Raw genomic sequence first — 57,077 nt, 5'->3', positions numbered from 1 at the left:
CCCTGAAATAGCGGGATAAAAAATAAAACCAGGTCATATTTCGACCTGGTTTACTCTGATTGCTTTGATTTTTGTGGTTGCCCTTTTTTACGATTTCTTTGCTTCGCTTGTACCACTGGATCTAATTCATTTGAAAACTCGGCATTATGTCCGTTTTGCGTTTTTTGTTCTGGGTTATTTTGATCAGAACGTTTTGCCATTTATCTTTCACTCCTTATTAGTGCGGTGTAACGATCATTTGATGCTGCAGCTGTTGCACCGCAAGACGTGCACGATATAACTGATCGCGCTGCTCAGCAGTTGCAAAGTGCTCCATTGTTTCGATTTCTGTATAAGCTTTTTCCAATTGTAGCTGTGCATCTGAATAATCCATCTTATTGTAATGTTCTTGTCTCATGCCCATTTCTAACTGTTGTTTTGCGTATTCCATCGCTTGTTCTGCTTCATTGATGCATCGTTCAATTGCGTGACGCTCTGCCATCATGTTTCCTCCTTGCCTTTCATTTCTCCATTAGTCTATCCCTTCCATCTGAACCTTATGAGTATGTTATAATGATTTTTGCTCATATCATTGAGGAGGAATAGCATGAAAGTTCAAAATCCTTTCCCATATTCAAATGACAATAAACGTTATCATACATGGAACTATCACCTGCGCGGACATTTTGGCGAGAAAATCTTTAAAGTTTCTCTAGATGCAGGTTTTGATTGTCCAAACCGCGACGGCACAGTCGCATACGGTGGCTGTACATTTTGCAGTGCGGCTGGTTCTGGTGATTTTGCCGGTAATCGCCGTGATGATGTTGTTACGCAATATCATGAAATGAAAGAGAAAATGCATACAAAATGGAAAGATGGCAAATGTATTGCGTATTTCCAAGCTTATACGAATACACATGCTCCCATTGAAGTATTAAAAGAAAAATTTGAACCTCTCTTAAAAGAAGAAGGTGTTGTCGGTTTATCAATCGCAACTCGGTCAGACTGCTTACCAGACGATGTTGTCGAATATTTAGCTGACTTAAATAAACGTACGTACCTTTGGGTAGAGCTTGGCTTACAAACAGTGCACGAACGTACAGCACTTCTTATTAACCGTGCTCATGATTATCCATCTTATGTTGAAGGTGTAAATAAACTTCGTAAGCATAACATTAACGTATGTTCACATATCATTAACGGCCTCCCGCTTGAGGACTATGACATGATGATGGAAACAGCGCGTGAAGTTGCAAAGCTTGACATTCAAGGAATTAAAATTCATTTGCTGCACTTATTAAAAGGCACACCGATGGTAAAGCAATATGAAAAAGGACAATTAGAATTCCTTTCTCTTGAGGATTACGTAAACCTTGTTGTTGATCAGCTTGAAATCATTCCATCAGATGTCATTGTACACCGCATCACAGGTGACGGTCCGCCAAATTTAATGATCGGTCCGATGTGGAGCTTAAATAAATGGGAAGTATTAAATGCAATTGATGCTGAATTTGTACGCCGCGGCAGTTGGCAGGGCAAATATGCAAATGAGGTGAAGGAAGTATGAAGTTAGAACGCATTTTACCTTTTGCTCGCACACTGCTAGAGCGAGCTGTGAAAGAAGGGGATTATGCCGTTGATGCGACGCTTGGCAACGGTCATGACGCTTGTTTTTTAGCAGAACTTGTTGGAGAGAACGGAAAAGTATTTGGCTTCGATATTCAAGAAGAAGCAATCACAAATTCAGTCGCGCGTCTACAAGAAAGCGGATTAACTAAGCGCGCCGTTCTTATTCATGATAGCCACGATACATTAACAGCTGTATTACCGGAAAATGCAAAAGGAAAAGTAACAGGAGCTATCTTTAACTTAGGCTACCTTCCTGGCGGTGACAAAAGCATCGTCACAAAACCGAACTCAACGCTTTCTGCTATACAGCAACTATTAGAAGTAATGGCACCGGAAGGCATCATCGTTCTCGTTATTTATCATGGACATCCAGAAGGACAAGTCGAACGCGATGCTGTTGTGAAATTTGCAGGAGAGCTCGATCAAAAAGAGGCTCACGTATTGAAGTACGAATTTATGAACCAACAAAATAACCCGCCGTTTATTATTGCGATTGAAAAGCGATAAGGCACCTCGTCAATATATCGGTGCTTCGACACAAATACACCTACAAAAATACGTGCAGCGTGCGCGTATTTTTTATTGCATGCCAAAAGAAGGATTATCCGACTCAAAACAAGAATTTCTACACCCGGAGTAAGATTTAAAGTCTACAAAGGGGATGAACAACTATGATTGGAATACTAGCAGGTATGGGGCCAAAATCTACAGGACCATTCGTTGATAACGTAGTAGAACAATGCCAAAAAATTTACGGTGCGAAAGATGACATGGACTTTCCTCATATGATGATTTATTCATGTCCAACACCTTTCTATATCGATAGAACTATTGATCATACTGATATGGAAAGAGCTATTATAAATGGCGCACAAAAGCTTGAAAGTACTGGTGTTGATTTTATTGCGATGCCATGTAATACAGCACATCTTTATTTTAATCAGCTACAGAATTCACTTTCCATTCCACTATTAAATATGGTGGATGAAACGCTAAAAGAAATACCTCATCACACTAACAAAGTTGCTCTTTTAGCAACTGATGCTACTGTTCAATCTGGTATATATCAAGCAGGATTTTTAAAACGTGATATAGATTATATTCAAAAAGATAGCTGGCAAGCTAATATAAATCAAATCATATCTAAAATAAAAATAGGACAAATAGACGAGGCAAGCAAATTGTGGAGTAAACTATGCTCAGAATTAGCTGAAATGGTTGACGCTGTTGTCATAGCATGTACAGATTTGAATGTCGTATTAGAGGAAAAACACAATAATTTTCACTTTATAGATTCCTCTACATGTCTTGCCAAGGCTATTGTAAACAAATATTTATCTGATCAAAATGCAGGATAGAAGTAAAAAAGCCACTCTTTATACAACAGTATAAAGAGTGGCTTTTTGCATCACTGCGCTATTTTCTTTCGATACATCTTCCCATTCCAATAGAAAAAGCGCGAAGTAAGACCTCCATATTTTACAATGCGCCGCGCCATCTGCTGCATTTCTTTTTGCTGCGACACTTTTTGGTCTGATAAATATATACCTAGTAGTCCGCGACTGATGAGGCGGTGAAACTTCATATGCGGGATTTGTTCCAAACTTTTTTCCGCTTCTATCACAAAATGTTTCAATCTCTCAAGAGTTGCTTCTTTATTTTCATAATAACTACAAAAATTTAAATCTCCGCCAATACGGTCTTCTTCTTGGTCAATGAAATAATCAAGTAAAATATGTAATCCTTGTACATACGGAAAATATCCTTGCTTAATTTTCATAATATCTTCATCTGCTAATTCATCGTGGAACGCATACGCTACAAGACAGAAAATACCGAGCGTTGAACCTGCGCATGCGGAAAATTCAAACCAGCTCATTGGCGGGACTTTTTCACGATGCGCTGCAAACCACGTTTTTAAACGCTCTTCTCTCTCTTCTAGTTTTACATGTTTATGAATTTGCAAATCACAATAATAACAAGCAAGCTCATGAAGAATTGGTGCAATCTTGTTATAATGCTTCGTTTTTGCAAGCACGTCCTGGCACGTTTCTACCAGTTCATCTAAATAACCGCCATCATCTTGATCATCACGGTAACGATAATAATTGCTTCCTTCACTTCCTGGCGTTAACGCCGCAAGCATCGATTCATGAAGCGCCGCAAAATCATTCGGATCAAGCGATGTACTGCGGTCACATAAATTATCCAAGTAATCACTAATCGTTTGATACGCTACAATAAATCGAATACATTCTTCACGATGTTCATGGGCAAGCAGTGCTAAAATTCCGCCACCCTCACAGTGAAACGTTTTATGCTCAATACTCGCTAATGCTTGATTATGAAGTTCATCATTCGGAATATGATAGGCGCGTTCTTTCCACTTTGCGAGCTCATGGTGTACGACCGGAAACACATCTCGGTATACTTTCGCCATGAGCGTTATGGGGTTACTTGGTACTGTCACTTCTTTCTTCATCTCCTCTAATGAATATGGTTAAGCATGTTCAAAATGTATTACAAATTTCATCTGTTCATTTTTCTTTCTGAATTAAATGTGTTTCTACAAATGATTTTGCATATGCGAAAACGTCATCTTTTTCATACTCATTAAATAGCTCATGATAACAATTCGGCCATTCCTTGTATGCTTTATCACTAATTTTCAGATTATCGAACCATTTGCGGACACGTGTTTTATCTACAAGTTTATCCTCACACGCCTGCATTAGCAAGAGTGGTACATCTGGAAATTCATCGCGTTTTTCATGAGCGACTTCTACAGCTTTAATTAACTCACTATACCAACGAACTGATACTTTACGCAAGAACAATGAATCATTTTCCATCGCATCACGAACTTCATGATTGCGCGTTGCCATTTCAACTGTAATATTCGACTGAAACTGCATTTTCGGCGCAACAACATTCAGTACTTTTACAACGGCCTGAAGCGGTACTTTAGGCTTTAATACAACCCCTAAACACGGTGAAGTTAAAATGACTCCTTGCACATCCATTTTCGTTTCTTGCAGCACACGAATGACCGTTAAGCCTCCCATACTATGACCATATAGGAAAATAGGCAAGTAATATTTTCTCGCTTCTTTAATCCATGCCTTTACTTCTTCTATGTATTCATCAAATGAAGTAATATGTCCTCTATTTCTTGAAGTTGTTCCGTGCGCTGGCAAATCACCCATTACCACATGAAAACCAATATACCGCCACATTTCTGCAAGTGCCTCGTAACGACCATGATGCTCCATCGCACCGTGTACTATAACTATAACAGCTTTCGCCTCTTCTGCTTCATAATTCCACATAAAACTCCTCCGTTTCACTCTCTTTCATAATTTGCTACACTAATAGTAGTTTCTAGGAGAGGAAGATTACTTATATGATTTATCCTTATAAAGACAAAAACCCAAAAATCGCTAATAGCGCATTTATCGCTGACTATGTCACAATTACAGGCGATGTCATAATTGGTGAAGAATCAAGCATTTGGTTTAACACTGTCATTCGCGGAGATGTTTCTCCAACCATTATCGGTGACCGGGTCAATGTACAAGATCAATGTACACTTCATCAAAGCCCAGCATACCCGCTTATTTTAGAAGATGATGTATCAATTGGACATCAAGTTATTTTACATAGCTGTACAGTGAAAAAAGATGCGTTAATCGGCATGGGGTCCATTATTTTAGATGGAGCTGAAATTGGTGAAGGTGCATTTATTGGTGCCGGCAGTTTAGTACCACAAGGAAAGAAAATCCCGCCAAATACACTTGCATTCGGTCGCCCTGCCAAAGTTATTCGTGAGTTAACAGATGAAGACCTTAAAGATATGGCTCGCATTCGTCGTCAATATGTCGAAAAAGGACAATATTATAAAAGTTTACAAACAAAGTGATTTTTTAGCTGCCACTATACAGGCAGCTTTTTCTTTGCAAATCTCTACCTTTTCTTTACAAAATCTTAGTATTCCCTCAATAAAATCTTATTAAAATAAAAGTAAATCTTCAAATATATATGTAGTGAGGAGGAGAATTTTGATGAAAACTAGATCCATCAGCCCCTTATATAAAATAGAGTGCTACATCTTCAAAGGAATTAATCGCTATTTTGAGCGCAAAACATTAAACATCTTTTTTCGCACCATTACACATATAGGCGGTGCTACCTTTACAATTTCTCTCGCTCTATTCTTATTTTTTTTCACAACCGGTTCTTTACACAATGCATCAATTGCAAGTGCTATTTCCCTTGCGATTAGCCATATACCCGTGCAAATTCTAAAAAAGTTTTATCCAAGAAAACGTCCTTATTTAACAATTCTTAATGCAAAGCATCCAACAAATCCATTAGTAGATCATTCTTTTCCATCAGGACACACGACTGCTATCTTTTCTGTTATTACTCCTTTTTTATTATATGAACCAAGTATGACATTCTTGCTGCTTCCCCTAGCAATTAGCGTAGGAATTTCGCGTATTTATCTCGGCTTGCACTATCCATCTGATGTACTTGTTGGCATGTGCCTCGGAACAATATCTGGCATTACTTCTTATTATCAATTCATTCCACTTTTCATATAAGGTGAAACTTCCATCGGTGGAGAGGGTTCATCCTCACTGTTGGAAAGCTCTCACCAATCAAGCTCTTAGGGGCAGTTATCCCCCACTTACTTACTTTCTTTATTTTCTTTGCACTTTGAGGTGGAGGTATCACTACCCATTAATGGCGGGATAGAAGAAGGAGGGAATTTGATGAAAATTGCCATCTTTACAGATACGTTTACACCGCAAGTGAACGGCGTTGCGAAAACACTCGATCGCTTGACACAGTATTTGCATAAGCAAAATATCTCTTACTCTGTGTTTGCACCGCAGCATACAGCCGAAGATAACTTTGTTACCAACGTCAATAAAATAAAAAGTATTCCACTTAAACTACTGTACCCAGAGTGCCGATTCGCATTTCCAAATCCACGTTTCATCAAAAAAGAGCTATTTCAATTTCAACCAGATCTTATCCATGTCGCAACACCGTTTAACATGGGGCTTTGTGGCACGTATTACGCAAAAAAACTAAACATACCTCTTGTCGGTTCCTATCACACAGATTTCGATGCGTATTTGCAATATTATAAAATTGAATTCTTCTCCAATATGCTGTGGAACTATTTAAAATGGTTTCATGGTGCCCTGCAAAAAACATTCGTACCTTCTCTCGAAACGATGCAACAACTGCAAAAAAAAGGCTTCCAAGACTTATACTTATGGAGCCGCGGAGTAGATTGCAATCTATTCCATCCTCATTATAATCAGGACGTATTTCGAAAAAAATATAACATTACATCGCCATATATCCTCTCTTACGTTGGACGTTTAGCTCCTGAAAAAGATATTGAAACATTGCTGGCATTAATCCACAAAACAACGAAAGAACGAAAAAATGATGTTCATTGGCTAATTGTCGGAGATGGCCCTCTCGCTGGCAAAGTAAAAGAAACAATTACAGAAAATATAACATTTACTGGATATTTAAAAGGAGAAGGGTTAGCTGAAGCATATGCTTGTTCAGATGTTATGGTATTTCCTTCTTCAACAGAAACATTCGGAAATGTCGTCTTAGAATCACTGGCATGCGGCACACCCGTTATCGGCGCAAATGCAGGCGGTGTGAAAAACATTATTACACATGAAACAACAGGTTTTCTTTGTAAGCCGAAACAAACGGACTCTTTTTTATCTTCTATTTACACATTACTTGATCAAAAAGAGAAACGTGAATACATGGGGCAACAAGGTAGAAACTATGCTTTAACACAAAGCTGGGATGAAATTTTCAGTGACCTCGTGATGCATTATGAAGATGTCATTCAAAATCGAAAAGCGGAAATGCTGGCATAAAGTGAAACTTCTATATTGTACAAAATATAGAAAGAGAGGTCCTACTTCGTAGTATGACCTCTCTTTATCTTGTGTTTTTATATAACTTTATCTCAAAAAATCTATTATTATCATTATTTAACAAAAACCAGCACTGGCAAAATGAGAAGGTTCCCATTAGCCAATTACCGGCCGTGCACTGTCCCTTAGACGGGGCGGCACAATAAATATTAGTATAAAATGAGATTCCCCATTTTGCTATCCATTAAACACTATAATTGTAATTAACCTCCATAATAAGCTATATAGAACCAAAGATGTATATAATTCAACTTCATAATTGTTTCTTTACCAGTAAAAGATAATGCCTTCGATCCAATTTGTTCATATAATTCGTACTGCTGAAAGTAATTTGGGCCATAAATAAGCTTCATATAAGAATCACGCAACATACTCATATTTTAAGTGCGCATAAAAAAAAATGAGGTGATTTTTTCATGAATAATCAGCCAATGTACTTTCCGCATGTAAATTATAATCAACAGCCAGGTTATCAACAGCCAAGTTATCAACAGCCAAATTATCAACAGCCAAATTATCAACCATTCGAGGACACAAGGGAGATCGACGATGACGTCTATCGTCCCGACGATGCTGAAGATGCTCCAACATCACCACCACCGGCACAACAACCAGCAGCACCAGCAGCATTTTCTTCTCCTATACAAACGATTCAAATACGATCAGCGATGTGTAATTGTTTAGGCAGGTGGGGATTTATTGGTTTAAGAGGGCAAGGACCTTTTGGGAGGGATTTTTGGTTTTATCCAACTGAAGTTAGAAAAAATGGAGTATCTGGATATACTTGGCAAGCGGGACGCCGCCGAAAAGTAAGCTATCGATATGCACAAATTAGAAACTTTATGTGTGTCTCATAAATAACAGACTAACTATTTGAAAAGAAGAGAACCATTTTAAACTGTCAATATTTAAAATATGCAATATTGCATATTTTATAAATGGTTTACAGTGTTATAATGTGATATGAGTGAACTCTCTCATATATGCAAGATACAATATACCCTAGTATGTCATAAAAAAAGCGAAGAATTATAAACATTCTTCGCTTTTTTTTGTCATTTTTTAATTCAAAATTTAAGCTATTCAATTTCAAACATTAATATTAAGATGAACATAACGAATCCGAAAGAAGTTGATAAATATGAAAATAATATGTTTGAGAAACGGAAAAGAAGTCATTATAAGAGAGGCTTTACAAAAGGACGCTCAATCTATGATCGATTTTTATAATGTAGTCGGCGGAGAAACTGATTTTCTTTCATTCGGGAAAAATGAGTTCAGTATGTCTTTACACGATTATGAAAACTTCATAGAAACTACTGGAACAGATAATAGTTCCATCATCTTACTAGCAACAATGGATGATGAAATTATAAGTATTGCCTCCATTACCTCTAGTCCAAAAGCTAGAACGAGACACGTAGGAACACTAGGAATCGTGATCGCAGAGGAGCACTGCGGATTTGGTCTAGGTAGGATATTGATGGAAGAGCTTATCGAGTGGGCAAGATTAAATGGGACTACTAAGAAAATACATCTTGTAACTCGAGAAGACAATGATAAAGCAATAGAACTTTATAAGAAGGTCGGCTTTAAAGAAGAAGGACTATTACAACAAGATACGTATATAAATGGTGAGTATTATAATACCCTTATTATGGGTTTGATGCTTTAAATACGGATAAGTGAAACTTCCATCAGTGGGAGGTGCCCGCGCAATAGCGGGATAAACACGGATAGGAGGTTAACCCAAAACCTCCTATCCATACAAAAATTATTTGGTCATTCGCTTTATGCTTTCGTACTCTCTAACGACTTCATGTTCTCCCTCATCGACGTGATAATACTTTCGTAATACGAATGTTCATGAGGCACAAAGTTACGTTTGTCTACGGTTTTATGGATTAAAACTTTTTCTCCAGCTTCATTCATTTCGAAGCCTTCCACTATAATTCCCTCTACTTCCCCAAACCAAAGTTTAGAAAAACTATTCAATTCAGCCTTAACAACGCCTGATACTTCTTCTATTTGCAGCTTATATTCGTCCATTGTTTTTTTATTTTCATATAAGAAAACGTGAGCTAATTCTTTATCAATAAAATCTTCTATTGTAACGCAATAATTGATAATGCCTAATGATATGAGTTCATCAAACGAGACATCAATCCCCACTTCTTCTTTCACTTCGCGTATTCCATCATACACGGTTTCATGAGCTAATATATGGCCCGCAGCTGTAATGTCTAATAAATTCGGATAATCCTTTTTTGTATGACTGCGAATTTGAAAATGAATATAATCTACTCCATCTTCTCTACTTATGAACCAGCAATGAAACGTCTCATGCCAATACCCCATTTTATGTACTTCTTCACGAGTTGCAACGCCTACTGGATTTCTATGTTCATCAAATATTTTCAGTAATTCACTTTCCATTATGTATACTCCTTATTTTCAGTATCCTTCTATACTAAGTATGGTAAATAGTAGAGAAACGAACCTACAATGCTAATGATTCCAAATAAAAATGTTCCAACCGCAAACGGATGAACTGACAATTCCGTTGCTCGAAATTCTGTATGCTCATCTGTTCCTCCCACAAAACGACTTACCGCTCTTGCTTGATTATGAAATGAATTTCGAAAATAGAGTGTATTCCACGTCACGATTATCAATAAAAAGCCTCCTGTAAATAACGTCGTAAGAAGTTCAAAGTGGAAGAAAATCGATAAAAGCCACAAACTCGCTCCTTCAAAGCACATTGTCATCATCACAAATATGAAGTATAGTGCCTTTTTAGAGAGACGATTTCCAAATATTTTTCGAACATACCTTTCTATTGCTTCGAAAATTTTCCCAATAGAAAACAAAACAAGAATGAGGCCAGCACAGTACACTAGCTTTAATAACTTTACTAATAGAAAACCCACTTCCCCCCTCCGCTTCCCTTAAAATCTGTCTATGTTACAAAGCCTTATATGCATGCGAATAAGAACTTTGCCTCCTTATTTTACCGGAAGAATGATAATTTTCGGTAATTTCTTACAAAAAGGATCTGTTAATTAATAGTGTTGCTTCTTCATCATTTAAACCACCTGTTAGTACAACAAGAAAGTCGAGATATTAAGTATTCAGCCTATATTGACGAAACAAAGAATTGGAGTCACTGTCTTTGTTTATCTAAATTTTTACATATCAATTAAATGGTGGCAAATTCTCGAACGGTTGTTATAAAAGATTCCTTCTCTTCAACAAAAGGAAAATGATTACTATTCTCAAAAATTACTAATTTAGAATTTGGAATTAATGTATGCATTTCTTTCGAGTACAAAACAGGGCATTGAACATCATATTGACCACAAAGAATAAGAGTAGGGAAATTAATATGTTTTAATTTATCTCGAACATCATATGTTTTAAGGTCTTTGTTATAAGCCCTCATTCTTTTTCTAATAATTTTACTAAAGGGTCGTTCACTAAAATACTCATTATACCTTTCTGGTTTATAGAGAGACAGTTCAATCAACTTCTTATTAGCTATTCCTTTTTTTGTTTTCGAAACAAAGGGTAACATCAATGCTAAAAATATCTTGGATACCTCCTTGCGATGTTGACCAGTTTTAAAATTATATATACAACTTTCTGAATTTAAAAACTCCTTAGATGCGGAAGTATCACATAATATAAGTGAATCCAAAACCTGTGGTTTACTGGTAGCATATGTTAACCCTAAAAATCCACCCGTAGAATGTCCAGCAAAAGACCATTTTGAGTATCCTAACTCAGTTCGTATGCTTTCAAGATCTTTAACTGTCTCATTCATTGTCAGTTCATTTGAGTTTCGAGCCTTTGATGAATTTCCGGCCTGTTTTAAATTGACTAAAATAACCTTGTAAAAGGATGATAGACAATCTGCAAGAGCCGAACCTCTAATGGAGAATTCTTGATAGAGGTGTGTTATACACAAAGGTTTACCATTACCACTAATAAAGATTTCAAAGGAACCTCTTTCTGTATTTATTATTTTTTGTTCATAATTTACCAATTCATTCACCTACTTTCTACTCTTTCTAATAAACCCAATCCCCTGTCCTATCTGGGTTTTATATTACCATATATAACCATATTATTTGCTAAATTATTACTGAATCTTATTAAACTAACCCTTTGTTGAATAATGAAAGTCTACTATTGATACGTTCTTAATAAGTAACTTTCTACTATCATTTTACTTATAGAAACATCATCATTCCTATGATTCGAAATATCGAGGTATTTCGTAGCCACACCATTACTTGAGTTGCATCCAACCTTTTAATCGACTGTGATAATTATTGATGTTTTGAATATGATATAGTCCTCTTACTCGTTCTGTTCCATCTGACTTGAAACGATGCTGTTCCAGTCCCTTGCCTACAAAAAAGAAAAGGAGTTCTCACTCCTTTCCCATTCGTTTCTGTAATTGGTTATATTCTTCCTTTGTATTTACATTTAGAAATACACCTAATGCTTCTTCTATTGTCACATACTGAACATTACACTGTGATAATAGCCCCTGCATGCTTCTCTGCTCTTCTTTTAATAACTGTTCTATTTTTTCTTTTACCTTATTATGATATAGCGCTAAAAGTGGTTGTTTCTGCCCTTCATCTAGCGGAACAATTGCTTCATATGTTTCATCCGCTCGTTCTATTAATTCCATTGCCCACTCTTTCGAAACATTTGGTGTGTCGCACGGTGCAACGATGTACCAATCTGCATCTACAAATTCCATGCCTGTTAATATACCGGCAAGCGGGCCGTTTCCTTTGTATAATTCAATATCTTCTACAACGGGTGCATCCAATATGTGCGAAAGTTCATTTGTAATGCGTGGATGACTGATTACAACAATGTCTGTTACAACTTCTTTCAATGCTTCTATACTATGTTCAATAAATGTTTTTCCCTGCCAAATTGCTAATGCTTTTGGCTCGCCAAAACGACTGGACTTTCCGCCGGCTAATACAATTCCTGCAATTTTCATTGGCGGTGCAACTCAAATGTAATGTGTCCAAGCTCTGGTAAAATCAATTTATTCATCGCAAGGCGAACCGCACCAGTCGATCCTGGCATAGAAAAGACAACTTTCCTTCCAATTGTTCCGCCAATTGCTCTGCTTAGCATCGCCGCGCTTCCGATATCTTCTAAATAACTGATCATCCGAAATAGTTCTCCAAAGCCTACAATTTCCTTATCAAGCAATGCTTCTACCGCTTCAATTGTAATATCACGTTTTGTAATTCCAGTGCCGCCATTTGTTAACACAACATCTACATCTTCTTGTTGACAGCCCGCCAACACAGCTTGCTGAATGCTTTCTTTATCGTCTTTTACAATTTCATAAGCTGTTACTTGATGATTTGCTTCTATTAATAACTCTTTTAATAAATGTCCGCTTTTATCTGTTTCTTCTGTACGTGTATCCGAAATCGTTATGATTTTACAGCGAACAGATAGTGGTGCTTGTTTTTTATGTTCTGTAACGCTCATTTTTTTCTCCTCCTCATCGATAAGCTTGTCTAAATTTTATCATATATAATATGGCAGCAAAAAAATGTGAGACCTGTCACACTTCTTTATCGAAAAAACATTTCTTTTCTAAAATTTACCTTATAATAAAAATATAGGTTTTTAAGGAGGGGAATTTCATATGGATACAATGAGAAAGTTAACGACGTTATTTATTTTGCTATTCGTCGCTTCTATTAGCGCTGGCATGGCACTAAAAGACGCTGTACCATATGCAGCAATTGGCGGCTGGGGATTTGGCACGCTCTTTTTATTATGTTCAGCCTTTTGTGCCGGAAAAATTCGTTATCGTAAAGGGGAATAACTATGTTCGGTAAAAAATCAACTACGTGTACATCATGCGGGAAGGAAATTGCAGTACATGAGCGTTCTTGGATTTACATGCAATATCCGCCAAGCGGTATGACAAACATTCAAAAATATATTGAACTCGGCGGGGAAGTGTATTGCACTTCTTGCGTTGGAAAATTAGAAAAACAGGAAAGCAACTAAAATGCTAAAAAGGTGATTGCATGAAAATAAGAAATATTGCTTTCATAATTACAATTGTAATCATTTGTTTTTGGAGCGGTACTTCATTTTATAAAAATCACATAGCTCATAAAATAGAAACGTATTTACTCTCACAAGGCGACAAGAAAAATGATTTTAAAAGTTTTAAAGTACGGTACGACTTTAAGTTCAGATATACGGTCGATGTTACGTACAAGGATGAACCACATGTTATGTATACGTATCGCTATCAAAAAATTGGAGATACGGATAGAAAAGGGGTACTTGCTTATCATCAAACATTACTTGATGACAAAGTAGACCCTAACACTTATTCATACAAACATAAACATTTTGGGGAGTATTAGGACTCTCGTTTACAACGCTACTCACCGTATGATTTAAATAAAAAAAGCTTTGCGCACACGCGCAAAGCTTTTTTCTTCCTATATTATAGACCAGCTTGCTCTTTTAAAGCTTCAGCTTTGTCTGTACGTTCCCAAGTAAGATCTACATCAGTACGTCCGAAATGGCCGTATGCTGCTGTTTGTTTGTAAATTGGGCGACGTAAGTCTAACATTTTAATGATACCAGCTGGGCGAAGATCGAAGTTGCTGCGGATTAGTTCTACTAATACTTCTTCAGATACTTTTCCAGTGCCGAATGTATCAACAGAGATAGATACTGGTTTCGCTACACCGATTGCGTATGCAAGTTGTACTTCTGCTTTGTCAGCAAGACCTGCTGCTACGATGTTTTTCGCAACGTAACGAGCTGCGTATGCTGCAGAGCGGTCAACTTTTGTTGCATCCTTACCAGAGAATGCACCGCCGCCGTGACGAGCGTATCCACCGTAAGTATCTACGATAATTTTACGACCTGTTAAACCAGCATCCCCTTGTGGTCCACCGATAACGAAGCGGCCAGTTGGGTTAATGAAGAATTTTGTATCTTCATCGATTAATTCAGCTGGTACAACTGGTTTAATTACAAATTCTTTTAAGTTGCGATCGATTTGTTCCCAAGCGATCTCTGGATGATGTTGTGTAGAAATTACAATTGTATCAACACGAACTGGTTTACCGTTTTCATCATACTCAACTGTTACTTGTGTTTTACCGTCTGGACGTAAGTATGGTAATGTATCATCTTTACGAACTTCCGTTAAACGACGAGCTAATTTATGAGCAAGAGAGATTGGAAGCGGCATTAATTCTTTTGTTTCATTACATGCGAAACCAAACATTAAACCTTGGTCGCCCGCACCGATTGCTTCGATCTCTTCGTCAGTCATTTGACCTTCGCGTGCTTCTAACGCTTGGTCAACACCCATTGCGATGTCAGCAGACTGCTCATCGATAGATGTTAAAACTGCACAAGTTTCTGAATCGAAACCATATTTTGCACGAGTATAACCAATTCCTTTAATTGTTTCACGAACGATTTTTGGAATATCTACATAAGTAGAAGTCGTAATTTCCCCCGCTACCAATACTAAACCAGTTGTTACTGTTGTTTCACAAGCTACACGTGCGTTTGCATCTTTTGCTAAGATTGCATCTAAAATTGAATCAGAAATTTGGTCACTAATTTTATCTGGGTGTCCTTCAGTTACAGACTCAGATGTGAACAGATGACGTTTTTTTGTCATGTGGTAAACCTCCCTACAGTAAATGTATATATTGTACGGAACTCATCCTTAATTTGCCACAAACTGCGACATTCATGTATTCTCCCACAAGCGCAAAAGAAAAACCTTTCCTAAATTAATAGAGGAAAGGTTGTATTCGCTACTTGCATACTGCTTTTTGCCCTTCGCTCTTATCGTTCGAGACATTACATCTCGCACAGGTTTAAGCACCTATTCACTTGAACTTGTCGTACATACAAGTGAGGTTGCCGGGCTTCATCGGGCCTGTCCCTCCGCCAGCTCGGGATAAGAGAGTATCCGTCCTCAACTATACTAAAGAAATGCTTTTCATTTGTCAATCCAAATACACATATTCCTATAAGTTTTTCAGGGCTGAAATATATGGAAAAAAGTAATATAATAACACAAACAAAAATAAATAAATAGTATACATTATTTATATGATTGTGTTATACTCTTGGTGGGGATTACGAGAATATTTATAAATTAAACAAAGGATGGTATCTAAATATGAGTACTGTGAATGTCCAAATTGGATTACATGAACTATTAAACGGAAGCAATGCACAGGTTCAATTGAGCGTTCCGCAATTAACGGAAAAAGTATTAATGAGAAAAGAAGGCAGATTAACTTCTACTGGCGCTGTTTCTGTTTCAACAGGAAAATATACAGGACGTTCTCCGAAAGATAAATTTATTGTAGACGAAGCATCTGTTACGGATAAAATCGCTTGGGGTTCTGTAAACCAACCGATTTCTGAAGAGCATTTTAATAAATTATATACAAAAGTATTGGAATACTTAAAAGAAAAAGAAGAACTATTCGTATTCAAAGGATTTGCAGGAGCAGACCGCAGCTACCGTCTTCCTCTTCAAGTTATTAATGAATATGCATGGCATAACTTATTCGCGCATCAATTATTCATCCGTCCAACTGAGGAAGAATTAAAAAATCATGATGCACAATTCACAATTGTATCTGCACCAAACTTTAAAGCAGATCCAGAAGTCGACGGCACAAACTCAGAAACATTTATTATTGTTTCATTTGAAAAGCGTATCGTGTTAATCGGAGGTACAGAATACGCTGGTGAAATGAAAAAATCAATCTTCTCTATCATGAACTACTTACTTCCAGAGCAAGATATTTTTTCTATGCACTGCTCTGCAAACGTAGGTGAAGAAGGCGATGTTGCTTTATTCTTCGGTTTATCTGGAACAGGTAAAACAACATTATCTGCTGATCCGAACCGCAAATTAATCGGTGATGACGAGCATGGTTGGTCTGATAACGGCGTATTCAATATTGAAGGCGGTTGCTATGCAAAATGTGTGAACTTATCTCGCGAGAAAGAACCACAAATCTTTGACGCGATTAAATTCGGCTCTGTTTTAGAAAACGTGGTGCTTGATGATCATACACGCATTGCAAATTATGATGACACTGCCTTAACAGAAAATACACGTGCAGCTTATCCAATTGATGCAATTGATAACATCGTATTACCTAGCGTTGCAGGTCATCCAAATACAATCATTTTCTTAACTGCTGATGCATTTGGCGTATTGCCTCCAATCAGCAAATTAACGAAAGAGCAAGCTATGTACCATTTCTTAAGCGGTTTTACTAGTAAACTAGCAGGAACTGAGCGCGGTATTACTTCACCGCAAGTAACATTCTCAACATGCTTCGGTTCTCCATTCTTACCGCTTGATGCATCTCGCTATGCAGAAATGCTTGGAGAAAAAATCGAGAAGCACGATGCGAAAGTATTCTTAGTGAACACTGGCTGGACTGGCGGCGAATACGGCGTTGGAAAACGTATGAATTTAGGTCATACACGCGCAATGGTGCAAGCTGCATTAAACGGCGAATTAGATCGCGCTGAAACAGTGAAACATGACATCTTTGGTCTTGAAGTACCGCTTCATGTTCCTGGTGTACCTGATGAAGTATTAATGCCAGAACAAACATGGGCTGATAAAGAAGCTTACAAAGTAAAAGCAACTGAGCTTGCAAATAAGTTCAAAGAAAACTTCAAGCAATTTGATAACGTTTCTGAAACAATTGTAAAACTTGGCGGTCCAATCGCTTAAACCCGACTTTACTTTGAAATATCCTAAATCATGTGAATAAGCATGTTGTTATTGCAGGAAAACAAGTACTCACCGACAAAGCCCACGTTTTCTTGCAGTAACACATACTTACATATAAAAAGAGGCTTACGATTCAATTCGCAAGCCTCTTTCCTATTTCTTAGCATCTTTTATACTGTAATATGCTAAATTTATAACAATTAATGCATATCCACCCATAATTCCAACAGCAAATGCCCACATCACCATATGATGTTCCATTTCGTACATCATAATTGCGCCAAGTATCGCTGCTGCAAAATTTCTATCTATATAAATCTTCATCCAATGTGTAGTTATCCATATCCAAAGAATTTCCCTTGTACACACAGTAATTATAGTAGTAAAACATTTTCAAGAAATAACATTATACACGGTTCCTTTTTCTAGTAGCATGACTAATTGTGTCGCTTTCGCAAACATTTTTGACAAATTCTAAAAAATAAGCTATCAATCTTGAAAAATATGGATATTATATAGTAAGTATACAATAAAGGAGGGACTTCCATTGCTCTTCTTTTTAATCGCTCTTATTCATTTTGTTATTCCAGCTCTCGTCGGCTTAACATTATATTGGTATACATCTAAGCATAGTGTTTTCTATGCTGTTCTCAGCGTTCTTCTCACCGGTCTGATTCTCGTCACTTATTTCCGCTTCCCTTTTCTCAACTGGATTCCATTTATTACAGCTATTTTGTATCTTATTTTCTTACCGAAAATAAAAAAATAAGAAAGCAGATTTGCTCTGCTTTCTTATTTTGATATATTTTCTTTTATGAGTAATGTTTGATTAGCTTTGTTAGATTTTACAAACCACAAACCAACAAAAATAACAAGCCCGCCTATCATTTGTTGTAAAGATAACTGCTCTCTCGCCCATACTGCTGCAAATAAAACTGCTACAAACGGTGTAACATACATATATACCATCGTATGGGATGCACCAATTTTTTGGATTCCAACGTACCACATGACAAGTCCAAACACTGTAACAAGAAAAATAGAATACAGTAACGAAAACCATGTACTACCGTGCTGAATAACAAAAGGCAGCTGAACAATTTGCCAACCGCTTAATATTACAAGTGGCACTGCACCAATTGCTGCTGACCAGGCTGTTACGCGCAGGGCTGAATATTTCTTCATAAGCGGCCCTGCTAAGACAGGATACAATCCCCAGCAAATCGAAGTAATGAGTCCAATTGCATTCCCATAAAAAGATTGTACAAGTGAATGCCCCGCAAGTAATACGAGTGCAGCTCCGATACACGCAATGACCGATCCAATGAGTTTACGTGATGAAAATTGTTCTTCTTTCAAAAATATAGCAAACATTGTTGTAAAAATGGGAGAAATCGAAATTAATAGTGACGCATTTGTTGCAGACGTATGTTGAATCGTCTCCATAAACAACGTCTGATATAGCGTAATCCCCACCATACTAACAAAAATAAGCCTCACAATATCTTTCCATGCAATATAAAGCGACTTTTCTATGTAAAACGTCAACAATAATAAAAGCGGCGCAGCAGTAACCATGCGCATTGCTGTAAATTGGATTGCAGTTAATTCTACAAGACCGTATTTTCCAATTGTATAATTGATTCCCCATATAATCACGACACAGAAAAGCAGTAATTCAATTCCCCATCTTTTCATATCTTTCCCCCACTATATCCGATACTTTACCTCATTAAGATTCAAGAAACATACTTAAATCCCTTCTCACTTTCAAAATTCTACTTTCTTCATTGAAATTTAGAATTTTTTTCTTACATATGCATAAGGTTTTATCATAATAAAGGAGGGATTATATGAGTACAGAAAAACAACTATCTCAGCAACAACACAAGAAACGGAAACTCATTCTTATTATACTTTTCCTCTTTTTGCTTCTCTTTTTATTTCTCGTTGTTCTTGGAGGCCTTTCTTTCTACCTCTTTGGAAACGGTGATTCCTCAACCGAAACCGAAACAATTATTCAAGAACAAGAAATCCCTTAATATGTGCTAATATCAGTGGATGAAAATCCTCAACGCTGAATTTCCTACAGACTCTTTTCCTCCATCTATCTTCTTTGTTTTCTCTGAACCTTATCGTATACAAGTAGTGAAATAAAAAAGAAGAAAGCAAACATAATCTGCTTTCTTCTTTTTATTTCATCAATTACACTCGAATATGCAATTTCATATTTGGATTATAATATTGACTTGGGCTTTTTAATTGAAAATTTCCTCCTGATTCCTGAAAATCAACAGTCAAGTTATCATCCATAAAAACAAGCTTCGTTCGGTCTGCAATAAACTGAAATTTGTTTGATGAAATCTCTACGTCGCGCTCATCTTTTTTGGATACAACAACTAAGTCAATAATTCCACTCATCACACAGCCGCATCCTTCTGTATCATAAAATAATTTTATATATTTTGCCTCACTTGGAATCATCTCTTTTATTTTCTCGTATGCCACGTCTGTTACTGTAACATTCATTGTTTTTTCCTCCTACATATATAACGATTCTCCTATTGTAGCATTCTTTTTTATAAATCAGTTAGATTTGTATATACAGAAAATTCATTCAAATATATAATAAAATTTATATATTTTTCCAAAGGAGGGTTCGTCATGCCAGCACTCCAAGACATACAACATCAATTAGATACTTTATTTGCAGTGCACAAATATGGAATAGACCCTGGATTTAGCCGTTTTATTCCAGCTGTTTACGATCCAATCTCTTTTCCGTGGCAAGATTTCTTTGAAGATGATTTTGTTACATACTTTAATGGGCTCATGTTAAAAGGAGAAGATACTGTTCATAACGTATTTCTAGCTGTCTTTCCAACAGATGAAGTACTAGATAGATTTCTTTCTGAAGGAAAATCTGGAGACTTATTATTTATGCACCATCCTCTTGTCATGGAATGCGGAGACCCGCAAGGCTTACCAGGGCGTGGATTCGTTCCTATTCCAGAACATTATTTACGGGCTATAATAGAAAAAGGACTGTCCGTGTACACATGTCACGCGCCAATGGACCGTCATCAAACGTATGGTACAAGTATCGCCATCGCCAAAGTACTACATGCATCAGTAATTGAAAGCTTCGCTGAAGGCGATGGATTGATTTGTGAAATTGCTCCAACACATACAAATGAACTAATTGAAAAAACAAAAAAATTTTTTAACATCCCGTATGTAGACTTTGAAGGAAAAACACGTTCTCATATTTCGAAAATCGCAATCATCGCTGGCTGCGGCGATAAAGTAAGTATGATGCAAGAAGCAGAGGGAAAAGGGGCGCAGGCTTATATTACCGGAGAAGTGCATTGTCATATCGATAACGAATATGGCCAAAAGAAATATGCCATCATGAAAGAGTACATCCCTCATACAAATATGTCGCTAATCGGGGTCTCTCATTCTGCATCTGAGTTTTTAGTGAAAAAAACGTTAATGTATGATTGGTTTTCGCAAAACTTTCATGTAAATGTTGTGTTACTGCCACAGGGGAAATGGTGGTATTAATACAATAATCGCTATTCTTTCTGTAAAAAAAGAATAGCGATTACTTCATTTTAAGAGGAAACAGTATAGTATCAGTTAGATTACTTCTTTTAAAAAAAGTTTTGGTGAAGTCCCCTTATTCTTCACTTCAAAATCCGCTAATTTTTCGCTCGCTACACTTGTTCCATCACAACTTGTAGAAAACAAGATAGGTACATCACATATTGTATTTTGTATTACATCTTTGAACACATCTGCCGCAACTGCTACAAACGTATTGCATAGATTTGAAATATCATCATTAAAAAACTGAATAACTTCAGGCTTAAAAACAGGATACACTACATTCGGTCCTCCAGGTAATTGCGATTTCACAACTACATCCTCAAAAAACAGATTTCCTTCTAACGCCGCTTGAAAATAATGTGCAATTTCAAACTCATCTAACGGACATGGAAATGGAGAGGCAATTTGTCCTTCTCTATTTGAAACAACAACATTTACATTCATATACCCGAAACTTATCGTAGGATTGAGAAGTGTTGCAATTGCCCTTGCCTTCTCATTTCCTGTTACTGTTACAAGAATAATATAATGATCATCATCTAAAATAAGTGGTCCAACTGTTACCTTTGGATCTGCTCCAATTGAAAACTTAATTTTATTAAAATATGTGATCCAAGGCGGGGAAAGTTCCACATTTTTCTTGTTGTAAATATCACTCAAATAAACGAACCCCCTATCCTTTCTATATAATATTATATAGAAAGGATAGGAACAGGCCTGTATACTTGCCTGCTTCTATATCATAAAAATTATTTGGTACTATAATATTTAATTCTCCTTCAACAGTCTGGTCCTTGCTGCACTTGCTATTTTAATACCGAATTTGCCATTAAACTTCATCTCTATTATCACACAAGTCATCGGTGGTATTCTGATGCTGCCATTGCTTATTTTCATGGTTTTGATGACGAGTGATAAAAAATTAATGGGAGAATATCATACTAGGTTGTTCGGTAAAATATGGGGTTGGGCAATGGTTACTTTGCTTCTCGGATTGACATTAGCCTCTTTTTGGAACACTTTCTTCCAGTAAGGAAAATGGTTCATTGTTCCAAATACTTTCATGAACTCATATGTAATTACTGTGAATGGATATAGGTATACATTCTATGGAAGTCATTTTGAAATTCTATATGGCCTTTGTGTAGCAATTTTTTGAACCAAATCATGCAATAAGCATTAGCGGACATTAAAAACGGTGAAAATGACTAAATTTATATAGATTTTTGAGTTACACAGATGATTTTAGATTGCACTCTTCTCGTTTTTTAATTTCAGAATGTCTGCTAATACTTAACGTAAGACTTGGTTCGGTTGCTACACAACCCCTTCTAAGTTGGGGTAGTTCAATTTAGAGCCACGTATGAATCAGCATGGAACACACAAAAGCAAATGAAAGATAGTAATGCCAATTTTTATCTTTTCGTTTGTATCGTAGAAATCCCAATGTTCCTAATGCAAGAAACAAAATATACGAAATAACGCCTGATATAGAGATTGCATTTGTTTTCCATTCATAAAATATCATAATAATTACATGCATGGTAATCAATGCGAATGCAATAACTGCAATAGGAACATGAAATAATTTCACCCACTTCAAAACTTTTGAAATAAATGCTTTCATCTCTTTTCTTAATTTTATTTTTTTGAGTCTTAATAAAAAATAAAGAGGAAACATGGCAAATGCAGCAAAAATACCAATTCGACCTAAAGAAGCTTTATTTTGGGCATAAAATTCCAAAGGACTTTTCATGTGGTGCATATGTTGATGATTTATATCTGCTGGTATATCTGTTGGTATATTTATTGTTAATGAATTTCTGTGTTCAATTGTCCAAAATCCACATGCAAGAATAACGAAAGCTGCTATGATTGAAACATAAATTAATTTCCTCTCTTTTGGATTTTTAACCCACTGTTTTAGCATAAAAAAACTCCTAACTTAAAATATTTATTAAATTTAACTTAGTACAATAGTCTTTTATTGTATAGTTATGATATTAAATTATTCTTAAAGAACACTGAAAGAATACTTAAAGAACGCTGAAAGAATACTTAAAGAACACTTAAAAAATCTCCATATTTATTTAACGATTTATTCGAAAGAATTCTTCTTTCTCTATCTTCACAAAAATAATCATTTATCAAATTATACCTTTTTATGTAAAAAGGACTTAAAGATTTTATCTGTATATCGTATACATATAAAGTTAACACAACGTATCATCAGCAGCAGTAACCAAATCTCAGAAATCCATTCATACCAAGAGTTTGCCAACCTTCTGTTCCCTCCGATGTATGCAGAATTTCATACATCCCCGTCACAACAGCATTTGGCAGTTCAAATCGTTCTCATAGCCTGCATGAAATCCTGCATATCCTTAGCGTTTAAAATCCGCGTTTTGCCGTCAGCACCCCATCGCCATCAAGCTAAGATTTTGAAGTATCCCCCAAAATAAAAATTTTATCTCTCTACAGTTATTTATGAGAGTTCAACCCATTTTTTCGTTTTGGGTTCAATGAATTTCTTAACTTGATGGGTATAGGGTACTTCAAAACCTTATACCTGTAGAACATTTAGTAGGATGAGGTAATTTGTTTGGTGGTATTTTTAAAAAAATTAAAAAATATATTAATAAAAGTATTTTAAATACTTTTTGTGTTTTTAGCAGTTGATACTTTGTTCATGGTATCTAAAACTGCCTTAAAACATCCGGAACAATTAAAAAAATCAATTGAAGAATTAACTAAGCACGGAATGGGTCTAATTGTAGGGTTACTCGCTGTTGTAATAGTCGGTATTGCGTTTCAAACAAAGACGCAATTAAAGAATAACGAGGATACTTATCTAGTATATTTGTGTAATATGTTATTCTTATTAGTATTTTTACAAGTTGTTTATTTGTTTCTATATTTGCCAGATGAACAAAACGTTATATTTTACATGTATTCAGTTATATCATTTGTGCTTATTTCTACTGCTATATGGGACATCTATGTAATTATTAAAAAACATTTAAATAAGAGGATTAAAAAATACATCTCATGGTAAAGTTCTTATTTTAAAAAAGTCCACAAACCGATCATTCTGCAAAAATGGTACTACTTGCAGTAAATTCAAAGATGCACTATATGTTACGTCCTCTGCAAATCCACGTTCACGTAACTCCCGGCCGCTTCCACAATCCCAAATAAACTCATTAAGATTAGACTTTGCATATTGAAAAGCACCTATACATAACTGTGCTTCAACTGACTTACTTCCCTGTAATTTTTCTATGATTGCACCTGCTCCTAAATAATCTTCTATTGCTGGCCTCAAGCCATTTTCATCTTCTTTTATCTCTTCCCAATGTTCACCGCAAGGAACAACCGTAATATTTGCACCAGTTTGTTTTTGGATGAGATTCGCAGCTTCCGCAACAGCTGAGGCGTTCAGTAAACAGCCAATAAAAAGAGCAGGAACTTTCGAAGCAATCCACGCGCAAGACGCACCGTTTAATGAACATAGAACAAACCTCTTCCCTTGATCAGCATCGTTAAATGTTACTGGGGATAAAGAATGCTTGCCCATTTTCACAGCTTCTGCCCTGCTTAACATAAGCTCTGCACCTAATTGATGCGCATATGCTTTGGCTTTTTCATTCAATGGCGGTGGATATGGAAAGATTTCAGCCCCTACATGTAAAGCCGTAACTACTGTTGAAGAAAAACTAAGAACATCTACAATAATCGTAATGTCCCCTCGCTTTGCTGCCTCCCTAGCGCCGCGTCGTCCCCATTCTACGCGGCATTGAAATGAAGATTGATCAAAAACTGACATATAATATCCCCCATCCATTATTATTTTCTTTCTCATGTTAACTGCATGCTGCAAAAAGAAATAGACTATTTTTCAGAATTTTGATAACATATTGAATGAGGTCTACATAAAAAAGCGATGTAATAGCTTATACATACAATGAGCTATTACATCGCTTTTTTATCTCCTTACACAAAACTTAAAAAGTCCACATTTGTATATGGAACCCCCTGCTCAATCCGATACTGCAAATCTTTTAACGTATAAGCTTGCCATTCTTCTAACTTATCAAAATCCCATACTTTATGAAACAGCGCAAATAAAAAGACTTCCCGCAGTTTAAGAAAAAGTGGAATTTGCTTTAGTATTTCTTTATTCATACGATGTTCTTTACTGTACCCCTCTATGAAATACTTCATAAATTCTTGTGGAAAGGATACATGTTCCGGCCTTACTGATAATCCTTGCCACACCGCATGATAAAACGATACGGCAATGTCTTGTGCAAACCAGCAAAACGAGCAATCATCAAAATCAAAAATCGTTAATGTATTGTCTTGAACGAAAAAGTTTCCTTGATGAAGGTCATTGTGGATCAACCCATATGTACCACTTTCCTTGGAAAGCGCCTGAATTTTTGTAATCATTTTTTCATAGCTTATGGCTAATGGTTTACTTATTGATAATAAAAAATTCATAACTTTTACATCAGATTTCCAAATCGGCTTCTCATACTTTTTATAATCACTATCATTCTTTTTAGCAATTGCATGCATCTTACCAATCGTTTGCCCCCAATTTTGAAATAACTTCTCATTCCATTCTTGCTCATTCGCAACATTCACAAACTGACCAGGTGCTTTTAGAAATGAAGTAACAATAAATGACTCCCCCTCTATATCCATTTGTTCTATATCATTCCTAAAGCAAGAAGCAACCGGCAGGGAAACGTTCACGCCATCTGCATCTAAACTGTATATAAAATCAATTTCACTTTGTATTTGCTTGATTGTTCTACGAGAACTAGGCGTAATGCGTAGAATACGCCTTTCTCCTTCATATGCATACTCATATACTTCATTTTGAAACCCGCTAGCGAGTTTTATGCAGCTTTCTTCTTTTCCTCCAAAATACTTCACTGCTTGTCTAATTTTATTATTCATTTTCACATACGCCCCCCACTATACATATATTTGCTTTCTCCTGTTCGTTTCCTTCATCACTTCCGTGAATCCCCCCTCCTTATCCACCTTCCGCTCTGATTGAAGAAAAGGGCTTCCTGTTTCATTTGAGGGAATTCCTTTTTCATTCCTTTGGCTTATGCCAACCAAGATTCCTCCCCTCCCTACTCATTGGGCTTCACACTTCTCATTCTTTGAGGAAGGGGAATTCTTTTGGAAGCATGTTAAAAATCATTCACACATGGGCATTTACCCACATACATTACAGTAGATGTATTTTTAGGAGGTGTCATAAATTGCGAAAAGTTCTAGCATGTTTTTTAATTGTCTTCCTTACTGTCTTTACGTTTGTTGCGTGTAATAAAAAAGAAGAAAGTACAAAAGTAGAGAAAGTACGCGTTGGCGAGGTGACACATTCATTATTTTATGCTCCGTTATATGTCGCTATGGAAAAAGGATTTTTTAAAGATGAAGGATTAGATATTGATTTGCAAACAACAGCCGGCGGCGATAAAACAATGACAGCTTTATTATCAAATGGCATCGATATTGCCCTTGTCGGTTCAGAAACATCTATTTATGTTTACGCTCAAGGCGCAAAAGACCCTGTCATTAACTTTGCGCAATTAACACAGACAGACGGAACATTCCTCGTTTCTCGTAAAAAATTGGATTCCTTTAATTGGAGTGATGTGAAAGGCACAACTTTCCTCGGTCAACGTAAAGGCGGCATGCCGCAAATGGTTGGCGAATACGTACTGAAAAAGCATGGAATCGATCCGCACAAAGATACAAATTTAATCCAAAATATCGAGTTTGCGAATATCGCAAATGCCTTTGCTTCTGGTACAGGTGATTTCGTACAGCTCTTCGAACCAACTGCTAGTATTTTCGAGAAAGAAGGAAAAGGCTACATTGTCGCTTCCTTTGGCGTTGAATCTGGAACGGTTCCGTATACAACCTTTATGGCAAAAGAAAGCTTCTTAAAGAAAGATAAAGCAGCTGCAGAAAAATTCACACGCGCTATTTATAAGGCGCAGCAATGGGTCGATACACATAGCCCAGAAGAAATTGCAAAAGCCATTGAACCGCGCTTTAAAGATACATCAAAAGATATTATGGTGAAAGTTATTGATCGTTACAAAACGCAACATTCGTACGCAACGAATCCATTATTAGATGAAGCAGAGTGGAAACAACTGCAAAGTATTATGAAAGAAGCTGGCGAATTACCGAAAGAAGTACCACATGACACATTAGTGAATACTTCCATTGCAGAAAGCGTTATTAAGAAGTAGAGGACCGTGCAATGAAATTGCTACAGCTTTCTAACGTATCTCATTGCTTCTTCTCAAAAGAAAACGCCAGCCTCGTCTTATCAAAGATTTCCTTAACAATTGAGGATGGAGAATTTATCTCCTTCCTTGGCCCTAGCGGCTGCGGCAAAACAACACTTCTTTCTGTTATCTCAGGTTTACTGCAGCCAATTCAAGGAACTGTCTTTCTCGATGGAGAATGTGTGACAAAACCAACATCCTCCATCGGTTATATGCTTCAGCAAGATTATTTGTTTCCGTGGAAAACGATTGAAGAGAACATCTCAGTCGGCTTACGCATTACAAAAGCATACACATCAGAAACGAAGCAACATGCTTTGCAGTTATTGGAACAAGTCGGACTGCAGGGAGTTGAGAAGCAATATCCGCGTGAATTATCAGGCGGGATGCGCCAACGAGCTGCTCTCGTTCGGACACTCGCAACAGATCCGAAAATATTATTACTAGACGAACCATTCTCTGCACTCGATTACCAAACAAAATTAAAATTAGAAGAACTCGTTTTTTCCATTTTAAAAGAATATAAGAAAACATCACTTCTCGTTACACACGACATCGAAGAGGCGATTGCGATGAGCGATCGCATTTATTTACTGCAAGCAAAACCAGGGCGAATCGCCAAAGTCTTTTCTGTTCCAGAAAACATTCGCGCCCTCTCACCATTTGAAGCACGCCAGCATCCTGATTTCCCTTCATTCTTCCAGTTAATATGGAAGGAGTTGGAACAACTTGGATAATATAAAAGAAATTCATCAAGACTTTCGAAAACAAGAAATAAAGTGGACACTTGCTGTACGAACGTTGCAGCTATTCATCCTCATTCTCTTTTTCGCCTTATGGGAAGTCGCTAGTCGAAACCAGTGGATTGATCCATTACTATTCAGCTCGCCTTCTAGCATTTTTCACTTACTCATCACAAAGTGGCAGGACAATTCCCTTTGGCCGCACATATATACAACGCTCTTTGAAACGTGCCTTGGCTTTATACTCGGAACACTTCTTGGTACGTGTATCGCAACCTTCTTATGGTGGAGCCCTTTCATTGCCCGTGTACTCGATCCATATCTTGTCGTCTTAAACGCAATGCCAAAGGTCGCGCTCGGTCCGATTATTATCGTCATCTTCGGTCCGAATATTTCATCTGCGGTAGCGATGGGCGTCATTATTTCCATCATCGTTACCATCCTCGTCATTTATAGTGCCTTTCAAGAAGTAGACGCCAATTATTTGAAAGTCATGCAAACCTTTGGCGCAAACAAATGGCAATGTTATAAACAAGTCATCTTGCCTGCATCATTTCCAGCGATTATTTCCACATTAAAAGTAAACGTCGGTCTCTCTTGGGTTGGAGTTATTTTCGGCGAATTGCTTATTTCCAAAGAAGGACTTGGATATTTAATTAGCTACGGCTTTCAAGTATTTAATTTTACGCTCGTGTTACTTAGCGTACTTCTTACATGCATTCTCGCAACACTTATGTATGTACTTGTCGCAGCATTTGAAAAGTTCATTACGCGCACGAAAAAAGCAACCTAACAATTATAGGTTGCTTTTCTCTTATTTATCCCGCATTAACGGGCAGTAAGACCCCACCTCAAAATTCAGAGAATAGCAAAGAAGAAAGGCGGGGGATAACTGCCCGTAAAAGCCCGATTGGTGAGGGCTAACCATCAGTGGAGGATGAAGCCCCCCACTGATGGAAGTTTCACTTTATGCGCCTGCAATTACATCATGAATCGAACACTTATCTAGTCTTAGCCCAAGCGCCGTCTGTATCTATCCAATAATTACCTATCCAAGTATTTGCAGCCATCTCTCCTCTATCTTTATCAAAATAGTACCACTTTCCACCGATTTCTTTCCAACCTTCTGCCATTGCTCCATTTTGATTTAAATAGTACCATTTTCCGCCTTGAGATAACCAACCTGTTTTCATAGCCCCGCTATTTTCAAGGTAATACCAGTTTCCTCCGTAAAATACCCAGCCTGTTGCCATTGCACCGCTGTTATGGAGGTAATACCATACTCCATTATCTAGTAGCCATCCCGTTTGCATACGACCATCGTTCGGATGTAAGTAATACCATTTCCCTCCATCATGCAACCAGCCTGTTGCAAGTTCCAATGTATCTGGATGGAAATAATACCAATTTTCGCCCTCACCATTCCATCCTGCATGAGGTTTTATCATAACACTTAATTGATAAGGGTCATTACTAGATGCCCCTTTCACATCTTCCGCTTTAATATAGTACTTACCTTTGTTTAAGTTAAGTGTAATTTCTTCAGCATCATTCGTAAGATAGGAATCTACTTTTTTAATAAGATCACCATTATCTTTGTAAATGGAGAGAACAGAATCAAGACCCTTTGGTGATGTTAAAGAAATTGTGACATTCTGTTTTATTGGATTCGTAAATACATAATAATCACTATCTCCAAAAGAAACACCTGCATTATAAAGACCTGATGCTTTCCATTCTCTATGATTTTCTGTTTTCAATTCAATTGGCTTAGATGGAACATTGTCTTTTACAACAGAATCTTTATCTTCATCTTCTTGGTTAACTGCTGAAACAGATAATTCATATTCATTTACATTTAAACTTGCCCCCATGCTAAATGGGTGTTGTTGAATCATAAAGAAATATCCCACATCTTTCTTACCTTGGAAAGATCCCGCTATTCCTCTTTGTAGATTTTCGTAAGGGAGCATTTTCTCTTCTTCTTCTGGATCTAATTTTTTATTTCCATTTGTATCTTCCGCAACTACTAACATGTAAAACGGCGGCATTGTTAATGAACTTGGATATTTCTCTTTCTCAGCATTATCCATCATAACTGTTTTAAGCTTAAAGCTTGTTAGCGCATCTTCCTTCATTTTTAAATAATACATATCTATATCAGATGCAGTAACTAAACGATCTTTTATGCTGCTGTTTAGCTCAATTGGCGTCGCTGTCTCAGGATCATTGTTCATTCCGTGTTCATCTTGTGTTACATGTGTCACTGTTTTCGTCTTTATTTCATATGGATGACCGGTAATACTTCCTAATGATGTTGCTGCAATCACATACTGTTTATTTGCTTCTAACATATAATTTGAATTAGCATCTTTTGCCCCGCCACCAAACAATGCAGCTAGCATACTGAACAAGGAACCGTTCATCTTCTCTGTTAGAACACCAGCTTCTTCATTGTATTCATACAGTTTTAGCATCGTTTGTCCAAGTGGATTACCTGCTAATTCCGTACTTATAATTGTATCTTCTTTTGCTGTTACTTTATAAAGGTCGATATCTTTATCTCGTTGAAAAAATGCCTTCTTACTCTCATCAATGTTCATCGGCACTGCACTTTGTAACATTTGTGCTGATTGTGCCGCTGTTAATTCTTCTCCAGCAAAAAGGTCAAACGAAGCATTTTCTGCCGGGAAATTGTCTTCATCATTTGGCATATTTGCCATGTCAATCGTTAACTCATAAGGCAATATAGAGCCAAAAATACGCTTTTCCGCTTGTTCTCCCATCATAGCTTCCTTGGGACCGTTCCCTGTTACTTCGACAATATATGTTTCACTTGCTTTAACCGGAAAAGCAACAGCTTCTTTCTCATGAGTACCGCTATTCTCACCAACAATATGAGAATTAATATCTTCTTTCTTATTTTCAGGATAGATTGTAATGGATGTATCCACGCCTGTAATTGCATTCATATTAATCTGACCATAACCGTCGTACGGGAAGCGTACTCGATAATAATCCGTATCTACATTTCCTTCTCCTGCGAAGGTTGGTGCACCATCTTGAATATTATTTGATTGAAACGGTAAAGAAGTTACGTTGTATGGTTTTTCTGCACTAGCCATTGTATCATTAACATGATCTGCAAAATTCATTGTTAATGTGTAAGAGGAAGAACCATTTGGATCATAGTTTCCATTTGCATCAGTTACTTCAACAACAAGTGTCCCTTTTTCTTTCGCTTTAAATAAACCGCTTTCTACTTTACCTGCTAATGTATCATTAACTGTAATCGTTTCAGTCGCTTCTTTACTTCCTTCTGGATAGAAGTGAAGGCGTAGTTTGTAATCAAAGTTTTCACTTGATTCTAATGCAAATTGTGCATAGTTCCCTTTATCTAGGTTAATTTTATAATTATGTGATTCAAATGGTTTTGTTAATGCGCCCTTTCTCGTTGCACTATTATTTTCAAACGTAACTGCTTCTGCATTCTCTAATGTAGCAGGTGTCGGTTTTGCATAGTTTGATAGTTTACTTACATCAAAATCTAATGCTGCAACTGGATTAACAAGGCCATATCCATATTTAATATCATATCCTTTTTCTCCCAAATCAGTAGCAGTACTTTTTAAAAGCGCTTCCACTTGATATGAATTTAAATCTGGATATTTTGATTTGATAAGCGAAGCAACACCCGCAACAATTGGTGATGCCATCGATGTTCCATTTAGCTTCGCATATGTATCTGGTTTTTCTGGTGTATAAATCGTACTAAAAATCTGCGCACCCGGCGCCACAATATCCATACTTGGACCGTAGGTGGAGAAATCTGTAAGTCTATTATCCGCATCTGTTGCACCAACTGAAATAACACCGTTATAAGAAGCTGGATAACTATATAAACTTTCCCCATCATTTCCTGCTGCTGCTACAATAACAACATTCTTTTCTATAGCTTTATTTATTGCTTCTTGGACAACTGCACTCGGCCTTGGCCCTCCTAAACTCATGTTAATTACATCAGCACCATGGTCTACTGCATACAATATCCCTTTCGCAATATTATAGTCTGCTGCACCCTGTTCTCCTCCAAAAACATCAACAGGAAGAATTTTTGCCTTCGGATTTATTCCATATGCACCTAATTCATTATTTTCCTTCGCAGCAATAATACCCGCAACGTGTGTACCGTGAACTTCTGGATTAAAACCACCAGCAGGATTTACAACATTATATGGCGGGAGCATGCTATGCTGCAGCTCAGGGTGCTTTACATTCAATCCTGTATCAATGACAGCCACTGTTACAGGCTTATTACCAGCATGTTTCCACGCCTCTTCAATATGTAATGATGAAAGCGCATATGCGTCCTTTACCTTTTGGTCATTTGTAGCAAATGTTGTGTATTGGACACTTGGAGAAATATTCGTTACTTTTTTTAGTTTTTTATATTTTTTGAATACCTCTTTTGTATCTTGTCCCTTGTTAATACGAACAACATCGTATTTTAAGGCTGGAATACTTTGAACAACTGTTGTTCCTAAATTGGAATGTTCTTTTTTTGTAATACGTTCAGAGTATTTGACAATAAATGTGTCCATTGTTTGTCTCGCATCTTTTTGAGCAGCTTGCTTTATAATAGATTGCGGCGTGGCTGCAAAACTAGTAGTAGGAATTAATAATGAAGTTGCTAGTCCTACTGAAAAAGCAATTTTTGTAAATTTTTTCAATCATTTCCCCTTCTTTCCATAACGTCTTATATTGGAATGATACCATATATTACAAGTGAAATTATCTTATTTTTACATTTATACACAAAAATTTTAAAATAATTCGTATTTTTTGTAGAATAAGAAATATATAAGTCGATAAAGTGAGATTTCAAAAAATAATAGAATACACAAAAAAGCAACCTACAATAGGTTGCTTTTCTTACTAATCACGTACAACTTTTGTTCCTGCAATGAAATCATGAATAGAGCGTTTATCTTGTCGTAATGCTACCATAAATGCACTTACGATAACACCAATTCCAAACGTAATTCCATATACAATTCCACCTAATAGGTAACGTTTTAACGTAGTCCAAATCGTAATATTCTTCCCATCAATACGTACAATTCGAATATCTACTGCTTTCTTACCTACTGTAAATCCTCCCCATACGATAGGAACAATTAGATAGTATAACGTTTCTAACATACCTACTATATCATCTGCTTTCTTCTCAGACACACCTAACGCCATGAAAATCACAAGAAATGGAACTAATACTAGTCCATCTAAAAAATTTGCTCCAAGCCGTCTCCAAAACCCTGCTAATTGTTGATTCATATTATATTCTCCATTCTCTTATGTAGCATAAAGATCAATCCATATATTTACAACGTATTCTGGATTATCTTGTCTTAGACCAAGCACCATCCGCTCCTACCCAATACTTACCGATCCAAGCATTCGCAGCCATTTTTCCACTCTGTCCGTAAAAGTAGTACCACTTTCCACCGATTTCTTTCCAATTCATTGCCATTGCTCCGGTATTCTGTAAATAATACCAAATACCACCTTCATATAACCAGCCTGTTTTCATCGCACCATTGTTCTCAAGGTAATACCATGTCTTTTTATCTAATACCCATCCAGTTGTCATTGCACCACTGTTCGTTAAGTAATACCATGTTCCATTATCTTGCAGCCATCCCATTTGCATACGACCATCGTTCGGGTGTAAGTAATACCATTCCCCCCCGTCGTGCAGCCAGCCTGTCATAGGTTCCAAATTAGCATTGAAATAATACCAGCTACCATGTCCATAGGTGTCTATGTAATTCCATCCAGCGTTTGGTTCTAATAGTGTAATATTACCACCGCTCAAATCTTCCATACTTTCATAAAATGGTAGTTCCATATTTTCATATACGTTAGAGTTATACGCTTTTAATGGCTGTTGCTGAGAGCTAATTTCAGCAATCTCCCAAGTACCAATTTGCTCAAAATTAAAGGCACTCATGAAGTAATATTCATATTGTTTTGTTTGGTCGTTATAAATTAAATAAATCGTATCGTACACTTCTTCTTTCTCTTCATTTAAATACGGAAGAACATATTTTACCTCGATTTTATCGCCCGCTTTTGGCTTCACTTTATCTTCATTAACAACAACACTAATATTTGCCCTTATATCACGACCAAAAGGAATTTCACTCGGCGTAACATGAACGCTTTTAATCCAATCAATACGTTCTGTCTCAGCAAACGCAGATTTACTGAAAACATTACTCATAAAGAGCATTGCTACAAGCAGCATCGCTTGCATAAAATAGTTTCGCATCTTACCCATATGTAGCCTCCTAAAATATAAATCTTGCTGTAGCCTTCACAGTATAACAGGTAATCAGATAATCTTACATTTCTTTTTTCAATTTTATTTATATCGGGATATTAAAATTCTAACTTTAAAACTTGCATACTTTCATACTTTCATACTTTCATACTTTCATACTTTATTATATCGATAACGTTCTAATAAGAGGATTGTTCCTAAAATTTCACCATACGGCTTCATTCCGACAACTAAACCCGTTACTTTCCCTGGCTGATTATAGTTAAACATAGGGCCTGAACCCTTTCCTGCGTTGTACGTACGAACTTGTCTATTGTCATCGTAGTCAAAACGGAACGTGTTGTAATTTAATATAAAAGGAATTCTAAATTATTTATTACAAAGAAAAATGCAGAGAATTGCAACCTCCCTGCAATTCTCTGCATCTCTATAATTCTTACATATATTTAATGAAGCTGCTATGATTATGTTCATACTAGTGTTACAAAAAATAAAGATGTATCTATCCTAAGCTTTATTTCTTTACCTTCAACTTCCCCATATTAACAATCCACAACGCATCCTACGCCTCTTCCACTTTCTCCGAAATTTGCTGCAGTCCAGACAACACTTCCGCTCTCATCTTCACAAGCTCTGGAAATTGATAAAAGAAAGCAATCTTTTGATACTTTAATTCTTTTGATTCTTTCACTTTGTTCGAGTCATGTAAAATGAACGCTGTGAATGTATCAGCAATGTCTTCTGCCACATTCGTTGTTGCATATTCAGAAACAAACTTGTCTTCATGCTCTTTAAAAAATTGCACTTGCGCTTCTAAATCTGTCTCTACTTTTTTCTCTTTCCATTCACTTTCAAGCGGCTTCCAAAACTGGTCATAAAATTGGTTTATATACGAATTTTTCTTTGTACAACCTTCCATTAAAAACAGCGACGTACATTTTGCTTCATAGGCTGAAATGTCCTTTTCCTCTGTAACATTTTGTATATACTTCTGATCCACAGGAATTTGCGTGTTGTTCAATGTTAAAACATGAGCAGTTTCATGAATTAACGTTTTCATCACTTCATTTATATTTATGTTAGAATCTAACGTATCTAAACTTATTATCCAGTCTTTAGGATTTTCTGTATTTTGCATAACGTGAGCGACGATATTATCGTATCCATCCGTCACGATATCGAATTCTTTTATACTCTCTCTATATTTTGCTGGAATTAAGAGGCTGTACATATCCCATAGCGTTCGATGATAATCCATATCTTCATGAGATGCGATAATTTCTTCACTTGCCTCTTTATCATCTGCAAATACCTTATGTAATCTCTTTTTATCTAGCTTTTCAAAATATGGATCTACTAACTCATCATTATCAATATAATAAGAGGCTAAAAAGAAGTAACGTTCGTCATCTTTCCTTTGTTCTTCATACGCTGCTAGTTCCTCCGTATCTTCTACTGCTTTATATTCTTCTAATTCGGAAATGCCCTGCAATTTTGTATTAATCTGACTAACCAATGCATCTCCCTTTTTTATACATTCTTCTTTTGTTTTACATATCTCTTGTTCTTTTACCACATCTTTTGCTTTACTACAGCTACTCATAAAGCAAATACTTATGAGCAAAAATAGAAAATAAATACACTGTTTCCTCATCATGTCCTCCCTATCTCTATGTTGTCATTGAAATGATAATCAATTTTGGAAAAATATGCGATAACAATATTTAACTATTACGAAAGGTTTGGGAAGAAAGATGAACATTTGAGAGAGTGTAAGCAATGATCTATTAGAAATCATACCTTTTCTGTAAAAACAAAAAGAACTTGGCTATTTCATGAAACAGCCAAGTTCTTTCAATTTAATCGTCAATATTCTCATTCCCATATGGAGCAATTTCTTTCATTCTCCAAATTCCGTATGACAGAAGGCCTCCAATAAGTAAAAACATTATGATCGCAGTTATCATAAGAGTTATAAACATTTCACCTTTATAGTGGGTTGTTTTTCCAGTTATGATTAAAAAAACTTGATTGAACGGAATATGATTCATATAGCTACCTAACAAAATCAATAGAACTAAACAAATTTGATTGATCATGCTGCCTAGCTTGGACCAACGATTACGTAGTAACAGGCTTGAATCTTTAAAGGTTTCAGAAGCATCATAAGCAAATCGATTTAATTTTCTAGCTTGCAGTGAAGTGAAAAAACCGATGAAAAAACTGCCTACGACAATCGTCCACGGTATTATAGTAAATAATAAACCACAAACAGAACCTGTACTGATGACAGATAAAGGGTGATAACGATTAAATCGTTTCACAACCTTACTCCCCTTGAACTACCCACCACTTAACACCCTTACGGATCGTTTGAAGTGGGGGATTCCTACGAACACCAAAGTATCCTTGGGTTATCTTAGTAGGCTAGCTCCGCAGTCCCTGCGGTTAGAAGTCTTACGGCTTCATTTTTAAGATTTATACTTGCGTTAATATCTCTATCGTGATGTGTGTTACATTCTTTGCAAGTCCATTCACGAAGATTTAGATTCTTAACGTCCTTGTTTTGATAGCCACAGCACGAACAAAGTTGACTGGAAGCAAATGTTTTTGATACAACAACAACTTGTTTACCGTACCATTTTGCCTTGTATTCAAGCATAGTTCGAAATTGTGACCAAGATACTTCGCTAATCGCTTTGGCTAACTTGTGATTCTTCAACATATTCGATACTTGCAAATCCTCAATACCAATTACATCGTGGTTTTTGATGATATGGGTTGAGATTTTTTGTAAGTAGTCTGTTCTTGCATTAGTAATACGTTCGTGAATGCGAGTGACTTTGATACGCTGTTTATTCCAGTTTGAAGAGCCTTTCTTACGTTTGGAAAGAGTGCGTTGTGCATTCGTTAATTTTTCTTCAAGTTTGCGAAACCATTTTGGATTGCAAAATACTTCCCCAGTTGAAAGGATAGCAAAGTCTTTTAATCCAACATCCACACCAACAGATGAGCCTGTTTTGGGTAATTCTTGCACTTCTGTTTCAACAAGAATAGACACAAAATATTTTCCGCTTGGGTTCCGTCTAATTGTAGCGTTAAGGATACGTCCTTCTACTTCACGACTTTTTGAAAACTTAACTAATCCAAGTTTAGGTAACCTAATTTTATTGCCTACAATGGCAATATTTCCATTAGTATGTTTGGTAGTATAGGATTGTACCTTGTTCTTCTTTGACTTGAAGCGTGGTGCATCATTTTGCTTCTTGAAAAATCGGTCAAACGCATCTGCAAGATTTCTGACAGATGACTGTATTGCAATACTATCTACTTCTTTTAACCAAACAAATTCTTTCTTCAGCTTAGGAAGCTCTGCTGAACATGTTCCATATGCTAAACCCTTTCCTGTTTCCTTGTATTTATCGTTCCATTTAGAAAGGAAATGATTAAATACAAATCGAGAACAGCCAATTGTTTTATTAATTAAAATTGCTTGTTCTTTGTTTGGATGTATACGGAATTTGTATGCTTTATTGACTAACATTGATTTCACCTCCTTTTCGGTATATACTCATCATATACTAAGAATAAGTATATACCAAATATATATCGAAGGGGTAGTGAAATAGTATGGAACGTATTGCAAAATTAATTAAGTTTCCTGCTGATTTAGTAGCAGAAATCGAAAAATACCAAAAAGAAAATTACATCACAAGTTTTGCAGGTGCAGTTTATGAGCTGATTCGCAAAGGTTTGAGTATGTCGGATAGTTAACGCGGCGCAAGCCACGCTCTATCCGAAGCCAATTCATCTCCCACCTACTCACTGGGCTATGCCCTTCACGTTCCTTGAGGAAGGAGTATTCTTGGCTAAGGTGATAAATAAAAAAAGCAACACCTGAATAATGAGAATGAGCTGTAAATAAGATGACAGAAACAAGAATGATTGCAGTTAATAATGCAAATACATAATTCTCTAGTTTCATTTTACGCTCATAAAAATGCTTTTCATGATATTGAATTGTTGTATAAAGAGGAAGCAAGATACTCGTTGCAATTCCCATCAAAAGAGCGGATAATTCAATCCAAATCGTTGAAAGGGGTGCTAAAATCCCGCAAACAGTTGCGAAAATTGCCAGTATAAGAAAACCTAACAACAATTCCCGGGTCTTCACTTTTTGGAGAAACGAATTGATCAGGAACGCCCCCGTATACTTAAAAGTATAAAAGATAATAAGAGGAAACCAGCCATGCAAGGGGGTGTTGTAAGAATTTCCGATAGTGATAAACAAAAAATATGGTAAAAATATAATTGTGTTCATGAGAGCGTATGTAAAATAATTATATTTAATCATATAACTACCTCTCTTTATATAATGTTTTTCAGTGCATTTTTTCAAAAAAAACAATTGTAAAGCCTAGCATCGATGAATAAGAAAATACACTTAAAAGCTATGTAATGAAAAAAAGAAATCGCCTGTCCCTATTTCGTGAAACAGCCGATTTCTTCTATATGCTGCATTGTGCGCGCTAATACGTCATCGCGCATAATGAAACTAAAGCGTTTATTTTCTTTAATGTCTTTCGGAATATCTGTTAGTAGTACAGATCCCTTTGTTTCTTCATAGTGCGTATGTTGTTCTAAGGCACTGATTGTTGCGAAATAAATATTTTTAATGATTATTTTGTCTTTTCCGGATACTTTATATTGTCCGATATACATTAAGCTTGATACAATGCCGCCCGTTTCTTCATGAACTTCACGAGCTGCCGCTTCTTCCGGTGTTTCCCCAGCTTCTACTTTTCCACCTGGAAATTCAAGACCACGGCGCAAATGATGTGTTAATAACCATTGGTTCCCATATCGACACACAACCCAAACATGCTTTGGTTCTGGAGAAAATGGGTAACGTTCAAACGATAATTGTACAGTGTTATGATAATAATCTTTAAATGTGTACATGCCCTACTCCCCTATTGATGGTTACAAGTTTCTTACCACAAATTGTAGCACATTCTGACTAGTATGACTAATCTTATCCAATCATAACCCATTGATAATACCCATCTGTGCAATTAATTCTTTCGCTTCATGATCCCCTAATTCATAAATCATACGATATGCTTCTTGCAGTTGTTCATCGAACCGATCATTATTGGAATCATTATGATATTCGACAAAGGGAACATGCGAGCGCACAAATGCTCCAAGATCTTCACGATACGCATTATCAAAACATTCCCGCAATCTAAGGATTTCCTCATCTGTCGCTTGAATTGCAAAACTATATGTATTGGCTGTTTTCACCTGTGAAATTTCACCATTTGCAACTGACACATAATATGTTTTCTTATCCATAGAACGTCCCTTCTTTCACCCGCTTTATCTTCTATTGTTTTCATTTTTTACAAAAATATGTAAAACAAAGTGTGTGCAGTGATAAAATGAAGAAAAAGGGGGCCTTTCTATGATGAAAATATTAATTATAGCGGTCATTATTGTGATTGCCGTTTTATTATTCTCCGTCCTAACGATTAACAAAGGATATTCCTATAAACATTCAATAGATTCTATAGAGGATAATCCGTATCAAACTAAAAATAGAAAAGAGAAGTAACATGCTTAAAATATTACGCATTACTTTTCCCATTATCACGTTACTTTTAGCTGCTTTTGGATTTTTTACAGATAACATTCCATTCATTTTACCTTATATGCTCATCTCTTTAGGACTCATGTGTTTCATTTCTAGTATCGCAGAATTTCAAAAACAACAAACAGCGAATGGGATTTTTCTGTTTCTTACTGGCGCGTTGACGTTATATGTTCCTCTATCGAAGTTCTTTCGCTAAACGAAACACTATTCTCATAGTAAGTACCACAAAAAAATGATAAGGAGCGCTACAATGCTAAAAATACTTCGCATTCTGTTTAGTACAGCTGCTTTAATCTTAGCTACTTGTTCCTTTTTCACTGAAGGGACCCAGTTCCTTCTTTATACGCAAATATTCCTAGGTCTTGCCTTTCTATTATGGGGGATTTCTGAAATAAAAGAGCAGCGCAAATTAATGGGCGTTCTCTTTCTAGGTCTTGCTATCTTTATATTATTTGTCGCCGTGGTAAAAATCTCTCGATAGCATTCTCACTCGATATATGGTTGCTCTTCCAACTCTTTATATCAGCGCTTCGACACAATATAAAGATTCCACAACACCAGTCAACATACATCCACCAATTAAAAAAGCTGCCTTTCACAGGCAGCTTCCCTTCATCTTATCCAAACACTTTCTCAAGTTCATCTTTATCTTGGCTTAACCAGAAATTCATTAAGCGTTTTGCGCCTTCTAGGTCATGAAGCTTCGCTTGACCGCACTGCGTTTCGTTTGCCGCAGGAATTTCTGTAATCTTCACCGCATCTTGCAGTGTTAACTCTAATAAATCGATGATTTCGCGCACTGTTGGCGTACCGCTTACGACAAGATAATATCCTGTTTGGCAGCCCATTGGCGAAATATCAATAATATCAAAATGAGGATAACGATCGATATATTTACGTAAATTAAAAGCTAATAAATGTTCTAGCGTATGAATCACATCTGGCTTCATCGCTTGCTTATTTGGTTGGCAAAAACGAATATCAAATTTATTCACGACACCGTCGCTGCCTACTTTATGAACGCCGCAATGTCTTACGTAAGGCGCTTTTACAATCGTATGATCTAATTCAAAGCTTTCTACTGATGGCATATGCATCTCTCCCGCTTTCATTTTAATTCCGTTATATCCAATATGATATAACGGAATTGCAAATTAGTAAAGTATTATGTACAGACCATGCTATAATACTTACAACATATGCACGAAAGGAGATTGTTATGAAACGCATTTTCATCGATATCATTCGCTTTTACCAAACATTCATTTCTCCAATGACACCACCAACATGCCGCTTTCACCCAACGTGTTCTCACTACGGGCTAGAAGCGATTCAAACTCACGGTGCATTAAAAGGAAGCTGGCTTACAATGAAACGAATTTTAAAATGCCACCCGTTTCATCCAGGCGGATTCGACCCTGTACCAGAGAAAAAACAAAAAGAGAATTAACCTTCGTAACCATTCACAACAACATCTAGCTTTCCAGTGTCCGGATGAATAACAAGGCCATGTACAGGCACTTCTGTTGGCATAAGCGGATGGTTGCGAAGTATAGAAACACTGTGCTCTACGCTTTCTGCTACACTAGAGAATCCACGTAAGAACCTCTCTAAATCGATTCCAGAATAACGAAGCGTATCTAGTTTCTCTTCTGAAATACCGCGCTCTTTCATCTTTTCAATTGTGCTGCTCGCTTGAATTTTTGCCATACCGCAATCATGGTGACCAACTACACACACTTCATTTGCACCAAGTTCATAAACCGCAACTAAAATGCTGCGCATAATACTTCCAAATGGATGTGAAATAACAGCACCGGCTACTTTAATAATTTTCACATCACCGTTACGCATGTTCATCGCTTTTGGCAATAGTTCTACAAGACGTGTGTCCATGCATGAAATAATAACCATTTTTTTATTCGGAAATTTTCCTGCTTCATATTCTTCATACTTTTTGCTTTCAACAAATTCCTTATTATATTGCAAAATTTCTTCTAATGTCTTCATAGTAAAACCCCTCTTTCTTCATATAACTACAAATTAAGTGTATCAAAGAATGAAAAAAACAAAAAACGTATTATTTTATTCTAAAAATACGATGTTTTCAGATAACAGTCATAATTCTTCCATAATTCTCACACAGTTCTGTAACAACTCACCCATACTTTGCTCACATTTTCACTATAAACTAATTGTAGATAATGAAAAAAAAAAGGAGTGAGTCATTACTATGTCCGACGTTTTATTACTGAGTCGTTTTCAATTTGCAATTACAATCTTTTATCATTTCTTATTTGTACCATTAACACTCGGACTTGTTATTTTAGTAGCGTGTATGGAAACGCAATATGCACGCACATTAAATCCAACTTATCGAAAAATGGCAAATTTCTGGGGTAAGTTATTTACCATTAACTTCGTAATGGGAATCATCACCGGGATTACGATGGAATTCCAATTCGGAACAAACTGGTCTGAGTACTCCAAGTATATGGGAGATATTTTTGGATCTCCACTTGCAATAGAAGCACTTGTTGCCTTCTTCTTAGAATCTACTTTCATGGGAATTTGGTTGTTCGGTAAAGAGAAAATTTCACCAAAATTCCGTGCATTCTCTATGTGGATGGTCGCACTTGGAACAAATATTTCTGCTCTTTGGATTATCACAGCGGACGGCTTCATGCAAAATCCTGTTGGCTACGTAGTCCGCAATGGTCGTGCTGAATTAACTGACTTTTGGGCACTTATTACAAATCCATATGCATGGCATATGTTCTTCCATACTGTTATTAGTTGTTATATCGTTGGTGCATTCTTCGTTATGGCGATTAGTGCGTATCACTTACTGCGTAAAAATGATGTTGCATTCTTTAAAAAATCATTTAAGTACGGTTTAATATTCGGTTTATTTGCAGCAACTGCAACACCTTTCATCGGTCACGAATCCGGTGCTTTCGCAGCAAAAATGCAGCCGGCTAAAGGTGCGGCAATGGAAGCAGTTTGGGATACTGGAGAAGGAAAACCTTTCTCAATTATTCAATTTCCTGACGTGAAAAATGAGAAAAACTTTGAAGCACTATCAATTCCAAAACTCGGCAGCTTCTTCTATACAAACTCATTTGATGGAAAAATTGTCGGTTTAAAAGATATTCCAAAAGAAGATCGTCCGAACGTAAATCTTGTTTATTACAGTTTCCGTTTAATGGTTGCCCTTGGCACATTCTTTATGGCACTGACATGGTTTGGCTTCTATTTAATGCGCAAAGGAAAACTAGAAAACTCAAAACGTTTCTTAAAAATTACAATGTGGTCCGTATTACTTCCATATGTAGCAATTAACGCAGGTTGGATCGTTACAGAAGCAGGACGTCAGCCTTGGACAGTATACAAGCTTATGCGTACAGCTGAAGCGGTTTCACCAATTGCTGTACCGCAAATTTGGTTCTCTTTAATTAGCTTAGTCTTGTTCTACACTTTACTATTAATTGCTGATGTATATCTCATGTTAAAATTTGCGAAAAAGGGACCTGCAGCATTAGAAGAAACAAATCAAGGAGGTGCAGCTCATGTCTCATGATACACTTGCAATTATCTGGTTCGGTTTGTGGGGCGTGATTTGGACAGTTTACTTTATTCTCGATGGCTATGCACTCGGTAACGGAATGATTTTCCCATTCGTTACGAAAGATCGCCAAGAACGCAATCAACTGCAAGAAGCAATTGGACCGTTCTGGGGTGGTAATGAAGTATGGTTAATTACAGCAGGGGGAGCGACATTTGCTGCTTTCCCAGTAACATACGCAAACATGTTCAGCTACTTATACACACCGTTATTTTTAGTATTATTCGCCCTGTTCGCTCGTGCAGCAGGATTAGAATTTATGCATAAAGATGATTCACCAGTTTGGCAAACTGTTTGTAAATGGACATATGCGGTTGGTAGTTTCTTAATTGCATTCTTATTCGGCGTTACATTCGCTAACCTTTACTACGGACTACAAATTGGCAAACACGGCTATGAAGGAAATTTACTGAGCTTATTACACCCTTACGGTATTTTAGGCGGTCTTTTCTTCACTGCAATCTTTGTCGTATCCGGTGCACTTTGGGTTATGATTAAAACGACTGGTGAAGTATCAGATCGTGCTTATAAAATTGCCAAACCATTTTCGATGGCATCAGCAACTATTTTAGCCATCTTTTACGTCGCAACGGCAAACCTTACAAACTTATTCCAAAACTTTACGGAATACCCTGTACTGTTTATCATTCCGTTACTTGCGATGTTAATGAGTGTCATCGTAATCGTTATGGTTTTCAAACGTAAAATTGGGTTAGCCTTCACATTCGTTTGCTTAACAATCGCCATGTTTATGGCAACTGGTTTTGCTGGTATGTTCCCAAGAATGCTGCCATCTCGCATTAACGATGCATACAGCACAACATTATTCCAAGCAGCAGGCAGTGAGTTAAACTTAAAAATTATGTTTTTTGTTGCAATGGTCATGGTACCGATTGTTATTGGCTATCAATTATGGAGCTACACTATCTTTAAAGAAAAAATTCATAAAGACTCTGCAAAGGGATATCATTAAAATAAAAAAAGAAGCCTGTTTTAGCGGGCTTCTTTTTTTCATTTTGACCGTGTTAAATTTCCATATCGATATCCATAAAAATAGAGAGAACTCTTCCTAAATGACGATTAATGTTAATTTATACCAATCGATGTGTTAACATTTATTTAAAATAAAGATTTTTCAGGGGTGCAAAAAATGAATATTAAAACTAGAAAAATGATAGCTCTCGTGAGTAGTTTCCTATTATTTGCTTTTGGCACATTTAGAATCATTACAGGCTCACTATCATCAACTTTCTTGTTCGTAGCGTATGTATTCGCCATCACTGGTTTTATTGGCATAATAGCTAATGGCTCAAAACTGAGAAAAATAAGGTAAAAAAAGAATAACTTTTTCAAAGGAGATGACAATACCTTGAAAGATAATTTCATAACTCTCTTACACTTGATTACAAATCTTGAGATAAACGATCGGTTTATTTTAGGTATAGATGGGTTAAGCCGTTCTGGCAAAACAACACTTGTGAAAAAACTTAGCGAGGCTGCAGAAGAAAAGAATATCCCCTTCTATATCTTTCATATTGATGACCACATTGTTGAACGTAAAAAACGTTACAATACTGGTCATGAAGAATGGTATGAATATTATCATTTACAATGGGATATTCCTTGGTTACGTAATCACTTTTTTGATAAACTCAGGTTTTCAAATGAACTTATTCTTCCTTTTTATGATAATGAATGTGATACACACAGTACGAAGACTATTAAACTACCTAATACTTGTGTAATTGTAATAGAAGGTGTATTTCTTCAACGTAAAGAATGGAGAAGTTTTTATGATTATGTAGTGTATTTGGACTGCCCACGAAATAAGAGATTTCTTCGTGAAAGTTCACATACGCAGCAAAACATTTCTAAATTTCAAAATAGATATTGGAAAGCAGAAGAATTTTATGTAAACGCAGAATCTCCTACAAAAATTGCCGATTTAGTTTTACAAGGGTAATAGTACAACAAAAATGCTCAGAGTTGTTATGCTCTGAGCACTTTTTTATATCAATTCCTTCAGCTCTTCTGTCATTTGTTCTACTAATTCAGGTCTTCCGTGAAATTGCGCTGGTGTATTTTGAAATAATTCGATTTTCCATTCATTAAGGTTATTTATAACTATAAGAGTGTGATGCGTGTTAACCGCTGGATTTAAATCTGATTTTCCCGAAGGTATCATACCTGCGATAGCTCTTAAGATAGCAGCATTTTCACCAATGAAACGCAAATCTTTTATTTTACTTACAAATCGAGCAGTAGGGTGATCCCTAAAAATGGGACTTAAATGAGAAAAAATCTCTGTAGGTCCAATTGACTGACTTCCGTCAAATCCTATACTCTCTCCATGTTCAGTAAACAAATTTGCCATACCTTCTGCATCACGATTATTCCAAGCTTCAATAAGTCGTTCGTACACTTTTTTAATATGTAATTCTTTACTTTCGTTCATTTTATCACCTCTAGATTCTTAGTTAATATATATTCTAAATGATCGTTCCATCAACTCAATTGAACTACCCTCACCTATCTCTCCCATTTCTCTTTGAAGCTTGAAGTATGGAATCTTACTACCAGGTGAACAGAAAACGCATGGATCATTTCTCCATGCGTTTTTTTATATTATCTAGGAATCTCTGTACTACTTATTCACCGCATGCTTCATATCAGGGCTACAAACATTGGACTCACATGATTTATTAAGGGAACACGCTGCACATTTCCCTTTTTTACTTCTTTTTACAAAGTTAATTAACGTATATCCAGCATATCCAAAAACGACAGCTCCAATTAAAATATTGACTATCATTATGATACATCTCCTTCTAGAATCCTAGCATGGACCCAACTTGGTATACAATTAGTGTTAATACATACGCAACAACAAGCGGATAAACAACAGAGAAAATAGTCCACTTAACAGATCCTGTTTCACGGCGAATGACGGCAACTGTTGCTAAGCATGGTACATATAATAAAGTAAAGAACATAAATGCGTATGCTGATAATGCTGTAAAATGAGTACCGATTACGTTCCCTAATACATCTTCTTTCACAGAGTAAATAATTGCCATTGTAGAAACAACAACTTCTTTTGCTAAAAATCCTGTCATTAGCGATGCAGCTGCTTGCCATGTTCCAAAACCAAGCGGCGCAAAAATTGGAGCAAATAATCCGCCAATCATTGCTAGGAAACTATCTCCCATCTTTACATCGAATCCTGATGGACCAGCGTAGTTTAATAACCAAATAACAACAGAACCACCAAAAATAAATGTACCTGCTTTACGTACAAACCCTTTTCCTTTTTCCCACGTACTGCGCCATAACGTTTTTGCTTGCGGTACGCGATAAGGCGGCAGTTCAATTACAAAAATAGATTTTTCTTCTTTTAAAACCGTAACAGACATAACCTTTGTAACTACTAATGCAAGGACAATACCAATGATATATAAAGAAAACACAACGAGTGCTTGACTATGCGGGAAGAAGACCCCCGCAAATAATGCATATACAGGTAGACGTGCTGAACATGACATAAATGGCGTCACTAAAATCGTAAGCAGTCTCTCTTTCTCCTGTTCAATCGTTCTCGCAGCCATAACACCTGGTACGTTACAACCAAACCCGATAATCATAGGAATAAATGCTTTTCCATTCAGTCCAAAAAATTCCATAATACGATCCATTACAACGGCAATACGCGCCATATATCCAGAGTCTTCTAATAATGAAATGAAAAAGAACAACGCAAGAATTTGTGGAACGAATACGATTACCGCACCGACACCAGCAATTACTCCATCTGTAATGAGCGCTTGAATGAATTGAGATGCCCCCATATTAGTTAAGGCTGTTGTTACCCAATCTGTGAACGGTCCACCGATAAATGCATCAAGTTGATCAGATAAAGGTGTTCCAATCCACGAAAATGTCACCTGAAAAATGAAATACATGATCCCTAAAAAGATCGGAAGTCCCCAGATTTTATGTGTAATTAATTTATCAACTCGTTCAGAAAAAGGAATGCTTCCTTCTTTCTCATGACGGATAACACTTGTTTTCAACTTTTCAATATACGCTGCACGTGCTCCGTACATATGCTGTTCCAGCGTTACATCTAATTCTGCTTCTAATGCAGAGCGAATCGCTACAAGCCCTTGATAAATAGGCAATTGATTTAATTCTTGGTCTACTACTTCATTATTACTTAAAAATTGAAGTGCAAGCCATCTTGGATGCTCATAATTCGCTTGTTGCAGTTTATCCATAACTTGCTGAATTCCTGCATCTACCCTTTCACCATAAGAAAGAATAAATGGCTTCTGTTCTCCGTTATCGCTTTCATGAAGAGAAGCTAATAATTCCTCACAGCCTTTTCCGCTCCTCGCAATAACCGGAATAACTGTTACACCGAGCATTTCAGCTAGTTTCTTCACATCAATTATAATTCCACGCTGCCTGGCAACATCTATCATGTTTAAACCAATTGAGAGCGGCTTACCAAATTCTAATAATTGCAAAGTCAAATGCATATTACGTTCGAATTGAGAAGAGTCTACAATGTTTAACATATGATGAAATTCTTCTGTTAATAGAAATTGTGTAACAACCCCTTCATCACGTGACACAGGGTTTAAATTATATACACCTGGTAAGTCTATTAAAGTTCCCTTCTTATCTTTTAACTTACCAATCTTTTTTTCTACAGTTACTCCGCTCCAGTTCCCTACATATTCATAAGAACCAGTTAGCGCATTAAATAATGATGTTTTCCCCGTATTTGGATTCCCTAGTAAAGCAACCTTACTCACGCTAATTCCACCTTTATCATTTTCGCATCACAATGGCGAATAGAAATCAATTGCCCGCGGCATTCTAATGTACACGGACCATTAAACATTGCCTTTTGTTTTACACAAAGTTCGCAGCCTTCAGCAAATCCAAATGAAGCTAAACGACGTTTTAATAATTTATCAAGAGATTGTAAATCTTTCACACGTACTTTTTCATCTATATTCATATCAACTAAGTTCATAATTTCTCCCCCTCAGACGATAACGATAACGATAACGATAACGATAATTATTATCAATGATAATTGTACCATGAATTTTTTTAAAAAACTATACAATATTGTGTGAATTTATTACTATTTTTTTGCAATTCATCTTACTTAACATAGCTATGCTAGAATGGGTTTGCCATTCTTATCCATTCTCATTTACAATACTATTAACAATTTAAGAATCTCGTTGTCACAGGGGGAGCCGCGTCGCTGAGAGGGAACACATCGTTCCGACCCTTTGAACCTGTTAGTTAATGCTAGCGCAGGAATTGTGCAAACGTATATACATAAATAATTATTTATAATTTGTATATCTCATGTTCCCCTATGATAATGATTCTTTTTTTGTAACTTGGATGTAGGGGGATTTATACATGCGTAATACAAATTTACAAGCAATGATAGAGGCAGCGATTCTTGCAGCACTTGCATTAGTCATCGACATTTTGCCGCTATCTATTAAACTTCCAACAAGCGGTTCTATCTCATTTGCTATGATTCCAATTTTTATTATCGCTTACCGCTGGGGATTTAAAGCTAGTTTCTTAAGTGGCCTCGTTTGGGGATTACTACAAATTGTCGCAGGAGATGCATACATTTTAACGCCTGTACAAATGTTTATTGAATACTTCATTGCATTTGCTTTTATAGGTTTTGCTGGATTATTTCATACACCAATTCAACAAGCACTTGCCAATAGACAAAAAACAAAGGCAATTATGTATATCATTTTTGCTACATTCATCGGCAGCCTAGCTCGTTACTTCTGGCACTTCATTGCCGGCGTTATTTTCTTTGGCCAATATGCACCAAAAGGACAGTCAGCCGCTTTATATTCCTTCATCATAAACGGTAGCACAATGATTGGTTCTTTCATATTATGTGCAATTTTACTTGTCATTTTATTTACAACAACACCGCGCTTGATTACGAAACGCGCTTAATCATAGAAAAAGAGCAGATTGCTTATATAAGCGACCTGCTCTTTTTCTGTGCCCTAGTTTTACATGTTACTTTCCTAATGTGAATAATCTGTGTGTCTAACAATTTCAGGAGTTTGAAAATGGAGTGCATCAATCTCTCGGCTGCTCTCTCGTTCGTTTTTACCGTTATGTTTATGAATCCAAGATTTCATCTCATTCCATAAAACAACTCTATGCATCTCATACCCTATGTGCTGCTTCTTTATTTTCTCTTTATAGTTCTCATTCCACTTGTACCACACAATTTTATCATGTGAATCCACCCATGTTTCTTGTCGATCAACTACAGTTTTACAGCCTTCATTATTAGCTAACATAATGATATCATTCTCTAATAATAAAGAAAGAGCCGATGAATCCCTCTCCATTCCCTCACTCCTTTCTGTTTTAGTACTTTCCTTATTTCCCTAAAATATGTGTGCCTTACACATACGTAGTGTATACAAAAAAAGCAGTACAAACTATCGATTTATCTTACAAAAAACCTTACAAAATTGTAAGGTTTTATTAAAAATCACAATATATAATTATTATATTTTAATGAAATTCTAATTATATATAAGAATACGTTTTACAACACGCACTATAAATATCCCATTATCCTCTTTTCCCTATATCTATATTTTATATTACATTTTGTGAATTATTTGTTACAATTAAAATATGGCAAATAAGGATATTTATCCCTAAGACAAAGGAAGTAAGGTGAATAAACGCATGTTGAAAAAAACCATGGCAACTGTGTTGGCATTAGGCTATGTTTTAAGTCCAATGCAAATTCTAGCAGAAACACACAGTGAACAGCCAACTGTTACGCAAGAAAAAGAAGTTAAGCAAACAGAGCCACCTTCTCTTAACCAAGGGAAAGAAGCTGAACAAAAGGAACAAGCACCTCTTAACCAAGGGAAAGAAGCTGAACAAAAAGAACAAGCACCTCTTAACCAAGGGAAAGAAACTGAACAAAAAGAACAAGCACCTCTTAACCAAGAAAAAGAAACTGAGCAAAAAGATGAAACTAAGGCTAAAGAAGAGACTGTTACTAAAAATATTCAACAAGATCAGAATAAGGCGCAAGAAGTACAAGCTGCTTCTGCTTCTCAAGGTAGTTTCATAGATGTACCAAACACACACTTTGCGTATGAAGCAATTACATATTTAGCAAATAAAAATATTGTCTCTGGATATGGAGATGGAAAATTTGGTCCAGAAGATAATGTAACTCGTGAGCAAGTTGCGCGACTCCTATATGTTGCTCTTGGCTTACAATCAAAGGCAGAGTATAAAAATCCTTATCATGATGTAAGTAATAGCACAACAATGTTTTTAAATGAAATTTTAGCTTTAACTGAAGCTGGTATTTTTAAAGGAGATCAAGATGGTAACTTTAGACCAAAATCTCCTTTAACTCGTGCTGAAATGGCTCAAGTTCTTAAGAATGCCTTTAACTTAAAAGTTCAAGCTGTACACACATTTAATGATATAACTGCAAACTACGCATGGGCAAACGATGCAATTAGTGCGCTACAATCAAATGATATTACAGTTGGTACGGGAAACGGAAAGTTTGAACCAGGAACAACCACTACTCGTGGGCAATATTCAAAATTTTTATATGAAACTATGAAATTAAAACAAGCGGCAAAACCTGAGTTGCCAACTGACGGAGACAAGAAAGTTGGTTGGGTACAGGATCATAATAATTGGTATTATTTTGATCAAAATGGTGTAATGAAAACTGGTTGGGTACAAGTAGATAACGCACGGTACTACATGGCCGAAAATGGAGCAATGAAAACTGGATGGATACAAGTAGATAATGTATGGTACTACATGGCCGAAAATGGGGCAATGAAAACTGGTTGGGTACAAGTAGATAATACGTGGTACTACATGGCTGAAAATGGGGCAATGAAAACTGGTTGGGTACAAGTAGATAATACGTGGTACTACATGAACGAAAATGGGGCAATGAAAACTAGCTGGGTACAAGTAGATAATACGTGGTACTACATGGCCGAAAACGGAGCAATGAAAACTAGCTGGGTACAAATAGATAATACGTGGTACTACATGAACGAAAATGGGGCAATGAAAACTGGTTGGGTACAAGTAGATAATACGTGGTACTACATGGCCGAAAATGGAGCAATGAAAACTGGCTGGGTACAAGTAGATAATATGTGGTACTACATAGAAAAAAATGGGGCAATGAAAACTGGTTGGATTGAAATCAACGGGATATCCTATTATCTTGATACAAATGGCGCTTGGATTGAACAGCCAATCTTGTTTGGAAAAACAATTGTTGTAGACGCTGGGCATGGTGGAAAGGATTCTGGAGCCATATATAAGGGTATACTTGAAAAAGATATTGCATTATCAGTAAGCTTAAAGCTACAAAAGCTATTAGAAAATAGTGGTATGCATGTTGTGATGACACGTGCAACAGATACTTTCATTGAATTATCAGACCGCGTTAAGATTTCCAATAAGAATAAAGCTGATATTTTTGTTAGTGTTCATGTAAACTCTGCAGATTCTCCAGCAGCAGCAGGAATTGAAACATTATATAATCCTGACCATCCAAAAAGTAATCAAGTTTATAAATTAGCAAGTGCTGTGCAGAAGTCTTTAATTGCGAACACTGGTGGTAAAAGTAGAGGATTGAAAGAGCGTCCGGAACTTCGTGTGTTAAAAGGAGATAATCAAGCACTTCCTATTTTAGTAGAAACAGGGTTCATAACGAATACAGAAGACAGATTAAATATAACTTCTAACAACTATCAAAACAAACTATCACAATCTATCTTTGAAGGAATTCAAAACTACTTGTCTAGATAGTATATATGAAAAAAGAGAAATCCATTTAATGGTTTCTCCCTTAAGACTGTAAGTAAACCCGATGAAAATTGAGTTTGCTTACAGTCCTTTCTATTTTAGGTGTCATTTATTTGATGTGCGCATGTTTAAAAACAATAAAGCGAAAATTCCATCAGTTGGAGTTTTCTTCCCCCCACCTTTCTTCTTCGCTTTTCTCTCAATCTTGATGTGGGAGGCTTACTATCCGTTAATGGGATAAGCCTTACCTCAATTGCATTCCAATGATTTGTCATAAAACGGAATTTAGATTACAAAAATCAGCAAAATGTTACAAACAAAAAATAATTATTACAATTATTTTACAAAAGATATTGGAAATAAATTCATAATGTAATAGTATAACTTATATGGAAATTAAAACCAAAATCCAACAAATGGGGGATGCGAGAAATGAAGAAAGCTATTTTACCAGTTTTACTATCTACAATGTTAATCGTTCCAACAATTGCTCAAGCAGAACAAAATGTAAGCACTAAAAATAATGCGCCAAAAGAAATGCAAATTGCTCAAAAATCTGGATGGGTACAAGAAAATAATCAGTGGTATTACTACGATCAAAACGGTGTGAAGAAAAAAGGTTGGCTTAAATATGGAGATGCATGGTATCTATTCCCTGATTTTCTTGGTAACGCTATGGCAGCAGGCATGGCTGTTGTAGACGACGACGGTAATAGCTACTACTTTTATGACAATGGGAAAATGGCCAAAGGGTGGATTCTTAACCCAGACGGAAACATTTGGTATTACTATGGTGAAAATGGTGCGGCTAAAACTGGATGGTTACAAGAAAACGGAAAATGGTACTATTTAGACTCCTATGATAAAGGAAGAATGAAAGTTGGATTACACACTATTGATGGTAAAACTTATTATTTTCATAAAGACGGACAAATGGCTACTGGTTGGGTGAAAGTAGAAAAGTCATGGTACTATTTCGATAAGAATGGCATAGTACATACAGGCTGGTTACAGTGGAATGGCGCTTGGTATTACTTAGAGCAAGATGGAAAAATGGTAACAGGCAAACACTCCATTAATGGGAAATGGCATTCATTCCGAGACAATGGAGTTTGGATAAGTGAAATAAACTAATAAACTAGTAAACTCTCTTGTTTATGACAAGAGAGTTTTTATTATAGGTATTCCTTCATCTATAAGTCTTCGCATGATGTATCTACTACTTCAATCTATTATAATTTCTTATTCCTTTTATTTAAAATAAATCCCCCCTCTCTTTTTTGACTTTTTCACGTCAATCCTTTACAGTCAAACTGTTCACAAGTTTCACAATGTAGGAGGATTTTGATGGATATTCAAATTAAAGATACTTTAATCTCACAAGAGCAGCTGCAAGAAAAAGTAAAAGAGCTTGCTATGCAAATCGAGCGTGATTTTGAAGGAGAAGAAATTTTTGTTATTGCTGTATTAAAAGGTTCTTTCGTCTTTGCAGCCGATTTAATTCGTCATATTAAAAACGAGGTAACAATCGACTTTATTTCTGCATCTAGCTATGGAAACCAAACAACAACAACTGGTAAAGTGAAATTACTAAAAGACATCGATGTAAATATTACAGGTAAAAATGTAATTGTTGTAGAAGACATTATTGATTCTGGTTTAACACTTCACTTCTTAAAAGATCACTTCTTAATGCATAAACCAAAATCGTTAAAATTCTGTACGCTTCTTGATAAACCAGAACGCCGTAAAGTTGATTTAACAGCTGAATATGTTGGCTTTGTCATTCCAGATGAATTCATCGTTGGCTACGGCATTGACTGCGCTGAAAAATATCGCAACTTACCATACATCGCTTCTGTTGCAACTGATAAATAATACGATACAACCATACTTAGCAAAAACGAGGCTGCCCCAAAAGGTTTACTTTTTGGGCAGCCTCGTTTTTTTCATATAAATAAAAAGAACTACCCTTTTTTGATTTAATTAAGTCACCAAAAGAAATGAAGGAACTATCCGTTTTTGGTTCATTGCAATTTCTTAATCATTTTACAAAAAAAGAGCAATATTGATAATCTATATTTCTTAATATACAATTATCATATATTTATTAGTTTATTGTAATATTAACTAAGGAGATCAGTACGATGACACTTAATAACACAAAAAATAGACAGCTGCTTGTTCCCCAATATATGCAACAATTCTCTTGTATAGGATCAGAGTGTGAAGATTCTTGTTGCATTGGATGGAGAGTAGATGTTGATGAAGATACTTATAAAAAATACCAAAAATCTCGTGATTTAGAATTAAAACCACTTCTCAAGAAGAACGTAACAAGACAACGTTCAAACCCATCTTCTACATCTTACGCTAAAATTAAAATGGAGAAGGGCTGAAGATGTTCTTTCCTATCTGAAGAGAGTCTTTGCAAGGTTCAATTAAATTTAGGTGAAGAGTATTTATCTAATACTTGTGCAGTCTACCCTCGCTCTATTAATAGTATTAACGGTGTAATTGAAAAATCAGCGACTATGTCATGTCCTGAAGCTGCACGTTTAGCCCTTCTGAATCCAAATGGAATTGATTTTAATGAGGCTGAAGAACCGGCTAGTACTCGTGGATTCATTGGAAAACATGTAAAAACAGATAACCTGAAAGTCGATAATCAACCAAAAAAATACTTCTGGGAATTACGTATTTTTTCCATTCAAATTATACAAGACCGATCTTATACTCTAGCGGAGCGCCTTATCATTTTAGGAATGTTCTATCAAAAGGTACAGAAACAAATTGATCAAGGTGATGTTGATGGAATTCCAAATGTCATTGCTCAGTTCACTAATGGGATGTCTAATCAAGGAATGAAAGAGCAACTTGATAAAATACCTACTCAATTAGCTGTACAAATGAAATTGTGTAAAGAATTAGTGGAGTATCGTGTTAGCCAGTCTATCACAAGTCAACGATACCTTGATTGTTTAAAAGAGATGTTAGAAGGTATTCAATATACAGAAGAAGCAACTATTGAAGAGACTACAGAGCACTATAAAAAGGCCTATGAAGAATTTTACGAACCATTTATGACAGAACATGAGTACATCTTAGAAAACTACCTAGTCAATTATGTATTTAAAAACCTGTTCCCACTTGGACATAAAACGCTTTTCAATGATTATGTTATGTTAGTCATTCACTATTCAATGATAAAACTTCATTTAATCGGCATGGCAGGCTTTCATAAAGGATTAACGACAGATTTAGTGATCAAACTCATCCAATCTTTCGCAAAAACAGTTGAACATAACAATGTTTATCTTAAAAGGATATTTGATTTACTGAATGCAAATGAACTTACAACAATGGCTTATATGGCAATTTTAGTGAAGAATTAGGCATAAAATCCAAATAAAACAGCTAACAAAAGAAGCGGTCTCTAAAAGGTCATTATTCAATGACCTTTTAGGACAACCTCTTTTTCTACCACTCCCCGCTTACAATCTTAAAATAAGAACGAACTGTTAAGAAGTAATATCCAACATAAATCACACTATATACTCCAATGCTCATTAATAATGGAATTAAAATTTCAAATGGCAATAAGTTAGACAACCCTTTTAGCGCAAATAAGCTATGCAAAATTCCAACGACTAATGGAATGGCAAAAATAAAGCTGATTTGTTTTGCAATTGCCTTCTTCATTTCTTGCTTCGTTACCCCAACTTTACGAAGAACAATGTAACGATCCCGGTCTGCATTTGCTTCTGTTAATTGTTTAAAGTAAATAATAGAACCTGTTGCAAGTAAAAATACAAGACCTAGGAAAATACCGATAAACATCATCATCCCAGTTGCTTCGATTCCGCCTTTAAATCCAGTATAGAAGTCTCTAAATACCGGTGCAGGTTCAAGATTTCCCGGCATAACCTTTGTTAATTTTTCCGTTAACGCCTTACTATTCTTCTCATTTTTCACATCAATATTTTTAACAACTCTCGTTCCAGTTACCTTTTTCGCTTGTTCGTATACGTCATCTGGAACAACAACAACTAATTCTCCTAAGTTCGTAACATTACGACCTTCAACACCTTTAATTGTTAATGCCTTCGTTTCATTTCCAAGAGGAAATACCGCTTTATTTCCTGTATATACTGTACTAAACTCATGTCCTTCCATATACGTACCATCCAATACGAAAGCTTCTCCAGCAGTTAACCTTACCGTATCCATTTTATTCGCAATTGTATTGAAGGCAGATTGTGACATAAGTTGAAATTGTTTTGTCATCATATAATGAGCATTCATACTTATATCAGCTTTTTCACCTTCAAATTTCCCTTTCACCGGCACCATTTCAATTTCGAACTGCTCTTTAATTGGATTATGCTTCTTCTCTTCCTCAAAGATCGCATTCACCTTCTGTTCTAAAGCCGCATCCTTTTTCTCATAAGAAAAACTATACGGTGTATAATCTTTCGCTTGT

64 protein-coding genes, 3 pseudogenes and 2 riboswitches (1 of these 69 cut by a window edge) are annotated in these 57,077 nt (G+C 36.2%); of the genes and pseudogenes, 32 read left to right on the top strand and 35 right to left on the bottom strand.

Features of this window, described 5'->3' with window-relative positions; genetic code table 11:
• Positions 1-50: 50 nt before the first annotated feature.
• Together AB1279_RS03725 and AB1279_RS03720 are read right to left on the bottom strand one after the other, a co-directional pair.
• Entirely contained in the window at positions 51-200 is a 150-nt protein-coding gene (locus AB1279_RS03725) for a hypothetical protein (RefSeq protein WP_003208774.1), read from the bottom strand.
• Positions 201-217: 17 nt separating this feature from the next.
• Entirely contained in the window at positions 218-481 is a 264-nt protein-coding gene (locus AB1279_RS03720) for a YtzC family protein (RefSeq protein ID WP_429757864.1), read from the bottom strand.
• 105 nt (positions 482-586) lie between these two features.
• Between AB1279_RS03720 and AB1279_RS03715 the strand changes: the two genes are divergently transcribed.
• The 3 genes from AB1279_RS03715 to AB1279_RS03705 all read left to right on the top strand — a co-directional run bounded on the left by AB1279_RS03715 (position 587) and on the right by AB1279_RS03705 (position 2,966).
• Positions 587-1,546 (top strand): TIGR01212 family radical SAM protein, encoded by a 960-nt coding sequence (locus tag AB1279_RS03715; RefSeq protein ID WP_429757863.1) that lies wholly within the window; start codon positions 587-589, stop codon positions 1,544-1,546.
• Positions 1,543-2,115, top strand: a complete 573-nt coding sequence (locus AB1279_RS03710; RefSeq protein WP_429757862.1) for a class I SAM-dependent methyltransferase — start codon at positions 1,543-1,545, stop codon at positions 2,113-2,115. The genes AB1279_RS03715 and AB1279_RS03710 overlap by 4 nt, the downstream gene beginning before the upstream one ends.
• 164 nt (positions 2,116-2,279) lie before the next feature.
• Positions 2,280-2,966 (top strand): aspartate/glutamate racemase family protein, encoded by a 687-nt coding sequence (locus tag AB1279_RS03705; protein ID WP_429757861.1) that lies wholly within the window; start codon positions 2,280-2,282, stop codon positions 2,964-2,966.
• 50 nt (positions 2,967-3,016) lie between these two features.
• On the opposite strand, the gene AB1279_RS03700 is transcribed toward AB1279_RS03705, so the two are convergent.
• Positions 3,017-4,078 carry a tetraprenyl-beta-curcumene synthase family protein gene (locus tag AB1279_RS03700; RefSeq protein ID WP_429753423.1) on the bottom strand — a complete coding sequence of 354 codons (1,062 nt, stop codon included), beginning with the start codon at positions 4,076-4,078 and terminating at the stop codon, positions 3,017-3,019.
• 67 nt (positions 4,079-4,145) lie between these two features.
• Positions 4,146-4,937 (bottom strand): lysophospholipase, encoded by a 792-nt coding sequence (locus AB1279_RS03695; protein ID WP_429757860.1) that lies wholly within the window; start codon positions 4,935-4,937, stop codon positions 4,146-4,148.
• 74 nt (positions 4,938-5,011) lie between these two features.
• Between AB1279_RS03695 and AB1279_RS03690 the strand changes: the two genes are divergently transcribed.
• From AB1279_RS03690 to AB1279_RS03670, 5 genes are all read left to right on the top strand, one after another.
• On the top strand, positions 5,012-5,527 hold the full coding sequence (locus AB1279_RS03690; RefSeq protein WP_429757859.1) for a gamma carbonic anhydrase: 516 nt from the start codon (positions 5,012-5,014) through the stop codon (positions 5,525-5,527).
• A gap of 142 nt (positions 5,528-5,669) precedes the next feature.
• Positions 5,670-6,212 (top strand): phosphatase PAP2 family protein, encoded by a 543-nt coding sequence (locus AB1279_RS03685; protein ID WP_429757858.1) that lies wholly within the window; start codon positions 5,670-5,672, stop codon positions 6,210-6,212.
• A gap of 171 nt (positions 6,213-6,383) precedes the next feature.
• Complete coding sequence (locus AB1279_RS03680; protein ID WP_429757857.1) at positions 6,384-7,529, top strand: glycosyltransferase family 4 protein; 1,146 nt, start codon at positions 6,384-6,386, stop codon at positions 7,527-7,529.
• Between the two features lie 476 nt (positions 7,530-8,005).
• Positions 8,006-8,446 carry a hypothetical protein gene (locus AB1279_RS03675; protein ID WP_429757856.1) on the top strand — a complete coding sequence of 147 codons (441 nt, stop codon included), beginning with the start codon at positions 8,006-8,008 and terminating at the stop codon, positions 8,444-8,446.
• 284 nt (positions 8,447-8,730) lie between these two features.
• Positions 8,731-9,264 carry an N-acetyltransferase family protein gene (locus tag AB1279_RS03670; RefSeq protein ID WP_429757855.1) on the top strand — a complete coding sequence of 178 codons (534 nt, stop codon included), beginning with the start codon at positions 8,731-8,733 and terminating at the stop codon, positions 9,262-9,264.
• A gap of 116 nt (positions 9,265-9,380) precedes the next feature.
• On the opposite strand, the gene AB1279_RS03665 is transcribed toward AB1279_RS03670, so the two are convergent.
• From AB1279_RS03665 to AB1279_RS03640, 6 genes and pseudogenes are all read right to left on the bottom strand, one after another.
• Positions 9,381-10,025 (bottom strand): NUDIX hydrolase, encoded by a 645-nt coding sequence (locus tag AB1279_RS03665; protein WP_429757854.1) that lies wholly within the window; start codon positions 10,023-10,025, stop codon positions 9,381-9,383.
• Positions 10,026-10,054: 29 nt separating this feature from the next.
• The gene (locus AB1279_RS03660; RefSeq protein WP_429757853.1) at positions 10,055-10,519 is read right to left on the bottom strand and encodes a hypothetical protein; all 465 of its coding nucleotides are present in this window, start codon (positions 10,517-10,519) and stop codon (positions 10,055-10,057) included.
• Positions 10,520-10,788: 269 nt separating this feature from the next.
• Complete coding sequence (locus AB1279_RS03655) at positions 10,789-11,643, bottom strand: alpha/beta fold hydrolase (protein ID WP_429757852.1); 855 nt, start codon at positions 11,641-11,643, stop codon at positions 10,789-10,791.
• Between the two features lie 134 nt (positions 11,644-11,777).
• Positions 11,778-11,985 (bottom strand): annotated as a pseudogene (locus tag AB1279_RS03650) (IS1595 family transposase); the annotation flags it as partial.
• Positions 11,986-12,024: 39 nt separating this feature from the next.
• Positions 12,025-12,615 (bottom strand): molybdenum cofactor guanylyltransferase, encoded by a 591-nt coding sequence (gene mobA / locus AB1279_RS03645; RefSeq protein ID WP_429757851.1) that lies wholly within the window; start codon positions 12,613-12,615, stop codon positions 12,025-12,027.
• Complete coding sequence (locus AB1279_RS03640; RefSeq protein ID WP_429757850.1) at positions 12,612-13,121, bottom strand: MogA/MoaB family molybdenum cofactor biosynthesis protein; 510 nt, start codon at positions 13,119-13,121, stop codon at positions 12,612-12,614. Before AB1279_RS03640 ends, mobA begins: the two co-directional genes overlap by 4 nt.
• Before the next feature lie 160 nt (positions 13,122-13,281).
• On the opposite strand from AB1279_RS03640, the gene AB1279_RS03635 reads away from it, so the two are divergent.
• The 3 genes from AB1279_RS03635 to AB1279_RS03625 are packed head-to-tail and all read left to right on the top strand — an operon-like array spanning position 13,282 to position 14,020.
• Positions 13,282-13,464: a hypothetical protein gene (locus tag AB1279_RS03635; RefSeq protein ID WP_429757849.1), complete on the top strand. Its 183-nt coding sequence runs from the start codon at positions 13,282-13,284 to the stop codon at positions 13,462-13,464.
• Between the two features lie 2 nt (positions 13,465-13,466).
• Positions 13,467-13,652, top strand: a complete 186-nt coding sequence (locus AB1279_RS03630) for a hypothetical protein (RefSeq protein WP_429757848.1) — start codon at positions 13,467-13,469, stop codon at positions 13,650-13,652.
• A 20-nt stretch (positions 13,653-13,672) separates the two neighbouring features.
• Positions 13,673-14,020: a DUF3139 domain-containing protein gene (locus tag AB1279_RS03625; RefSeq protein ID WP_429757847.1), complete on the top strand. Its 348-nt coding sequence runs from the start codon at positions 13,673-13,675 to the stop codon at positions 14,018-14,020.
• A gap of 83 nt (positions 14,021-14,103) precedes the next feature.
• Here AB1279_RS03625 and metK read toward each other — a convergent pair whose 3' ends face one another.
• Complete coding sequence (gene metK, locus AB1279_RS03620; protein WP_336484167.1) at positions 14,104-15,303, bottom strand: methionine adenosyltransferase; 1,200 nt, start codon at positions 15,301-15,303, stop codon at positions 14,104-14,106.
• A 167-nt stretch (positions 15,304-15,470) separates the two neighbouring features.
• Positions 15,471-15,595, bottom strand: a riboswitch (SAM riboswitch).
• Between the two features lie 218 nt (positions 15,596-15,813).
• On the opposite strand from metK, the gene pckA reads away from it, so the two are divergent.
• Positions 15,814-17,400 carry a phosphoenolpyruvate carboxykinase (ATP) gene (gene pckA, locus AB1279_RS03615; protein WP_429757846.1) on the top strand — a complete coding sequence of 529 codons (1,587 nt, stop codon included), beginning with the start codon at positions 15,814-15,816 and terminating at the stop codon, positions 17,398-17,400.
• A gap of 153 nt (positions 17,401-17,553) precedes the next feature.
• Here pckA and AB1279_RS03610 read toward each other — a convergent pair.
• Positions 17,554-17,700, bottom strand: a pseudogene (locus AB1279_RS03610) (ATP synthase subunit I); the annotation flags it as partial.
• 247 nt (positions 17,701-17,947) lie between these two features.
• Between AB1279_RS03610 and AB1279_RS03605 the strand changes: the two are divergent.
• A complete protein-coding gene (locus tag AB1279_RS03605; protein WP_336484170.1) occupies positions 17,948-18,169 on the top strand; it encodes a hypothetical protein in 222 nt (73 codons plus the stop codon).
• A gap of 23 nt (positions 18,170-18,192) precedes the next feature.
• Here AB1279_RS03605 and AB1279_RS03600 read toward each other — a convergent pair whose 3' ends face one another.
• Positions 18,193-19,098, bottom strand: a complete 906-nt coding sequence (locus AB1279_RS03600) for a DMT family transporter (protein WP_429757845.1) — start codon at positions 19,096-19,098, stop codon at positions 18,193-18,195.
• Positions 19,099-19,253: 155 nt separating this feature from the next.
• Between AB1279_RS03600 and AB1279_RS03595 the strand changes: the two genes are divergently transcribed.
• Positions 19,254-19,442: a hypothetical protein gene (locus AB1279_RS03595; protein ID WP_429757844.1), complete on the top strand. Its 189-nt coding sequence runs from the start codon at positions 19,254-19,256 to the stop codon at positions 19,440-19,442.
• 163 nt (positions 19,443-19,605) lie between these two features.
• Here AB1279_RS03595 and AB1279_RS03590 read toward each other — a convergent pair whose 3' ends face one another.
• Positions 19,606-19,929 (bottom strand): iron-sulfur cluster biosynthesis family protein, encoded by a 324-nt coding sequence (locus AB1279_RS03590; RefSeq protein WP_429757843.1) that lies wholly within the window; start codon positions 19,927-19,929, stop codon positions 19,606-19,608.
• Between the two features lie 135 nt (positions 19,930-20,064).
• Here AB1279_RS03590 and AB1279_RS03585 point away from each other — a divergent pair, with 135 nt between their 5' ends.
• Positions 20,065-20,967 carry a Nif3-like dinuclear metal center hexameric protein gene (locus tag AB1279_RS03585; protein ID WP_429757842.1) on the top strand — a complete coding sequence of 301 codons (903 nt, stop codon included), beginning with the start codon at positions 20,065-20,067 and terminating at the stop codon, positions 20,965-20,967.
• A 75-nt stretch (positions 20,968-21,042) separates the two neighbouring features.
• Here AB1279_RS03585 and AB1279_RS03580 read toward each other — a convergent pair whose 3' ends face one another.
• Both AB1279_RS03580 and AB1279_RS03575 read right to left on the bottom strand, forming a co-directional pair.
• The gene (locus tag AB1279_RS03580; RefSeq protein ID WP_429761289.1) at positions 21,043-21,663 is read right to left on the bottom strand and encodes a hypothetical protein; all 621 of its coding nucleotides are present in this window, start codon (positions 21,661-21,663) and stop codon (positions 21,043-21,045) included.
• Between the two features lie 700 nt (positions 21,664-22,363).
• A complete protein-coding gene (locus AB1279_RS03575; RefSeq protein WP_429757841.1) occupies positions 22,364-22,942 on the bottom strand; it encodes a hypothetical protein in 579 nt (192 codons plus the stop codon).
• Positions 22,943-23,695: 753 nt separating this feature from the next.
• Here AB1279_RS03575 and AB1279_RS03570 point away from each other — a divergent pair.
• Complete coding sequence (locus AB1279_RS03570; RefSeq protein ID WP_429757840.1) at positions 23,696-24,067, top strand: hypothetical protein; 372 nt, start codon at positions 23,696-23,698, stop codon at positions 24,065-24,067.
• Here the strand turns inward: AB1279_RS03570 and AB1279_RS03565 are convergent.
• Together AB1279_RS03565 and AB1279_RS03560 are read right to left on the bottom strand one after the other, a co-directional pair.
• Positions 24,059-24,838: a 2-phosphosulfolactate phosphatase gene (locus AB1279_RS03565; protein ID WP_429757839.1), complete on the bottom strand. Its 780-nt coding sequence runs from the start codon at positions 24,836-24,838 to the stop codon at positions 24,059-24,061. The genes AB1279_RS03570 and AB1279_RS03565 overlap by 9 nt on opposite strands.
• A 167-nt stretch (positions 24,839-25,005) precedes the next feature.
• A complete protein-coding gene (locus tag AB1279_RS03560) occupies positions 25,006-25,980 on the bottom strand; it encodes a phosphotransferase enzyme family protein (RefSeq protein WP_429757838.1) in 975 nt (324 codons plus the stop codon).
• A 314-nt stretch (positions 25,981-26,294) separates the two neighbouring features.
• Between AB1279_RS03560 and AB1279_RS03555 the strand changes: the two genes are divergently transcribed.
• The 3 genes from AB1279_RS03555 to AB1279_RS03545 are packed head-to-tail and all read left to right on the top strand — an operon-like array spanning position 26,295 to position 28,871.
• Positions 26,295-27,296 carry an ABC transporter substrate-binding protein gene (locus AB1279_RS03555; RefSeq protein ID WP_429757837.1) on the top strand — a complete coding sequence of 334 codons (1,002 nt, stop codon included), beginning with the start codon at positions 26,295-26,297 and terminating at the stop codon, positions 27,294-27,296.
• Positions 27,297-27,307: 11 nt separating this feature from the next.
• Complete coding sequence (locus tag AB1279_RS03550; protein ID WP_429753400.1) at positions 27,308-28,072, top strand: ABC transporter ATP-binding protein; 765 nt, start codon at positions 27,308-27,310, stop codon at positions 28,070-28,072.
• Positions 28,065-28,871 (top strand): ABC transporter permease, encoded by an 807-nt coding sequence (locus tag AB1279_RS03545; RefSeq protein ID WP_429753399.1) that lies wholly within the window; start codon positions 28,065-28,067, stop codon positions 28,869-28,871. The genes AB1279_RS03550 and AB1279_RS03545 overlap by 8 nt, the downstream gene beginning before the upstream one ends.
• Positions 28,872-29,079: 208 nt before the next feature.
• Here AB1279_RS03545 and AB1279_RS03540 read toward each other — a convergent pair whose 3' ends face one another.
• From AB1279_RS03540 to AB1279_RS03500, 9 genes are all read right to left on the bottom strand, one after another.
• The gene (locus tag AB1279_RS03540; protein WP_429757836.1) at positions 29,080-32,808 is read right to left on the bottom strand and encodes a S8 family serine peptidase; all 3,729 of its coding nucleotides are present in this window, start codon (positions 32,806-32,808) and stop codon (positions 29,080-29,082) included.
• A 205-nt stretch (positions 32,809-33,013) separates the two neighbouring features.
• Positions 33,014-33,412, bottom strand: a complete 399-nt coding sequence (locus AB1279_RS03535) for an RDD family protein (RefSeq protein WP_429757835.1) — start codon at positions 33,410-33,412, stop codon at positions 33,014-33,016.
• A 64-nt stretch (positions 33,413-33,476) separates the two neighbouring features.
• The gene (locus AB1279_RS03530; RefSeq protein WP_429757834.1) at positions 33,477-34,418 is read right to left on the bottom strand and encodes an N-acetylmuramoyl-L-alanine amidase family protein; all 942 of its coding nucleotides are present in this window, start codon (positions 34,416-34,418) and stop codon (positions 33,477-33,479) included.
• 565 nt (positions 34,419-34,983) lie between these two features.
• Positions 34,984-36,075, bottom strand: coding sequence for a recombinase family protein (locus AB1279_RS03525; RefSeq protein ID WP_429757833.1), 1,092 nt, complete (start codon positions 36,073-36,075; stop codon positions 34,984-34,986).
• Between the two features lie 205 nt (positions 36,076-36,280).
• Complete coding sequence (locus tag AB1279_RS03520; RefSeq protein ID WP_429757832.1) at positions 36,281-36,745, bottom strand: hypothetical protein; 465 nt, start codon at positions 36,743-36,745, stop codon at positions 36,281-36,283.
• 95 nt (positions 36,746-36,840) lie between these two features.
• Positions 36,841-37,965, bottom strand: a complete 1,125-nt coding sequence (gene tnpB, locus AB1279_RS03515; protein WP_429757831.1) for an IS200/IS605 family element RNA-guided endonuclease TnpB — start codon at positions 37,963-37,965, stop codon at positions 36,841-36,843.
• Between the two features lie 165 nt (positions 37,966-38,130).
• Positions 38,131-38,580 carry a hypothetical protein gene (locus tag AB1279_RS03510; RefSeq protein ID WP_429761551.1) on the bottom strand — a complete coding sequence of 150 codons (450 nt, stop codon included), beginning with the start codon at positions 38,578-38,580 and terminating at the stop codon, positions 38,131-38,133.
• A 323-nt stretch (positions 38,581-38,903) separates the two neighbouring features.
• Positions 38,904-39,383 (bottom strand): RNA deprotection pyrophosphohydrolase, encoded by a 480-nt coding sequence (gene ytkD, locus AB1279_RS03505; protein WP_429753387.1) that lies wholly within the window; start codon positions 39,381-39,383, stop codon positions 38,904-38,906.
• A gap of 81 nt (positions 39,384-39,464) precedes the next feature.
• Positions 39,465-39,779: a hydrolase gene (locus tag AB1279_RS03500; RefSeq protein WP_429753386.1), complete on the bottom strand. Its 315-nt coding sequence runs from the start codon at positions 39,777-39,779 to the stop codon at positions 39,465-39,467.
• Between the two features lie 109 nt (positions 39,780-39,888).
• Here AB1279_RS03500 and ytzI point away from each other — a divergent pair, with 109 nt between their 5' ends.
• The 3 genes from ytzI to AB1279_RS03485 are packed head-to-tail and all read left to right on the top strand — an operon-like array spanning position 39,889 to position 40,558.
• Positions 39,889-40,038, top strand: coding sequence for a YtzI protein (ytzI, locus tag AB1279_RS03495; protein ID WP_429757830.1), 150 nt, complete (start codon positions 39,889-39,891; stop codon positions 40,036-40,038).
• 1 nt (position 40,039) lies between these two features.
• Positions 40,040-40,273, top strand: a complete 234-nt coding sequence (locus AB1279_RS03490) for a DUF3953 domain-containing protein (protein ID WP_429753384.1) — start codon at positions 40,040-40,042, stop codon at positions 40,271-40,273.
• Positions 40,274-40,327: 54 nt separating this feature from the next.
• A complete protein-coding gene (locus AB1279_RS03485; RefSeq protein WP_429757829.1) occupies positions 40,328-40,558 on the top strand; it encodes a DUF3953 domain-containing protein in 231 nt (76 codons plus the stop codon).
• Positions 40,559-40,694: 136 nt separating this feature from the next.
• Here AB1279_RS03485 and luxS read toward each other — a convergent pair whose 3' ends face one another.
• On the bottom strand, positions 40,695-41,168 hold the full coding sequence (gene luxS / locus AB1279_RS03480) for an S-ribosylhomocysteine lyase LuxS (RefSeq protein ID WP_230576081.1): 474 nt from the start codon (positions 41,166-41,168) through the stop codon (positions 40,695-40,697).
• A 128-nt stretch (positions 41,169-41,296) separates the two neighbouring features.
• Here luxS and yidD point away from each other — a divergent pair, with 128 nt between their 5' ends.
• Positions 41,297-41,527 (top strand): membrane protein insertion efficiency factor YidD, encoded by a 231-nt coding sequence (gene yidD, locus AB1279_RS03475; protein ID WP_429757828.1) that lies wholly within the window; start codon positions 41,297-41,299, stop codon positions 41,525-41,527.
• Here the strand turns inward: yidD and AB1279_RS03470 are convergent.
• Positions 41,524-42,087 carry a beta-class carbonic anhydrase gene (locus AB1279_RS03470; protein ID WP_429757827.1) on the bottom strand — a complete coding sequence of 188 codons (564 nt, stop codon included), beginning with the start codon at positions 42,085-42,087 and terminating at the stop codon, positions 41,524-41,526. The two genes, yidD and AB1279_RS03470, sit on opposite strands and share 4 nt — an antisense overlap.
• A 223-nt stretch (positions 42,088-42,310) precedes the next feature.
• Here AB1279_RS03470 and AB1279_RS03465 point away from each other — a divergent pair, with 223 nt between their 5' ends.
• The 3 genes from AB1279_RS03465 to AB1279_RS03455 all read left to right on the top strand — a co-directional run bounded on the left by AB1279_RS03465 (position 42,311) and on the right by AB1279_RS03455 (position 45,665).
• Positions 42,311-43,657 carry a cytochrome ubiquinol oxidase subunit I gene (locus AB1279_RS03465; protein WP_429753380.1) on the top strand — a complete coding sequence of 449 codons (1,347 nt, stop codon included), beginning with the start codon at positions 42,311-42,313 and terminating at the stop codon, positions 43,655-43,657.
• Complete coding sequence (gene cydB, locus AB1279_RS03460) at positions 43,647-44,675, top strand: cytochrome d ubiquinol oxidase subunit II (protein ID WP_429757826.1); 1,029 nt, start codon at positions 43,647-43,649, stop codon at positions 44,673-44,675. Before AB1279_RS03465 ends, cydB begins: the two co-directional genes overlap by 11 nt.
• A 396-nt stretch (positions 44,676-45,071) precedes the next feature.
• On the top strand, positions 45,072-45,665 hold the full coding sequence (locus AB1279_RS03455) for a kinase (protein WP_429757825.1): 594 nt from the start codon (positions 45,072-45,074) through the stop codon (positions 45,663-45,665).
• 45 nt (positions 45,666-45,710) lie between these two features.
• Here the strand turns inward: AB1279_RS03455 and AB1279_RS03450 are convergent, their stop codons facing one another.
• From AB1279_RS03450 to AB1279_RS03435, 4 genes are all read right to left on the bottom strand, one after another.
• On the bottom strand, positions 45,711-46,157 hold the full coding sequence (locus AB1279_RS03450; RefSeq protein WP_429757824.1) for an SgcJ/EcaC family oxidoreductase: 447 nt from the start codon (positions 46,155-46,157) through the stop codon (positions 45,711-45,713).
• Positions 46,158-46,346: 189 nt separating this feature from the next.
• On the bottom strand, positions 46,347-46,514 hold the full coding sequence (locus AB1279_RS03445; RefSeq protein ID WP_429757823.1) for a FeoB-associated Cys-rich membrane protein: 168 nt from the start codon (positions 46,512-46,514) through the stop codon (positions 46,347-46,349).
• Positions 46,515-46,530: 16 nt separating this feature from the next.
• Positions 46,531-48,519 (bottom strand): ferrous iron transport protein B, encoded by a 1,989-nt coding sequence (gene feoB / locus AB1279_RS03440; protein ID WP_429757822.1) that lies wholly within the window; start codon positions 48,517-48,519, stop codon positions 46,531-46,533.
• Entirely contained in the window at positions 48,516-48,743 is a 228-nt protein-coding gene (locus tag AB1279_RS03435; RefSeq protein ID WP_154710773.1) for a FeoA family protein, read from the bottom strand. The genes feoB and AB1279_RS03435 overlap by 4 nt, the downstream gene beginning before the upstream one ends.
• Before the next feature lie 215 nt (positions 48,744-48,958).
• Positions 48,959-49,060: riboswitch (TPP riboswitch) on the top strand.
• Between the two features lie 87 nt (positions 49,061-49,147).
• Here AB1279_RS03435 and thiT point away from each other — a divergent pair.
• Positions 49,148-49,717, top strand: a complete 570-nt coding sequence (gene thiT / locus AB1279_RS03430; protein ID WP_429757821.1) for an energy-coupled thiamine transporter ThiT — start codon at positions 49,148-49,150, stop codon at positions 49,715-49,717.
• A gap of 74 nt (positions 49,718-49,791) precedes the next feature.
• On the opposite strand, the gene AB1279_RS03425 is transcribed toward thiT, so the two are convergent.
• Positions 49,792-50,124: a hypothetical protein gene (locus tag AB1279_RS03425; protein WP_429757820.1), complete on the bottom strand. Its 333-nt coding sequence runs from the start codon at positions 50,122-50,124 to the stop codon at positions 49,792-49,794.
• 349 nt (positions 50,125-50,473) lie between these two features.
• On the opposite strand from AB1279_RS03425, the gene AB1279_RS03420 reads away from it, so the two are divergent.
• The 5 genes and pseudogenes from AB1279_RS03420 to fliB form a co-directional block, all read left to right on the top strand.
• Positions 50,474-52,597 (top strand): N-acetylmuramoyl-L-alanine amidase, encoded by a 2,124-nt coding sequence (locus tag AB1279_RS03420; RefSeq protein WP_429757819.1) that lies wholly within the window; start codon positions 50,474-50,476, stop codon positions 52,595-52,597.
• A gap of 429 nt (positions 52,598-53,026) precedes the next feature.
• Positions 53,027-53,728, top strand: a complete 702-nt coding sequence (locus AB1279_RS03415; protein ID WP_429757818.1) for a nucleoside triphosphate hydrolase — start codon at positions 53,027-53,029, stop codon at positions 53,726-53,728.
• A gap of 213 nt (positions 53,729-53,941) precedes the next feature.
• A complete protein-coding gene (hpt, locus tag AB1279_RS03410; protein ID WP_336484217.1) occupies positions 53,942-54,472 on the top strand; it encodes a hypoxanthine phosphoribosyltransferase in 531 nt (176 codons plus the stop codon).
• A gap of 269 nt (positions 54,473-54,741) precedes the next feature.
• Entirely contained in the window at positions 54,742-54,993 is a 252-nt protein-coding gene (locus tag AB1279_RS03405) for a hypothetical protein (RefSeq protein ID WP_429757817.1), read from the top strand.
• A 12-nt stretch (positions 54,994-55,005) separates the two neighbouring features.
• Positions 55,006-55,989 (top strand): annotated as a pseudogene (fliB, locus tag AB1279_RS03400) (flagellin lysine-N-methylase); the annotation flags it as partial.
• 85 nt (positions 55,990-56,074) lie between these two features.
• Here the strand turns inward: fliB and AB1279_RS03395 are convergent.
• Positions 56,075-57,077 carry the 3' portion of an FtsX-like permease family protein gene (locus AB1279_RS03395; RefSeq protein ID WP_429757816.1) on the bottom strand. The gene runs 941 nt beyond the window's last position, so 1,003 of the gene's 1,944 nt are visible here — the last part of the coding sequence; its start codon lies beyond the right edge, outside the window — the gene reads right to left on this strand; its stop codon occupies positions 56,075-56,077.

It is taken from the genome of Bacillus sp. S14(2024) (assembly GCF_050473785.1).
Lineage (GTDB): Bacteria > Bacillota > Bacilli > Bacillales > Bacillaceae_G > Bacillus_A > Bacillus_A yunxiaonensis.
The sequence above is the reverse complement of the archived record's forward strand: the minus strand, read 5'-3'. Positions and strand labels throughout refer to the sequence as shown.

What these genes read in the sequence shown, in the direction of transcription:
- AB1279_RS03725 (WP_003208774.1), bottom strand. Translation starts at nt 200, where the DNA reads ATGGCAAAACGTTCTGATCAAAATAACCCAGAACAAAAAACGCAAAAC.
- AB1279_RS03720 (WP_429757864.1), bottom strand. Translation starts at nt 481, where the DNA reads ATGGCAGAGCGTCACGCAATTGAACGATGCATCAATGAAGCAGAACAA.
- AB1279_RS03715 (WP_429757863.1), top strand. Translation starts at nt 587, where the DNA reads ATGAAAGTTCAAAATCCTTTCCCATATTCAAATGACAATAAACGTTAT.
- AB1279_RS03710 (WP_429757862.1), top strand. Translation starts at nt 1,543, where the DNA reads ATGAAGTTAGAACGCATTTTACCTTTTGCTCGCACACTGCTAGAGCGA.
- AB1279_RS03705 (WP_429757861.1), top strand. Translation starts at nt 2,280, where the DNA reads ATGATTGGAATACTAGCAGGTATGGGGCCAAAATCTACAGGACCATTC.
- AB1279_RS03695 (WP_429757860.1), bottom strand. Translation starts at nt 4,937, where the DNA reads ATGTGGAATTATGAAGCAGAAGAGGCGAAAGCTGTTATAGTTATAGTA.
- AB1279_RS03690 (WP_429757859.1), top strand. Translation starts at nt 5,012, where the DNA reads ATGATTTATCCTTATAAAGACAAAAACCCAAAAATCGCTAATAGCGCA.
- AB1279_RS03685 (WP_429757858.1), top strand. Translation starts at nt 5,670, where the DNA reads ATGAAAACTAGATCCATCAGCCCCTTATATAAAATAGAGTGCTACATC.
- AB1279_RS03680 (WP_429757857.1), top strand. Translation starts at nt 6,384, where the DNA reads ATGAAAATTGCCATCTTTACAGATACGTTTACACCGCAAGTGAACGGC.
- AB1279_RS03675 (WP_429757856.1), top strand. Translation starts at nt 8,006, where the DNA reads ATGAATAATCAGCCAATGTACTTTCCGCATGTAAATTATAATCAACAG.
- AB1279_RS03670 (WP_429757855.1), top strand. Translation starts at nt 8,731, where the DNA reads ATGAAAATAATATGTTTGAGAAACGGAAAAGAAGTCATTATAAGAGAG.
- AB1279_RS03665 (WP_429757854.1), bottom strand. Translation starts at nt 10,025, where the DNA reads ATGGAAAGTGAATTACTGAAAATATTTGATGAACATAGAAATCCAGTA.
- mobA (WP_429757851.1), bottom strand. Translation starts at nt 12,615, where the DNA reads ATGAAAATTGCAGGAATTGTATTAGCCGGCGGAAAGTCCAGTCGTTTT.
- AB1279_RS03640 (WP_429757850.1), bottom strand. Translation starts at nt 13,121, where the DNA reads ATGAGCGTTACAGAACATAAAAAACAAGCACCACTATCTGTTCGCTGT.
- AB1279_RS03635 (WP_429757849.1), top strand. Translation starts at nt 13,282, where the DNA reads ATGGATACAATGAGAAAGTTAACGACGTTATTTATTTTGCTATTCGTC.
- AB1279_RS03630 (WP_429757848.1), top strand. Translation starts at nt 13,467, where the DNA reads ATGTTCGGTAAAAAATCAACTACGTGTACATCATGCGGGAAGGAAATT.
- AB1279_RS03625 (WP_429757847.1), top strand. Translation starts at nt 13,673, where the DNA reads ATGAAAATAAGAAATATTGCTTTCATAATTACAATTGTAATCATTTGT.
- metK (WP_336484167.1), bottom strand. Translation starts at nt 15,303, where the DNA reads ATGACAAAAAAACGTCATCTGTTCACATCTGAGTCTGTAACTGAAGGA.
- pckA (WP_429757846.1), top strand. Translation starts at nt 15,814, where the DNA reads ATGAGTACTGTGAATGTCCAAATTGGATTACATGAACTATTAAACGGA.
- AB1279_RS03600 (WP_429757845.1), bottom strand. Translation starts at nt 19,098, where the DNA reads ATGAAAAGATGGGGAATTGAATTACTGCTTTTCTGTGTCGTGATTATA.
- AB1279_RS03595 (WP_429757844.1), top strand. Translation starts at nt 19,254, where the DNA reads ATGAGTACAGAAAAACAACTATCTCAGCAACAACACAAGAAACGGAAA.
- AB1279_RS03590 (WP_429757843.1), bottom strand. Translation starts at nt 19,929, where the DNA reads ATGAATGTTACAGTAACAGACGTGGCATACGAGAAAATAAAAGAGATG.
- AB1279_RS03585 (WP_429757842.1), top strand. Translation starts at nt 20,065, where the DNA reads ATGCCAGCACTCCAAGACATACAACATCAATTAGATACTTTATTTGCA.
- AB1279_RS03575 (WP_429757841.1), bottom strand. Translation starts at nt 22,942, where the DNA reads ATGCTAAAACAGTGGGTTAAAAATCCAAAAGAGAGGAAATTAATTTAT.
- AB1279_RS03565 (WP_429757839.1), bottom strand. Translation starts at nt 24,838, where the DNA reads ATGTCAGTTTTTGATCAATCTTCATTTCAATGCCGCGTAGAATGGGGA.
- AB1279_RS03560 (WP_429757838.1), bottom strand. Translation starts at nt 25,980, where the DNA reads ATGAATAATAAAATTAGACAAGCAGTGAAGTATTTTGGAGGAAAAGAA.
- AB1279_RS03550 (WP_429753400.1), top strand. Translation starts at nt 27,308, where the DNA reads ATGAAATTGCTACAGCTTTCTAACGTATCTCATTGCTTCTTCTCAAAA.
- AB1279_RS03535 (WP_429757835.1), bottom strand. Translation starts at nt 33,412, where the DNA reads ATGAATCAACAATTAGCAGGGTTTTGGAGACGGCTTGGAGCAAATTTT.
- AB1279_RS03530 (WP_429757834.1), bottom strand. Translation starts at nt 34,418, where the DNA reads ATGGGTAAGATGCGAAACTATTTTATGCAAGCGATGCTGCTTGTAGCA.
- AB1279_RS03525 (WP_429757833.1), bottom strand. Translation starts at nt 36,075, where the DNA reads ATGAGGAAACAGTGTATTTATTTTCTATTTTTGCTCATAAGTATTTGC.
- tnpB (WP_429757831.1), bottom strand. Translation starts at nt 37,965, where the DNA reads ATGTTAGTCAATAAAGCATACAAATTCCGTATACATCCAAACAAAGAA.
- ytkD (WP_429753387.1), bottom strand. Translation starts at nt 39,383, where the DNA reads ATGTACACATTTAAAGATTATTATCATAACACTGTACAATTATCGTTT.
- AB1279_RS03500 (WP_429753386.1), bottom strand. Translation starts at nt 39,779, where the DNA reads ATGGATAAGAAAACATATTATGTGTCAGTTGCAAATGGTGAAATTTCA.
- ytzI (WP_429757830.1), top strand. Translation starts at nt 39,889, where the DNA reads ATGATGAAAATATTAATTATAGCGGTCATTATTGTGATTGCCGTTTTA.
- AB1279_RS03490 (WP_429753384.1), top strand. Translation starts at nt 40,040, where the DNA reads ATGCTTAAAATATTACGCATTACTTTTCCCATTATCACGTTACTTTTA.
- AB1279_RS03485 (WP_429757829.1), top strand. Translation starts at nt 40,328, where the DNA reads ATGCTAAAAATACTTCGCATTCTGTTTAGTACAGCTGCTTTAATCTTA.
- luxS (WP_230576081.1), bottom strand. Translation starts at nt 41,168, where the DNA reads ATGCCATCAGTAGAAAGCTTTGAATTAGATCATACGATTGTAAAAGCG.
- yidD (WP_429757828.1), top strand. Translation starts at nt 41,297, where the DNA reads ATGAAACGCATTTTCATCGATATCATTCGCTTTTACCAAACATTCATT.
- AB1279_RS03470 (WP_429757827.1), bottom strand. Translation starts at nt 42,087, where the DNA reads ATGAAGACATTAGAAGAAATTTTGCAATATAATAAGGAATTTGTTGAA.
- AB1279_RS03465 (WP_429753380.1), top strand. Translation starts at nt 42,311, where the DNA reads ATGTCCGACGTTTTATTACTGAGTCGTTTTCAATTTGCAATTACAATC.
- cydB (WP_429757826.1), top strand. Translation starts at nt 43,647, where the DNA reads ATGTCTCATGATACACTTGCAATTATCTGGTTCGGTTTGTGGGGCGTG.
- AB1279_RS03450 (WP_429757824.1), bottom strand. Translation starts at nt 46,157, where the DNA reads ATGAACGAAAGTAAAGAATTACATATTAAAAAAGTGTACGAACGACTT.
- AB1279_RS03445 (WP_429757823.1), bottom strand. Translation starts at nt 46,514, where the DNA reads ATGATAGTCAATATTTTAATTGGAGCTGTCGTTTTTGGATATGCTGGA.
- AB1279_RS03435 (WP_154710773.1), bottom strand. Translation starts at nt 48,743, where the DNA reads ATGAACTTAGTTGATATGAATATAGATGAAAAAGTACGTGTGAAAGAT.
- thiT (WP_429757821.1), top strand. Translation starts at nt 49,148, where the DNA reads ATGCGTAATACAAATTTACAAGCAATGATAGAGGCAGCGATTCTTGCA.
- AB1279_RS03425 (WP_429757820.1), bottom strand. Translation starts at nt 50,124, where the DNA reads ATGGAGAGGGATTCATCGGCTCTTTCTTTATTATTAGAGAATGATATC.
- AB1279_RS03420 (WP_429757819.1), top strand. Translation starts at nt 50,474, where the DNA reads ATGTTGAAAAAAACCATGGCAACTGTGTTGGCATTAGGCTATGTTTTA.
- AB1279_RS03415 (WP_429757818.1), top strand. Translation starts at nt 53,027, where the DNA reads ATGAAGAAAGCTATTTTACCAGTTTTACTATCTACAATGTTAATCGTT.
- hpt (WP_336484217.1), top strand. Translation starts at nt 53,942, where the DNA reads ATGGATATTCAAATTAAAGATACTTTAATCTCACAAGAGCAGCTGCAA.
- AB1279_RS03405 (WP_429757817.1), top strand. Translation starts at nt 54,742, where the DNA reads ATGACACTTAATAACACAAAAAATAGACAGCTGCTTGTTCCCCAATAT.